Consider the following 57047-nt stretch of genomic DNA (forward strand, 5'->3'; position numbering starts at 1 on the left):
CGGCCCGGGGCTTACTGGCGTCGGGCGGGTGGGTCGCGTACCCACCGGCTACGTGGTCTCCGGCCCCGGGCAGGCGGGCTCCGTATCCACCGGCCCCGGGCACGGGGGTCCCGTATCCACCGGCCCGGGGCTTACTGGCGTCGGGCGGGTGGGTCGCGTACCCACCGGCTACGTGCTCTCCGGCCCCGGGCAGGCGGGCTCCGTACCCACCGGCCCCGGGCACAAGGGTCCCGTATCCACCGGCCCGGTACTCACCGGCCTCGCACCCACCGTCTCCGTACTCACCCGCCCCGCATCCACCCGCCCCCAACCCCCTGAACTGGCCCTGAAGCGGCGGGGTTTCCCCGTCCCCGCCGCAGCCATACGACGACGGGGCCGGCCCGGTCCCGCCGCCGGGTGGTGGAGGCGGGGCTCCCCCGGTCCTGCCTCCACCACCAGGCCAGCACCTCACCTGAGGTTTGTCCTCACCCCCGTACGCATACGCGTACTCACACCCGCACTCACCCCCGTCCCCGCCCCCGCCCATGACGTCCCCCGGGCGATACGCGTGCGAAGGAGCCCGCGATGAGCGAGATGATCACCGCGGACCTGGTCGACCTCGACCTGTCCGCCGACACGAAGGAAGCGGCGGCACGAGCCCTCGCCGAGCGCATGGTGGCCCTGGGCCGGGTGACCGACCTCGACGGCTTCCTCGCCGACGTGGCCGCCCGTGAGGCCCAGATGCCGACCGGCCTCGACGGCGGCATCGGCATCCCGCACTGCCGCAGCGAACACGTCACCGAGCCGACGCTCGCCTTCGGGCGCAGCGCGGCCGGGGTCGACTTCGGCGCGCCGGACGGCCCCGCCGACCTGATCTTCCTGATCGCCGCCCCCGCGGGCGCGGACGACGCCCACCTCACGATGCTGTCGTCCCTGGCCAGGCATCTGATGAACGCCGAGTTCACGAGCGCGCTGCGGTCGGTGGACGACGCGGCGGCCGCGGCCGCGCTCATCCGCGGGGACGAGCCCGAGGCGACAGCCGCCGCCTCCCATAACTCCGACAACTCCGATGACTCCGCGGCGGAGTCGAACGCGGCGGCCTCCGCCGACCCCGCCACGGACGGCGCGGCCCCGGCGCCGGGTGCGACCGTCGCGGACGGCCCCGCCCCGGCGCCGGGCGCCACCGCCACCTCCGACGAGCGCCCGTTCCGTATCGTCGCCGTCACCTCCTGCCCCACCGGCATCGCGCACACGTACATGGCGGCCGAGTCGCTGGAGAACGCGGGACGCGAGGCCGGTGTCGAACTCGTCGTCGAGCCGCAGGGCTCCGCCGGTTTCACCCGGCTCGACCCGGCGGTCGTCGCGGCGGCGGACGGCGTGATCTTCGCGCACGACGTGCCCGTACGGGAGAAGGACCGCTTCGCCGGGAAGCCGACCGTCGACGTCGGTGTGAAGGCGGGCATCAACCGCCCCGCCGAGCTGATCTCCGAGGTCCGCGGCAAGGCGGAGCGCGGCGAGGTCTCCGCGGGCTCCGCGCCCGGCACGCCGGTGGAGCGCACCGGCGAGTCCGGCGAGGGCTACGGCAGCAAGCTCCGCAAGTGGCTGATGAGCGGCGTGAGTTACATGGTGCCGTTCGTCGCCGCGGGCGGTCTGCTGATCGCCCTGGGCTTCGCGATCGGCGGCTACCAGGTCAACAAGGCGCCGTCCGTCATGGACCACTTCATGTGGCTGCAGGCGGACAGCTGGGGTGCGCTGTTCTTCCAGATCGGCGGCGTGGCCTTCGGCTTCCTGGTCCCCGTCCTCGCCGGCTACATCGCGTACGGCATGGCGGACCGGCCAGGTCTTGTCCCCGGCTTCGTCGGCGGCGCGATCTCCCTCACCATCAACGCGGGCTTCCTCGGCGGTCTGGCCGCCGGTCTCATCGCCGGTGCCGTGGTGCTCGGGATCCAGAAGGTCAGGATCCCGAAGGCGCTGCGCGGCATCATGCCGGTGGTGGTGATCCCGCTGATCTCCGCGGCGATCGTCGGGTTCCTGATGTTCGTGGTCATCGGCAAACCCATCGCCTCCGCGCAGAGGGGCATGACCGACTGGCTCAACGGCCTCACCGGCACCAACGCCATCCTGCTCGGCACCCTGCTCGGCCTGATGATGTGCTTCGACCTCGGCGGCCCGGTCAACAAGGTCGCGTACACCTTCGCCACGGCGGGCATCGCGGTCGCGAGCCCCAGCGACTCGGCGATGAAGATCATGGCCGCGGTGATGGCGGCCGGTATGGTCCCGCCGCTCGCCATGGCCCTGGCCACGACCGTCCGCGCCAAGCTCTTCACCCAGACCGAGCGCGAGAACGGCAAGGCAGCCTGGGTCCTTGGCGCCTCCTTCATCTCGGAGGGCGCGATCCCGTTCGCCGCGGCGGACCCGCTGCGGGTCATCCCGTCGTCCATGGTGGGCGGCGCGGTCACCGGCGCCCTGTCGATGGCGTTCGGCGCCACCCTGCGCGCCCCGCACGGCGGCATCTTCGTGGTCCCGCTGATCGGCAACCCGTTCCTCTATCTCGTCGCCATCGCCGCGGGCGTCTGCGTCACCACCGCCCTGGTGGTCGTCCTGAAGGGCATGCGCAAGCAGGCCCCCGAGGGCACGGGTACGGGGGTCGCCGACGCTCCGATATCGGCGAAGGCCGAGCACGAGGAGCCGGTGGCAGCAGCCTGAACGCCAACCACCGGCCGCCTGCCCCTTTAGGGAGCCTGTGAGCAGTTCACTGCATCTGTGATCCATTTATTGCATCTGTGAGCTGTTCGCCGCATCTGCGATATACGTCACGGTCCGGGACTAAAGTCCCGGACCGTGGTGTCTACTGGGGAGTATGCCCGAGCAAGTGTCGATCCTTCAGCTCACAGGTGCGGCCGCCCTCGCCCTGGCGACGGTCATCTGGGTTGTCGGGCTGGTACGCCTCCTGCGCGGAGGTCGGGGCCGTGACCGCTCCGAAGTCGCGGTCCAGCGCCACGGCGACGCGCTCCGGCGCCACGGCGACGCGCTCCAGCCTCACGGTGACGCGGTCCATTCTCATAGCGACGCGCTCCGGGCGATGCCCCGCCAACGACGGGCCGGTCCCGACACGGCGCCCGTCGAACTGACCCCGCAGGAGCACGCCGCTTTTGCCGGTCTGGTACGTCAGTTCAGCGAAAGCCGTCCGTAGACGGCCTCCGGTGACCCACTGACTCCGTGGGTGTCAGTTGAGCCGAGCCGCGAGCCGCTCCATCGCGTCACGCGCCGCGCCCTCCGTGGCGTACACCTCGCACATGTGCCGCCGGTCGGGCGTCGCCGTGTGCTCGACCTCCCACAGGGAGATCTCCTGCCCGTCACGCAGCAGGAACGCGTGCTCGTAGAGCGAGAAGGACATCCCCGGCCGGCCTGTCCGGCAGGGGCGGCCGAAGGCCTGGGTGATCTGGTGCGCGCACGCCTCGCGTGTCAGCAGCGCTGCGATGTCGGCCTCCGGCTGATCCGGATTCTCGGCCCGCCGTAACAGCCTTCGTGCGTGATCCGCCGAGTCGTCGGGCACGTACTCGTGGCGCGGCTCGGGGAACGGCGACAGGTGTACGAGCACGGCCAGTTCGAAGTCCGGTGTGTCCGCGGGCAGCGGCAGCCGGTCCGTGGCGGCGCGCAGCTCCTCGTCGTCGACGTACACCTCGTGCTCCGGATCGCTGCCGGGTGCCGTGTTGTGCACCAGCTCCCACAGTGTGACCGCCGAGCCGTCGGCGAGCAGCCAGGTGTGTCGGTACGTCTCGCGATGCAGCCCCGCGCTGTGGTGCGCGGAGTGCAGCGAACTGTCGTGCGCCAGCGCACAGTCGAGCCGCCGTATCGTCTCGTCCGGCAGTTCGAAGGAATTCAGGGCACGACCAAGGAGTCGCGCGAGATGCTCCTCCGGAGACTCGGGCGACTCGGGTGGTTCGTACGCTGCTGTCTCGTACGGAACGCTCAAGGTTTCTCCCGGCGTTGCTGCATGTCACCTTGTGGGTGCATACCGTAGCCCCTCGATCGGACATCATGTCCGCGAACCGAGAAAACGTACGGCCGGAAAACGGGCAGGCCGCGCGGCAAGTTCCCGCACGACCCACCCGCGAGGCAAAAAGCCCTCGTCAGACGGCACTTCCGGTGGTCCAGGCGCTCCACGACATGTTCCAGCCGTTGAGCCCGTTGTCCGGCGCGACGGTCTTGTCGGGGGAGTTCTTGACGATCACGACGTCCCCGACGAGGGAGTTGTCGTAGAACCACTTGGCGCTGGTGTCCCCCTGTGCGCCCTGCACATCGGCGAGCCCCACACAGCCGTGGCTGGTGCCCTCCCGGCCGAACGGTGGATTGCCCTTGTTGTACCAGTAGTTGCCGTGAATGAACGTCCCCGAAGTCGTCAGACGCATCGCGTGCGGCACATCCGGGATGTCGTACTCGCCGCCGTAACCGACCGTCGATCCGTTCATCCGCGTCTGCACGAACTTCTCCGAGATCACCATCTGCCCGTTGTACGTCGTGTGGTCCGGGCTGCCCGCCGAGATCGGGACCTTCTTGAGGGTCTTTCCGTCCCGTACGACCGTCATGGTCTGCGTGTTGACGTCGACCGTGGACACCTGGGACCGCCCGATGGTGAAGGTGACGGTCTTCTCCTGCACCCCGTAGACGCCGTTCGCGCCCTCGACTCCGTCCAGGTCGATCTTCATCGTGACCTTGGAACCGGCCTTCCAGTACTCCTCGGGCCGGAAGTCGAGCCGCTGCGTCCCGAACCAGTGCCCCACCACCTGCTGCCCGCTGCTGGAGGACACCGTGATGTGCGACTGCACGGCCTTCTTGTCGCTGATCACCTTGTCGAAGTTGAACGAGACCGGCATCCCGACGCCGACCTTGGTGCCGTTGTCGGGCGTGTACGTGCCAATGAAGCTGTTGCTCGAGGTGACCGTAGTGAAGATGGAGTTGGCCGCGGCGGTGCGCCCACTCGCGTCCTTCGCTGTGGCCGATATCTGGTACTTCGTCCCGCGCTCCAACTGCTCCTTCGGCGTCCAGGACCGGCCGTCCGCGGATATCGCCCCGGCTACGGCCGCCCCCGTCCCGGACACCGTCATCTTCACGTCGGTGAGCTTGCCGTTGCTGACCTTCACGCCGGTCGCGTTGATCGACGCGCCCGTCGAACCGTCCTTGGCCGAGATGACCAGGGTCGCCGTGGACGACTTGGCCGAACTCGCGCCGCTCCCCGCGTCCTTGCCGTCCTTGCTGTCCGCTTTCGCGCTGCCACCGCAGGCGGTGAGGGTGAGGGCGCCGACCACCAGGGCGGCACAGGCCCCCAGTGCGCGCCGCGCTGTTTTGTCCGGCGTTGCCACGGGCTGCTCCAGATTCTCGTGATGTGGGTGATCCGCTCCACTACGTCGAGAAAGAGCGAGCGGCGGCGGGAAGGGTTCCCTCCGTCCGCCGTGAACACCATCACGTGACAGAACCGCGACAATCCCCCAAGCCCTGGCGACAAAACCCAACGCGGAAATCCCGGCCCGCCCCTGCCCTACCGCCCTACCACCCTCCACCCTCCACGTTTCGCGCCTCGCGCCTCGCGCCGCCCCAGCCATCCAAGCTCCGGGTGGTTACCCCCGCCGCCCCCGTCTCCCGTACAACTCCTCGTACGTCGGCCACACCCCTCCCGCCCCGTCCACCGACTCCGCCGCCCGCACCGCCCGTACGATCGCCCGCGTCACCAGGTCCGCGCCCGCCGCAAGAATGTCGTTGAGGGCGAGGGGATGCGGGTCGGCGAAGGGCTGGGCGCCTGTGGCCAGTGCGAACACCGTGTCCCCGTCGTTCAGCAGATGCACCGGACGCACAGCGCGCGCGATGCCGTCGTGCGCCGTGCCCGCGAGCTTCTGCGCCTGGGCGCGCGTGATGTCGGCGTCGGTGGCGACGACCGCGAGCGTGGTGTGCAGCGGGGGAGAGCCGTTCTTCGCGCTGGTTTCGGCCAGCCGCCGCTGCGCCGCCTCGTGCACCTCGGCGGGTGGATACGGCGTACGCCCCTGCATCAGCTCCCCGTAGAGCGCCCCCGTTTCCGGCTGCACCACCGACCCCGCCGCGTTGACCACCACCAGCGCGGCCACGGTGATCCCCGAGGCGAGCACGACGCTCGCGGTGCCGATCCCACTCTTGAGCATCCCGGCGACCGCCCCGGTACCGGCGCCCACGCAACCCTCACGCACCGGAGCGCCGGGCTCGCTCGCGGCGGCCGCCTCGACCGCCGCGCGGCCCGTCGACGCGTCCGGCCTGGCCCGGAAGTCGCCGCCGCGCCCCAGGTCGAAGACCGACGCGGCGGGAACGACCGGCACGACGTGTGCCGGATCGGAACTCACCCGCACCCCGCGCCCGCGCTCCTCCAGCCAGGCCATCACACCGGACGCCGAATCCAGCCCGTACGCGCTGCCGCCGGTCAGTACGACCGCCTCGACCTTCTGCACCAGGTTGCGCGGGTCGAGCGCGTCGGTCTCCTTGGTGCCCGGCCCGCCGCCGCGCACGTCCACGGCCGCGATGGCGCCGCCCGGAGGGGCGAGTACGACCGTGGTGCCGGTGAGCCAACCGCCGCCGGTACGCGTCGCATGCCCCACTCGCAGACCCGCGACATCCGTCAGAGCGTCAACTGTCATGGCGACAGTGTTTCCCGCTTCGCGCCCCCTGCCGCCTCCCGCGTGACCAACCGCGCCGTCAACGTCACCCCGACCGCCACCGCCAGCGCCGATACGATGCCCGCCGCGAGCACCGCCCGGTCGCCCAGGAACGTGCACAGGATGACCAGCAGGGCGGTGGTCGGCAGGACGGCCTGCTGGGCGATGCCCACCTTGAAGTAGCGCGAATGCAGCACCCAGACGGTGAGGAGATACAGCGCCGTCGGCAGCGTCACGGCGGAGGACGCGGCGAGCGTCGAGATGTGCGCCTTTCCGACCGCCTGCTCGACCGCCACTTCGAGTCCCGCGCCGATCGCGGCCGCCGACGCGTAGATCAGGTAGTGGCCGTAACCCCACAGGAACGACTGTCTGTTGGACCGCAGATGCCCGTGGATGGGTACCACGAAGTAGATCCACCACGCGGAGAAGACGATCAGCAGCCCGCCCGCGGCGATCGGCAGCAGTTCTCCGAGGGCGTCGTTCTCGTCCACACCCGACTTCACGGCGACCGTGGCCGCGGCGATCGTCTCGCCCAGGACGATGATCGTGAACAGGCCGTACCGCTCGGAGATGTGGTGCGGATGCCAGGACGTCGCGAAGTCCTTCTCCGCGAACACCGGGACACACAACTCGGCGAGGGCCATCACCAGGAACACCCAGGGCCGCCCGTGCTCCGGCAGGACCAGCAGCCCCAGCCAGCCGACCTGGCACAGCAGCACGCCGCCCGCATACCGCAGTGCCGTCGTCCTCTCGGCACCCTCCGTCGACCGCACCACCCGCAGCCACTGCGCGATCATCGCGAACCGCATGATCGCGTACCCGAGCCAGACGACCAGGAAGTCGTGGTCGCCGGACGCCCGCGACACTCCGGCGGCGAGTACGAGGACGCCGGCGATCTGCACCAGCGTGACGACCCGGTAGAGCGCGTCGTCGTTGTCGTACGCCGAGGCGAACCAGGTGAAGTTCATCCAGGCCCACCAGATCGCGAAGAAGATCATCGCGTAGGTGAGGATGCCCTCACCCGCGTGCCCCTCGGCCACGGCATGCACCAGCTGGACGCCCGCCTGGGCGATGCCCACGACGAAACACAGGTCGAAGAAGAGCTCCAGCGGCGACGCGACCCGGTGCGCCTCGTCGCGGCCGCGGGCGGTCATTCTGCACAACGGTCCGCGACCGGTAGGCCGTGGCGTCGCAGCGGATTCGGAAGCGGAACGGGACGTCATACGGCCAAGCACAGCAGAAAAGTTCCGGAAATTCTTGTGAATGTGATCACAAGCAGGCTGGGGTCCGGTATCCGCGGGGGAGGGGCCGGGGCCGTGGGACCCACTTGCCTCGGCGTCTGTCGGCGGTTCCACGCCAGTCGACCCTGTGGGGCGCCCGGTTCGGCCGGGGTGGGTCGCCGCCCCCGCCGCGTACCCTGGAGGCATGAGCACCGCTTCCGCCCCCGAACCGCGCGATCCCAAGCCCGCCGCGCTGGTCTTCGACGACCCGCTGAGCCAGCAGTCCTCGGACGACACGGACCGCGGGTGGGGCGAGCGGCCCGGTGGCGACGGCGACAGCGCGGCCGACCTCAAGCGCTTCCTCGACGAGAAGCCGCCCCACCACATCTGAGCCGCGCGCGACCACGTCCGGACCCCGGCCCAGACAGCCCCCGCTAGTCCTCGCTGTGCCCCGAACCGCGCTGTGCCACCAAGGCGTCGCGGATCTCCTTCAGCACCTCCAGCTCGGTCACCTCCATCATTTCCTGCGTGCCCTCCTTCGCCTTCTGGCGGGCCGCCTGCAGGGCCAGGTACTTGGACATGGGCAGGACCATCAGGAAGTAGACGACGGCTGCGGTGATCGCGAAGCTGAGCGTGGCGCCCAGCACTGAACCCCACATGATCCGGATGCCCGTCGCGGTGTCGCCCGTGCCCGTGCAGGGGGACTTGAGGCAGGAGCTGTAGCTGTCCAGATTCTTCGTGCCGAACGCACCCACCAGCGGGTTGATGACTCCCTTCACCACCGAGTTGACGATGTTGGTGAAGGCCGCGCCGATGACGACCGCGACTGCCAGATCGACGACGTTTCCCCGCGTCAGAAAGGCCTTGAAGCCGTCCAGGACACTGGGTTTCTTCTTCTCGCTCACCGAGGGGCCCCTCTGCACAAGTTGTGGAACAAACAGCTCCGCAACCTACGTTAGGGCGTGCCGTGCCTGTCCAATTCGGTAGCTCTAACGAGGGACTTGACACCGATTCTTCACTCACGGCGTCCCCACCGGCCGCATTACTCAGCACAGCGTCACCGCCAGCCGTGAGGTCGCGCTCGCGCCCGCCAGTCGCGCCGCCGTGGTGCGCGGGACGGACAGGACGACCAGCGCCCCGGTCTCGTCGGCGTCGACCCGCGGGACCTCGGTGACCCGGACCCCGGCCGCGACCACCTCCGCTTCGACGCCGGTGTCCGCCGCGACCACATCGACCCGGTCGCCCCGCCGCAGCAGCCGCACCGTGGCCGCGTCGGCGATCCGCACCGGCGCCGTCACCATCTCGACCGCGCGCCGTTCGCGTACATGAGCCGATGCGGAAGAGGAAGGGGAAGCGGCGGCGCTCGCCGGATGCCCCCGTGCCCGCTCCGCGTCGCCAGGGCTCGCCGCGATGAGCGCGGCCGCTGTGACCGCCAGCCCCGCGGCCACGGCCCGCCGCCTGTGCCGGGCCAGGCGCCGCAGCTGATACCGCCCGCCGCGTACGCGCACGGGCGCGAAGTGAGGCACCTCGCAGGTCGGAGGTGCGTCCGCACCCGGCGGACGTACAGGATCCGTGTCGGTCGGCCGTACTACCGGCGCGAGGGAAGTAGCGAGGTAGGAGAGGGGAGCGAGCTGTGCCATGGTGACCACCACCTGTGACGAGAGATCGGGTTGCGCTCCCACGATGACGCCTCGTGGCCGAGCCCGCCGGAGCCCGTGGACCACCGACGGGTTGTGGACAACTCCCTCACCCGAACGGGAAGTTCCACCCCCGTCCCAAACCGCCCCGAACCCCAAGGCCCCGGCCGACACCCACCCCTCGCGTCCGCTCCCGCCCCCCCGCTACGGAAGCGCGAACCCTGGATCCATCCCGCCCAACGCCGTCGTGCACGGACAGTCCCGCGTCCCGTTCGCCGGCAGTCCCGCGACCGCGTCGAAGAGCACACCCCGCAGCCGGTCCACATTCGCCGCGAACACCTTCAGGACGTCGTCGTGAGAGACGCCCTCGCCGGTCTCGGCCCCCGCGTCGAGGTCGGTGACGAGGGTCAACGATGTGTAGCAGAGCTCGAGTTCGCGAGCGAGCGCCGCCTCGGGGTGGCCGGTCATACCCACCACGGACCAGCCCTGCGCCTGGTGCCACAGGGACTCGGCACGGGTCGAGAACCGGGGTCCCTCAATGACGACGAGGGTGCCACCGTCCACCGGCTCCCACTTCCGCCCGCGCGCCGCTTCGAGGGCGGCCTTGCGCCCGACCGGGCAGTACGGGTCGGCAAGCGACACGTGGACCACGTTCGGCACCGTGCCGTCAGGCAGCGGAAGCCCGTCGAAGTACGACTGGGCGCGGGACTTCGTGCGGTCCACCAGTTGGTCCGGTACGAGCAGGGTCCCCGGTCCGTACTCGGGTCGCAGTCCGCCCACCGCGCAGGGGCCGAGGATCTGACGGGCGCCGACGGCGCGCAACGCCCACAGGTTGGCCCGGTAGTTGATGCGGTGCGGCGGCAGATGGTGGCCGCGGCCGTGCCGGGGAAGGAAGGCGACCCGGCGCCCGGCGATCTCCCCCAGGAACAGGGAGTCGCTGGGCGGCCCGTAGGGGGTGTCCACCTGTATCTCGGTCACGTCGTCGAGGAAGGAGTAGAACCCCGAGCCGCCGATGACCCCGATCTCGGCCCTGTCCGCCGCCGGCTCTCCGGCAGGGCTCTGCGCGTTCTCCATGTTCGCCATGAACGGCACCCTAGCCCGGGTCGGAAAACGCCGAAGACCCTGTCGTCGTACGACGACAGGGTCCCGTAAGAACGACGACAGGGTCCCGTAAGAACAAGGTTCTACGCGGCGGAGCTGCTACTGCTGGACGAGCCCGTTCCTGACGACTTCGAGTTCGAAGAACCTGACGAACCCGACGAACCCGACGAACTCGAAGAACCCGACGACTTCGAGTCCGAAGAGGACGACGAAGAGGTCGAAGGTGTCGACGACGGCTTGGAAGCCGACGCCGGCGCCGGCGAGGTGCTCGTCGACGAACTGCGGCTGTCATTGCGGTAGAAGCCGGAGCCCTTGAAGACAATGCCGACGGCCGAGAACACCTTCTTCAGGCGGCCACCGCAGTTGGGGCATTCGGTCAGGGCATCGTCGGTGAACTTCTGCACCGCCTCGAGGCCCTCGCCACACTCGGTGCACTGGTACTGGTAGGTCGGCACTGGTCTTCCTCCTGGCACTCTCACTCAATGAGTGCTAACGACGGTCCATAGTGACGTATTCCGAGAGATCAGTCCACCGCCACTGGCACTCGGTGACCCACGCCACGTGCGACGGTGCGGCTGGTGGGCCGCGTCGCCAGTCGTGATCGCAGGGCCACAAGGGTTATCAGAGCCAGTGTGGTGCCGGCCATCGGTACCAGGAAACCGGCGCCGTCCCAGAAGCGGTCCTCCAACTGTCCGGAGGCCGTGACGGCCGCCGCCTGGCCGAGCGCGACGGCGCCGGTCAGCCAGGTGAAGGCCTCGGTGCGGGTGTCGGCGGGCACCAGACCCTCGACCAGTGTGTAGCCGGTGATCAGGGCCGGAGCGATGCACATGCCGGCCAGGAGGCCGATCCCGGCGAGCACGATCACGGAGTGGGCGGCCCAGAGTCCGGAGGCGGTGAGGGCGAGGGCCGCGTACCCGAGGACGAGCCGCCGCTGTGGGGCCACCTTCCAGGCGACGGCGCCGCAGACGATGCCGGAGACCATGTTGCCCGCGGCGAAGACGCCGTACAGGACGCCGTTCAGGCCGGGTTCGCCGATGGACTCACTGAACGCGGCGAGCGAGACCTGCATGCCGCCGAAGACGGAACCGATGCCCAGGAAGGCCACGATCAGAATCCGCACACCGGGGACGCGCAGCGCCGAAACGTGCTCCACGCGCGCGTGCCCGTCACGGGCGACAGTGGGCTGTGTGCTCTTCTGCGCGGCGAACAGGAGACCACCGATCAGGGTCAGCGCGGCCTCGGTGAGCAGGCCGGCGGCCGGGTCCACGGTGGTGCACAGCGCGGTCGCCACCAGCGGCCCGAACACGAAGGTCAGCTCGTCGGTGACGGACTCGAAGGCCGCCGCGGTGGTCATCAGGGGCGAGCCCTGGAGCTTCACGCCCCAGCGGGCGCGCACCATGGGGCCGATCTGCGGCACCGAGGCGCCGGTCGGCACGGCTGCGGCGAAAAGGGCCCACAAGGGGGCGCCCGTCAGCGCGAGCGCGGTCAGGGAGAGGCCCGACAGGGTGTGCACCAGGACGCCCGGGATCAGTACCGCCCGCTGCCCGAACCGGTCGGCGAGACGCCCCGTGAAGGGCGCGAAGAGGGCCATGGAGACACCGGTTACGGCGGCGACCGCGCCGGCGGCTCCGTACGAACCGGTGGTGTGCTGCACGAGCAGCACGATGGAGATGGTCAGCATCGCGAACGGCTGGCGTGCGGCGAAGCCGGGGAGCAGGAACGTCCAGGCGCCGCGCGTGCGCAGCAGCTGTCCGTACCCGGGGCGGGAGGTGACCGTGGATGCCACGGCCCGTGCCTTTCTGCCACCTGGTAGCGCGCCCGTGCGGGGGGCGCCGAGAGCTGTCCTCTTGCGCGGAACTGCGGTAGATACCGGCTGCCCGCTGCAAGGGCACCGCGGCCGCCATACGGTCGCGCCAGCTCTGCGTCAGGCAGAGTTGGTTCGATGTTAGTTCGATTTTGATTTGATCGAAGTCTGCCTTCATCGTACAGGGATGAAGGCATCCGGTTCCTGTGAAACCCAGCACCGCGGCACTGTTCGCCTGCGAATGCATATGGGCCCTTAGGGTGCAGTTCGCCTTGATGTCCTACGCCACCGACCGGTCAGCGCTCGGTTGGGGCGCCCGCCGGTCCCAGCCAGCCGGCCAGCTTGCCGCCCTGGCCCACCGCGCGCAGCCGCCCCTCGGCGGCGTCCCGGACGGGATCGGTGGCCACCACGAGAAGCTCGTCACCGCGCCGCAGCACGGTCGTGGGCAGCGGCACGAAGGACTTCCCGTCGCGTACGACGAGTGTGACGGCGGCGCCCGCGGGCAGCCGCAGCTCGCCCACCTCGACGCCGTGCATGCGCGATCCGCCCGGGATCGCGACGGACAGCAGATGGCCGCGCAGCCGCTCCAGGGGCGCTGATTCGATGCCCAGGTCGGCGGGCCCCTCGGACTCGCCGAGCCGCAGCTTGCGGGCCAGCCAGGGCAGCGTGGGCCCCTGGATGAGGGTGTAGACGACGACCAGTACGAAGACGATGTTGAAGATGCGACGGCTTTGCTCGATGCCGCTCACCATCGGGATGGTCGCCAGGATGATCGGCACGGCGCCGCGCAGCCCGGCCCAGGACAGCAGGGTCTGTTCCTGCCACGGCAGGCGGAACGGCAGCAGGCTCAGCACGATGCTGAGCGGCCGCGCCACCATGGTCAGCACCAGGCCTATGACGAGCGCGGGCCAGATGTCGTCGCCCATCTCGTGCGGTGTGACCAGCAGGCCGAGCAGCACGAACATGCCGATCTGGGCGATCCAGCCGAGCCCTTCGGCGAAACCGCGCGTGGCGGGCCAGTGCGGCAGTTTCGCGTTGCCCAGCACCATCGCCGCGAGGTACACGGCGAGGAAGCCGCTGCCGTGGGCGAGCGCCCCGGCGGCGTACGCCACGACCGCGATGGCCATCACGGCGATCGGGTAGAGGCCGGAGGCGGGCAGTGCCACATGCCGCAGCCCGTAGGACCCCAGGAAGCCCACCGTGATGCCGATGGCCGCGCCGATGGCCAGTTCCAGCGTTATCTCGCCCAGCAGCACGTACCAGTGCTCCACCGGGCCCGCCGTGCAGAACGCGACGACGAGGATGACCACGGGGGCGTCGTTGAAGCCGGATTCGGCCTCCAGGACGCCCGTCACGCGCGTGGGGAGGGGGACTTTCCGCAGGACCGAGAAGACGGCCGCCGCGTCCGTCGAGGACACCACCGCCCCGACGATGAGCGCCTGACGCCAGTCCAGGCCGATCAGGTAGTGGGCCGCCGTGGCCGTGACCGCCACACTCACCGCGACTCCGACCAGCGCCAGCGAGGTGGCGGCGGGGAGGGCCGGCTTGATTTCCTTCCACTTCGTGCTGAGGCCGCCCTCGGCCAGGATCACGACTAGGGCCGCGTATCCGATGACCTGGGTCAGCTCGGCGTTGTTGAAGTGGACGTTGCCGATTCCGTCCTGGCCCATCGCGATGCCGATGCCCAGGTATACGAGCAGCGTCGGGAGCCCGCTGCGCGAAGAGATCCGAACCGCTGCCACCGCGACGAGCAGAACGAGCGAGCACACGAGCAGGAGTTGGTTGAGGTGGTGGACAGTCAGCGGCCGTTCCCTTCTCGTCAATCCGGACACGCGGATCGGAAAGCTCGGATCGGCACACGCGGATCGGAACCCTCGGATCAGAACACCGGAAGCCGAGCACTTCGGTGCAAGTACTTCGTTACCTTACCTAACTCTTGACGCTTTCTTGACGCTCGCCGATGCAAGATCGAACGCCCGTCCGTTCGGGTACCCGACACCGCGTCAAGGTGCGGTGGGCCCTGCGCCTATGGTTGCTCCAGCGCTCAGTCAAATGCACAGCCCCGCCTGCCGCTCGCGTTAGGACAGCAAGGACAGCGATGCCCCCCACCACCACCGCCTCTTCCGGCCAAAAGCCCGGCAAGTCCGGCAGGAAGAAGGGGCGCAGAGCCCGACTGTTCTTGATCGTCCTGGTTTTGGCCGTCATCGGCGGCATTGCCTTCGGCGGGTTCTGGACCGTCAGCACAGTGCGCGCTTCCTTCCCGCAAACCACGGGCGAGATCACCCTCGATGGCCTGTCAGGACCCGTGGACGTCAAGCGGGACAGCTACGGAATCCCGCAGATCTACGCCTCCTCCGACGAGGACCTCTTCATGGCGCAGGGTTTCGTCCAGGCGCAGGACCGGTTCTACGAGATGGACGTGCGCCGTCACATGACCTCGGGCCGGCTGTCCGAGATGTTCGGCTCCTCGCAGGTCAAGGACGACGAGTTCCTGCGCACCATGGGCTGGGACCGGGTCGCGCAGGAGGAGTACGACACGAAGCTGTCGGACTCCACGAAGAAGTACCTCCAGGCATACGCCAAGGGAGTCAATGCCTACCTGAAGGGCAAGGACGGCAAGGACATCTCGCTGGAGTACGCGGCCCTCGGCTTCCGCAACGACTACAAGCCCCAGGAGTGGACCCCGGTCGACTCGGTGGCCTGGCTCAAGGCGATGGCCTGGGACCTGCGCGGCAACATGGACGACGAGATCGACCGTTCCCTGATGACCAGCCGCCTGGGCCCGCAGCAGATCAAGGACCTGTACCCGGAGTACCCGTACAGCCGCAACGAGACGATCGTCCAGGACGGCGAGTACGACAGCGCCACCGAGTCGTACGTCCAGGGCGACGGCACCACCACAACGGGCTCCACGGCGGGCACCGGGCTCGCGGGCAACACCGCGGCGCCCGCGGACCTGGAGAGCCAGCTGTCGGGGCTCTACAACGTTCTCGAAGACCTGCCCACGGCCGTCGGAGTGAACGGCAACGGCATCGGCTCCAACTCCTGGGTCGTCTCCGGCGCCCACACCATCACCGGCAAGCCACTGCTGGCCAACGACCCGCACCTGTCGCCCTCGCTGCCGTCGGTCTGGTACCAGATGGGCCTGCACTGCACCACCCTCTCGGCCACCTGCCAGTACGACGTCTCCGGCTACACCTTCGCGGGCATGCCCGGCGTGATCATCGGCCACAACCAGGACATCGCCTGGGGAATGACCAACTCCGGCGCCGACGTCACGGACCTCTACCTGGAGAAGCTCACCGGTGACGGCTACCAGGTCGACGGCAAGGTGAAGCCCTTCACGACCCGCAAGGAGACCATCAAGGTCGCGGGCGGCGAGTCCAAGACGATCATCGTCCGGGAGACCGACAACGGGCCCCTGCTGTCCGACCGCAACGACGAACTCGTCAAGGTCGGCCAGAAGGCCACCGTCAACGCCGCGGCACCCGACCGCGGCGACGGCTACGGCATCTCGCTGCGCTGGACCGCGCTGGAACCGGGCAACTCCATGGACGCCGTCTTCGAGTTGGACAAGGCCTCCGACTGGACCGAGTTCCGTGACGCGTCGGCGTCCTTCGACGTGCCCTCGCAGAACCTGATCTACGCCGACACCCAGGGCAACATCGGCTATCAGCTGCCCGGCAAGATCCCCACGCGCGGCAAGGGCGACGGCTCGCTCCCGGCACCGGGCTGGGACTCCAAGTACGACTGGACCGGCTACATCAAGCAGGCCGAGCTGCCCTACGACTACAACCCGGAACGCGGCTACATCGTGACCGCCAACCAGGCTGTCATCGACAAGGACAAGTACCCCTACACGATCACCACGGACTGGGGCTACGGCACGCGCAGTCAGCGGATCACCGACCTGATCGAGTCGAAGATCAAGGACGGCGGCAAGATCTCGACCGAGGACATGCGCCAGATGCAGCTGGACAACAGCAGCGAGATCGCCAAGCTGCTGGTGCCCAAACTGCTCAAGATCGACGTCGACGACCCGGACGTCCGCGAGGCGCAGAAGCTCCTGGAGGGCTGGGACTACACCCAGGACGCCGATTCCGCGGCGGCCGCCTACTTCAACTCGGTCTGGCGCAACATCCTCAAGCTCGCCTTCGGCAACAAGCTGCCCAAGGAGCTGCGGGTAGAGGGCCAGTGCCTGAACGTCGCCCCGGTCGACACCACAGGTCCAGCGGACGAGGACCAGACGGTGCTCGAGTGCGGCGAGCGCGCCGCGGACCAGGCGCAGCCGGACGGCGGCGATCGCTGGTTCGAGGTGGTCCGCAACATCATCGACGACGAGGACAACGACTGGTGGAAGTCGCCGGCGACGCGCACCGACGAGGCCACCGACACCCGTGACGAGCTGTTCCGCCGGGCCATGACGGACGCTCGCTGGGAGTTGACCGCCAAGCTCGGCAAGGACATCGACACCTGGAACTGGGGCCGGCTGCACCGCCTGTTCCTGAAGAACCAGACCCTGGGCGTCGACGGCCCCGACGTCGTGCAGTACATGCTCAACCGCGGCCCGTGGAAGCTCAGCGGCGGCGAGGCGACGGTCAACGCGACCGGTTGGAACGCGGCGGGGGGCTACGGCGTGGTCTGGGTGCCGTCCATGCGGATGGTGGTCAACCTCGGAGACCTCGACAAGTCCAAGTGGATCAACCTCACCGGTGCCTCGGGGCACGCCTACAGTGCCCACTACACCGACCAGACGGACATCTGGGCCGAGGGTCAACTGCTGGACTGGTCCTTCTCGGAGAAGGCGGTCGACAACTCGACGAGTGACACGCTGGTACTGAAACCGTCGTGACGCGCTGACGTCGAAAGGGGCCCTCCACGCGCGCGTGGAGGGCCCCTTTCCAAATGGCCGGGGAGGTCAGCGGAAGCGCCGTACACCCGTCGGGGTCACCACTGCCTGGACGGGCCGGTCGTGGGGTTCCCCGGGCACCCGCTCGACGACCTCCGAGTCGTACAGCAGCACCAGCAGTGCGGGACCGGCCCCCGCGCGCTCCAGACGGGCCAGTACGCGGTCGTACGAGCCCCCGCCGCGTCCCAGGCGCATACCGCGCGCGTCGACGGCGAGACCGGGCAGCAGGACGGCGTCCGCCTCCTGGACGGCCTCGGGCCCCAGCCGCTCGCCCGCGGGCTCCAAGAGGGCCATCTTTCCGCCGTGTTGGACACGAACGAGAGAGCCCGCTCCCGCGTACGCCCCCCAGTCCAGGTCGTTGTCCGCCAGCAGGACGGGAAGCAGCACACGCACCCCGCGCGCGTGGAGCGCGTCCAGGAGCGCGAGCGTTCCGGGTTCGCCCCCCACCGAGACGTACGCCGCCACCGTGCGCGCGTGCGCCAACTCGGGCAGTTCCAGGGCGCGGGCTGCGAGAGCCGCGGTGGATTCCCGCACATCGTCGGCCGTCAACCCGGTTCTCACCGCGAGGAATTCCTGCCGCAACATTCGCTTGTCATGATCTTCATTGGATCCGACGTGACTCACAGGTGGCTCCCGCAGCTTCGCAATGGGCTCATATGAGAACAAATTAACCGGAGCCACAGATTCTCAACATAGCCACCGGATATGGTTCGGGCATGACTGAGTCACACCCCAGGATCACCAAGGCTGTCATCCCCGCAGCAGGCCTCGGTACCCGGTTCCTGCCGGCCACCAAGGCCACCCCCAAGGAGATGCTGCCGGTCGTCGACAAGCCGGCGATCCAGTACGTGGTCGAAGAGGCCGCGGCAGCGGGTCTTGACGACGTTCTGATGATCACAGGTCGCAACAAGCGCCCTCTTGAGGACCACTTCGACCGCAACTACGAGCTCGAATCGGCCCTCCAGAAGAAGGGCGACGCCGACCGGCTCGCCAGGGTCCAGGAGTCCAGCGACCTCGCCACCATGCACTACGTGCGTCAGGGAGACCCCAAGGGACTTGGCCACGCCGTCCTGTGCGCGGCCCCGCACGTCGGCCATGAGCCCTTCGCGGTGCTCCTCGGCGACGACCTGATCGACCCGCGCGACCCCCTGCTCGCGCGCATGGTCGAGGTCCAGGAGCAGCACGGCGGCAGCGTCATCGCGCTCATGGAGGTCGCCCCCGAGCAGATCCACCTCTACGGATGCGCCGCCGTCGAGACCACCGGCGAGGACGACCTCGTGAAGGTGACGGGCCTGGTCGAGAAGCCGGACCCGGCCGACGCGCCCAGCAACTACGCGATCATCGGACGTTACGTCCTGGACCCGCACGTCTTCGAGATACTGCGCCAGACCGAGCCGGGCCGCGGCGGCGAGATCCAGCTCACCGACGCCCTCCAGCAACTGGCCGACGACGAGAAGGTCGGCGGCCCCGTGCACGGCGTCGTCTTCCGTGGCCGCCGCTATGACACCGGCGACCGCGGCGACTACCTGCGTGCCATTGTCAGACTCGCATGCGAACGTGAAGACCTGGGCCCGGACTTCCGGACCTGGCTTCGCAGTTACGTAGCCGAGGAGATGTAGCGATTTGAGCACCGCCGCGACCCGTGTCACCGGCCAGGACCACATCTGGTCGGTGACCGAACACCTGGAGGACATCCTCGCGACCGTGCGCCCCCTCGAACCCATCGAGCTGCAACTCCTCGACGCCCAGGGCTGCGTCCTGGTCGAGGACGTCACGGTGCCGGTCTCCCTGCCACCGTTCGACAACAGCTCGATGGACGGGTACGCGGTGCGGGTCGCGGATGTCGCGGGCGCGAGCGAGGAGTTCCCGGCCGTTCTGACGGTCGTCGGCGATGTCGCGGCGGGCCAGGCCGAGCTGCTCCACGTGGGCCCCGGCCAGGCCGCCCGCATCATGACCGGCGCCCCGCTACCGCCCGGCGCCGAGGCCGTCGTCCCCGTGGAGTGGACCGACGGCGGCCTGGGCGAGGGCCCGGTCTCCGGGATGCGGGCCCACAGCGCGGCCCCCGAGGGCGCCTTCGGGCAGGTGCAGGTCCACCGCCCGGCCCATGCACGCGCGCACGTGCGCGCCAAGGGCAGCGACGTGAAGGCCGGCGACCGCGCCCTCGACGCCGGCACGGTCCTCGGCCCGCCGCAGATCGGCCTGCTCGCCGCGATCGGCCGCGGCACCGTACGCGTGCGCCCCCGCGCCCGCGTGGTCGTCATGTCCACCGGCAGTGAACTCATCCAGCCCGACGAGGAGTTGGGCACCGGCCAGATCTACGACTCCAACAGCTTCGCCCTCTGCGCCGCCGCCCGCGACGCCGGAGCCATCGCCTACCGGGTCGGCGCGGTCGCCGACGACGCCGAGACACTCCGCGCCACCATCGAGGACCAGCTCATCCGAGCGGACCTGCTGGTCACCACGGGCGGGGTGAGCGTCGGCGCGTACGACGTCGTCAAGGAAGCCCTCTCCTCCGTCGGCGACGAGGACGAGGAGGGCAGCGGCATCGAGTTCCGCAAGCTCGCCATGCAGCCTGGCAAACCCCAGGGCTTCGGCACCATCGGCCCCGACCACACCCCGCTGCTCGCGCTCCCGGGCAACCCTGTGTCCTCGTACGTCTCCTTCGAACTCTTCGTGCGCCCCGCGATCCGCACCCTGATGGGCCTGAAGGACATCCACCGCCCGACGGTGCGGGCAGTCGTCGCGACCGACAAGGCACTGACCTCGCCCGCGGGACGCAGACAGTTCCTGCGGGGGACGTATGCGGACGGCCGGGTGACGCCCGTCGGAGGCGCCGGATCGCACCTGGTCGCGGCCCTCGCACAGGCCGATGCCCTGATCGTCGTCCCCGAGAACGACACCTCGGTCGAACCCGGCGCCGAGGTCGACGTGGTCCTGCTCGGCTGAGCGCCCCGGGTTGGCGGTACCGTGTCGCGCACCACAGGCCCGACCGGGAGCGCCGCAGCACATGACAGTTCCATTCCGGGGGGAGACCCCCGGACCCCCTGTACAGGACCGGCTCACGCACATCGACGAGGTGGGCGCCGCCCGCATGGTCGACGTGTCCGGCAAGGACGTGACCGCGCGCACCGCCCGTGCCAGCGGCCGCGTCCTGGTCTCACCCCGTGTCATCGAGCTGCTGCGTGGTGAGGGCGTCCCCAAGGGCGACGCCCTCGCGACCGCACGCATCGCCGGCATCATGGGCGCCAAGCGCACGCCGGACCTGATCCCGCTGTGCCACCCGTTGTCGGTGTCCGGTGTCAAACTTGATCTGTCGGTCACGGACGACGCCGTCGAGATCCTCGCCACCGTGAAGACCACGGACCGCACGGGCGTCGAGATGGAAGCCCTCACCGCGGTCAGTGTGGCGGCCCTCACCGTGATCGACATGGTCAAAGCGGTCGACAAGAGGGCGGTCATCACGGACGTACGCGTGGAGGAGAAGACGGGCGGCAAGTCGGGTGACTGGAGCCGGGAATGACGGCCCCACCGTCGTACCGAGCCCTGGTGGTCACCGCGTCCAACCGGGCCGCCGCAGGGGTCTATGAGGACAGGGGCGGACCCCTGATCGCCGCGGGGCTGGCCTCGTACGGCTTCGAGGTGGACGGCCCTCGGGTCGTCGCGGACGGGGACCCCGTCGAGGCCGCGCTGCGCGCCGGTGTGGACGCCGGGTACGACGTCATCGTCACCACCGGCGGCACCGGTATCTCGCCCACCGACCGGACCCCGGAGGCCACGCGCCGCGTTCTCGACCACGAGATCCCGGGGATTCCCGAGGCCATCAGAGCGTTCGGCAGGGAGAAGGTGCCGACGGCGGCGCTGTCCCGGGGGCTCGCCGGAGTCGCGGGAGGGACGCTGATCGTCAACCTGCCGGGTTCCTCCGGTGGGGTGAAGGACGGACTGGCCGTCCTGGAACCTCTGTTGACCCACGCCGTGGACCAGATCCGCGGCGGCGACCATCCCAGACCCAGCGACAGCGGGGGTGTGCGCTGAACACCCCATCCTGGCCCGTCGAGCTGGTGGAAGGCGATGTCGTCCTCCGGCCGATAAAGGTGCGCGACCAGCGGACCTGGCGTGAGGTCAACCGGCGCAACCGGGACTGGTTGCGGCCCTGGGAGGCGACCATTCCGCCACCCACGCCCAGCGGTCCGATCGCGCACCGGCCGACCTACCGGCAGATGGTCCGGCACCTGCGCGCCGAGGCCAACGCGGGCCGGATGCTGCCCTTCGTGATCGAGTACCAGGGACGGCTCGTCGGGCAGTTGACCGTCGCCGGGATCACCTGGGGCTCGATGTGCTCCGGGCACATCGGCTACTGGGTCGACCAGTCGGTGGCGGGGCGCGGAGTGATGCCGACAGCGGTGGCACTTGTGACCGACCACTGCTTCCGCACCGTCGGACTGCACCGCATCGAAGTCTGTATTCGCCCCGAGAACGGGCCCAGCCGCAGAGTCGTGGAGAAACTCGGATTCCGCGAGGAAGGCCTTCGTCCACGTTATCTTCACATCGACGGAGCATGGCGCGACCATCTCGTCTTCGCGCTCACCGCCGAAGAGGTCCCGGAGGGCTTGCTCGGGCGCTGGCAGCGGGCGCGCGCGGAGCGGGCACGTTCCGAACAGGCGCGATTGGACCAGACCAGGCCGGGTCAGGCAGGGCACGAGCAGGTGCGACCCGGGCAGACGGGTGTGCAGAATCCGAGCAAGCCCGGCAACGCCAGTAAATGAAATAGGTGTTCGAAATTGATCGCCAGGCGATCGTCTCGGGGCATTAAATTCGCGGTCCCGGCGGCCAGCTGATCGCATCGGTCACAAAAAAAGCTCGAAATATCAGCCAGATCGTGCGACACACCGACTCAATTGGCAGATGGCCTCACGCAAACCCCTCTACCGTGTGAGGCGTGAGCAGCAGCGGCCTCATCTACGCAGTCATCGTCGGGGCCTGGGCCGCCTACTTGGTGCCGATGTGGCTCCGTAGGCAGGACGAGCTGAACGAAGCCCGTCCGACGGAACGCTTCAGCACCGCCATCCGGCTGCTGTCCGGACGGGCGGGGATGGAGCGCCGATACGCCAAGGACCTGCGGGCGCGCTCCACCGAAGAGGGGGAGCCCAGCGCCGATACGTCCGGCGTCACCGACTCGGTGGACGTCCGGGCCTTCGCCATGCCTCCGACCCCACCGCCGGCTCAGCACCGGCCGCAGGCGCACGCGCAGGCACAGTCCCGGCCGCAGGTACGGGAGCGGGTTCAGACGCAGCCTCCCGTCCAGCCGGAGTCGGAGTCGACGCATCAGAGCGCGGGCAGGCCCGGAACCCAGCACGGGACACCGGCGCACACGGCGCAGGAACCGGCGCGCGGCGCGCACTCGGCGCCGGCCGCCTCCAGGCCCGTACCGCAGCAGTCGACCAGACCCGCGCCGAAGCAGTCGGCACGGCCCACCTCCGAGCCCAAGCCCATGTCCCGGCAGACCCCTGCCGCGCGGCGTGCTGCTTCGGCGGAGGCCGCGGCGCGCGCCCGGCGCTCGAAGGTGCTCGCGCGCCGACGGCGTACGACGGTGATGCTCTTCCTCGCCTTCACGCTCGGCGCGATCGTGGCGGCCGTCGGGGGGCTCGCCTTCCTGTGGGCACCCGGCGTACCGGCGGTGATGTTGAGCGGGTACATCGTGTATCTGCGTGCCCAGGAGAAGCGCCGCTTCACCTACACGATGGACCGGCGCCGGGCCGAGGCCGCGGCGCAGCGGCTGCGGGAACGGCAGCCGCGGCGTCGGCCGAGCGTCGACCACGGGGCCGACGAGCCGGACGACGGACCCGAGCCGGAGACCGACCCCGGTCTCTCCGCGCTCGCCGCCGACCGCCGCGCGCTGGTCGAGCAGACCGACCACGCGGAGTGGGTGGATCAGCAGCGCGAGCGCCAGCGCGGCCCCGGCCGGGGCGACAGCTGGGATCCGGTGCCGGTTCCGCTTCCGACGTATGTGACCGCTCCGGTCGCGCCCCGGGCCACATCCAGTGTCGACCTCGGGGGACCGGACGCGTGGAGCTCGGCGCGGTCCAGCGCCGTCGAGCCGAGCGCGTCCGACGCGGAGCGGGTCGCCGAGGAGGACTGCGAGGACGACGGGGGTGTCGACGGCGCGGATGGTACCGACGGCGGACGCAGCGACGCCCGTCGCGCCGCGTCCGCACGGCGCGCCCGCGAGCGCGGTCGCACCCCGCTGTTCGACCAGTACGAGGACGGGGAACGGCCGCGCGCAGCCAACGAGTGAGGCTGCCGTGACGGCCCCTCGGCGCCACCGGCTGACCAGCCAGGAACGGATTTCCGGGCACCCTTATGGGGATGCTAGAGTTTCTCTCGTTGCAAGGGCCTGTGGCGCAGTCTGGTAGCGCACCTCGTTCGCATCGAGGGGGTCTGGGGTTCAAATCCCCACAGGTCCACCGCAGCATTCCCGACTGTTCCTGAGTTCGCTCAGGGGTAGTTGACGAGATCCCGTCCGATCGTTCCGATCGGGCGGGATCTTTGTGTTTCCGGGGTTTGTTCGAGGTGATGTCCCAACGCGTGTGAGGCCGCGAGCGGTTGCTCTGGGGGTGGTGACTTGAGGCCAGGGGTGGTTCGGGTGCGGGGGGCCATGTCGGAGCCGTTGCCGACGGATGCCTGCGAGGGGGTCTGTTCCCAGGCGAGGTGCCCCGGCTGGGACATCGCGTCCTGCGGCCCTCTCTCGAGCCATGCCCGCACCGGGGCGCCGGACCGCCCGCCGACCTGTCCCTGCGAGGCCGCACCCCTTGACGCCGGGGGGCCTGTTGTGGCTGGTCAGGGCGGTGAAGAGGGCCGTCACCCGGTCGTTCATAGTGAGCGCCATGGACTATGACGTAGTGGTGGCCGGAGGCGGCCCGGTCGGACTGATGCTGGCCTGTGAGCTCCGGCTCGGGGGCGCGCGGGTGGCCGTCCTGGAACGCCTCACCGAAGCAGACCCGACGATCAAGGGCGCGGCGATCACCACGCCCAGCGCCGAGGCGCTCTACCGCCGGGGCATGCTGCCCGCGCTGGCAGAGGTGCAGCGGCAGACGATGGACCGCTTCCGGGCGTTCCTGCGCGAACGGAACGACGAGGACGGGGACGGGGCCCCCGACCAGGGGCTCAGGTTCGTCGGGCACTTCGCCGGGATCATGCTGCGCGCCGACCTGGTCGACCGCACGGGGCCGGGCCTCGGTGACGCCGGACCCGCCGCCGGGATCAGCTTCGTGGCGCAGCAGGACGTCGAGCGGCTGCTCGCCGTACGGGCGGACGAGGTCGGCGTCCACGTGCGCCGGGGAGCGGAGCTGACGGGCTTCGACGCGGACGACAGGGGCGTCACCGTGCGGACGAGCGGCGAGACGATACGCGCCGGCTGGCTCGTGGGCTGCGACGGCGGCCGCAGCATGGTCCGCAAGCTTGCCGGGTTCGACTTCCCCGGTACGGATCCGGAGACCACCTGTCACCAGGCGGTCGTGGAGATGACCGGGACCGAGGACCTGAACGTCGGCTGGACCACGACGGACACCGGGGTGTACGCCTACGGGCCGATGCCGGGCCGCGTCGTCACCGTGGAGTTCGGCGGGCCGCCGGCCGACCGGGAGGCGCCGGTCACCGCCGAGGACCTCCAGGCGCGGCTGCGCCACGTCTCCGGCGTGGACGTCACGATCACCGAGGTGCGGACCGCGACCCGCTTCACCGACCACGCCCGCCAGGTCACCGAGTACCGCAAGGGCCGGGTGCTGCTGGCGGGCGACGCGGCGCACGTGCACTCCGCGTTCGGCAGCCAGGGGCTGAGCCTGGGCATCGGGGACGCGATGAACCTCGGCTGGAAGCTCGCCGCCGTGACCGGCGGCCGGGCGCCGGAGGGGCTGCTGGACACGTACACCGCCGAGCGGCACCCGGTCGGGGCGTGGGTCCTGGACTGGACCCGGTCCCAGATCGCGGCCATGCGCCCGGACCCGCAGTCGCGGGCCCTGCGGAAGATCGTCAGCGATCTGACGGAGACGGTCGCGGGCACCACGTACTTCGTCGCGCGGCTCTCCGGTGCCGGGGTGCGCTACGAGCTGCCGGGCGACCACCCGCTGATCGGCCGCAGCGCCCCGGACCTCGAACTCGCCGACGGCAGCCGGCTGGCGGACCACCTCCACGGCGGCCGGGCGCTCCTGCTGGACCTCGCCGACGACCCGGAGGTGAGGGCCCGCACCGCGGGGTACGCCGGGCGCGTCGACATCGTGACGGCCGGCTGCCCGTCCCGCCCGGAACTGGGGGCGGTCCTGGTCCGGCCGGACGGCTTCACGGCCTGGGCGGCCGACGCGGGGGCGCAGCCCTCGGCCTCGACGGACGGGCTGGCGGAGGCGCTGGGGGAGTCGTTCGGGGTGCCGGAAGGCGCGGTGGCGGCGGGCTGATCCGCCGCCCGGAGGGCGGGGGGCCGGGGCTCGGGCCCCCCGCAGCCCCGGCCGTCCGGGCAACCCTTCGCGAACCCATACGTGTTCGGGGCGTCGTACATCAGCTCGCCCCGCATGGCGGTTGGTGGAGATACGGCCGGAGCCGCTCAGCTCTGCGCTCTCCGTCGCATCCTGGACCTGACGTAGGCGCCCGCCGAGACCACGGCGATGAGCAGGGCCGTGTCCTCGGCCAGGGTTGCCAGCGCGTTCGTGACCGAGTGGCCGAAGGCGACGGCGGTCGCGAAGTGGGCGATCGCGATGGCGCAGAGCATGAGGGTGAATCGCAGCAGCGAGAACCCGTACTTCTTCTCGTCCGACTCCGCTGTTGTCTCCGGCTCCATCGTTGCCTCCTGCCTATCGTGGCGCTACATACCAATCGTAAGTATCGAGGTCACGCCACTTTTCCTGGTGCAATCGCCCCTGGCCGACGCACCCGGACAGGCGCCCTCGAAGCAGGACCGGTCGTGCGCCGCGCCGGCGCCCCGACTCGCCATGGAGGCACCACACGACGTCGGGATCGTCCTCTCCGGACGGATCGTGCTGGAGATGGAGGACGGGACAACCGCGGAGTTGTCGGCGGGGCAGGCGTTCGCCCAGCAGGGCACCCCGCACCACTGGCGGAATCCGTATCCCGTGGACGCCGTCATCGCGGTCGTCACGATGGGTCGGGACCAATGAGGGAACTCCGGTCATGGGAATCCGGTCATCGAACCCGTGGGGAGCAACGGTTCGGGTGACGATTGCTCGGCAACGGTTCTTGAAAGCCCGTCCAGTTCACTGAACTGGGCGGGACTTCTGTGTGGCCGACGCCTACTTCGCGCGCAACGCCTTCGCGAAGCAGCGGCTCATGGGGGACTCGCGGTAGTGGCCGAACTTGGTGCATGGTTCGTAGCCGCTCGACTCGTAGAGGGCTATCGCCTCGGGCTGTTCGGTGCCCGTTTCCAGGACCATGCGGGTACGTCCGGCCGTGCGGGCGTCGGTCTCCAGGGCGGCCAGGATGCGGCGGGCGAGGCCGAGGCCGCGGGCCTGGGGGATCACGTACATGCGCTTGAGCTCGGCGTCGCCGTCCGCGTACCCCTTGTCGTTCTTGCCCTGGGTGCGCCAGCCCCCCGTGGCCACCGGCCGGTCCTGGTCGTCGTACGCGAGGAGATACCGGCCGAGCGGTGGCTCGAACATCCTCGGGTCGAGCGGTGTGACATCGCCCTCGTCGCCGTAGCGCTCGGCGTATTCGGCCTGCACCTGGTCGTTGAGCTTGACGGCGTCGGGGTGGTCGAAGGGGACCCGGCGGATATTCATGCGAACCATCGTACTTCTATGCGTAGGGTGGGCCGTACGGATTAAGTATCGTGCTCGCGTGCTGACCATTACCTCTGTGAACGTGAACGGACTCCGGGCCGCCGCGAAGAAGGGTTTCGTGGAGTGGCTCGCGGAGACCTCCGCGGATGTGCTGTGCCTTCAGGAGGTGCGGGCCGAGCCGCAGCAGCTGCCGGACGAGGTCCGCGCGCCCGACGGCTGGCACGTCGTGCACGCGCCCGCCGCCGCCAAGGGTCGCGCGGGTGTCTCCCTGTACACGCGGCGCGAGCCCGACCGGGTGCGGGTCGGGTTCGGGTCCGAGGAGTTCGACTCCAGTGGGCGGTACGTCGAGGCCGACCTGCCCGGTGTCACCGTCGCCAGCCTCTACCTGCCCTCGGGGGAGGTCGGGACCGACCGGCAGGACGAGAAGATCCGGTTCATGGGGGAGTTCCTCGCCTACCTGAAGGGGCTCAGGGAGCGGGCCGCCGCCGACGGGCGTGAGGTCCTCGTGTGCGGCGACTGGAACATCGCCCATCGTGAGGCCGACCTCAAGAACTGGCGGGCCAACAAGAAGAACTCCGGGTTCCTGCCCGAGGAGCGGGAGTGGCTGGGGCGGGTCTTCGACGCGGCCGACGGCGGGTACGTCGATGTCGTGCGCGCGCTGCATCCGGACGTCGAGGGGCCGTACTCGTGGTGGTCCTACCGGGGGCGGGCGTTCGATAGCGACGCAGGTTGGCGGATCGACTACCAGATCTCGACGCCGGGGCTCGCGGACAAGGCCGTCAAGGGGTTCGTGGAGCGGGCGGCGACGCACCCGGAGCGGTGGTCGGACCATGCGCCGGTGACGGTGGTCTACCAGCTGTGACCGCGTAGGTCTTCGATCTGCGGCCTGCGGCCTGCGGCCTGCGGCCTGCGGCCTGCGGCCTTGGATCTGCGATCTTCGAACTCCGGCCCTCGAAGTCCGGCCATCGAACTACGCCTTGCGGTCGCGTAGCCGTCTGTCCATCGCCATCGACAGCTCCGCCTCGACCACTGTCTTCGCCAGTGGGCGTAGGCGTTGGAGGTCGGCCGGGGTGTGGTTGGCGGTGAGGACCAGGTGGATGAAGAGGTCGGCCAGGGCGTCTGCGTGGTCGCGTACCTGGCGGGCCGTGGACAGGACGTCGGCGAGGGGGATGCCCTCGCGGACCAGAGCGGCGGAGGCGTCGAGCAGGCGGCGGCTGATGTGGACGATCTCGCCGCCGTCGGTGCCGAGATAGCCGAGGTCGAGGGAGGCGGCGAGGTTCTCCGGGGTGGCCTGGCCGGCGAAGACGTCGGCCAGTTCCTCGGGGGAGAGGCGGACCGGGGTTTCCTCGCTGGGCTCGCCGAGGCCCAGCAGCGCACCCACGTCGCGGCCGTGGTCGAAGGCTTCCGCCAGTTCCGCGATGCCGTTCAGGGTGTGGCCGCGTTCCAGGAGTGCCGTGATCGTGCGGAGGCGGGCCAGGTGGGTGTTGTCGTACCAGGCGATACGGCCCTCGCGGCGGGGCGGCGGAATCAGTTTGCGTTCGCGGTAGAAGCGCAGGGTGCGCACGGTGATGCCGGCCTCCTTGGCCAGCTCCGCCATCCGGTACTCGCGCTTCTCCGTCACGAGCGCACCCTACGTCGTACCGTCGGTAACTTTCCCTGCCGCGACCCCTACCCATGAGTACGAGCCTGCCCTACTCTCCCCATTGTGCCAGTGTTCACTGGCAGAGTCGTACGGCCAGGGAGGCTTCGGGATGACCGAGCACGAGCATGTGCGGGTGGCGGTGATCGGGTCGGGGTTCGGCGGGCTGGGGGCGGCCGTGCGGCTCCGCCATGAAGGGGTCACCGATTTCGTCGTCCTGGAGCGGGCCGACAGCGTGGGCGGCATCTGGCGGGACAACAGCTATCCCGGGTGCGCCTGCGACGTACCGTCCCATCTGTACTCGTTCTCGTTCGCGCCCCATCCCGACTGGCCGCGCACCTTCTCCGAGCAGGAGCACATCCGGGCCTATCTGGAGCATGTGGCGGACGTCTTCCGGCTGCGGTCGCATCTTCGCCTCAACTCCGAGGTGAAGACGCTGATCTGGGACGCGGAGAAGCTGTGGTGGAGGATCGAGACCAGTGGTGGATTCCTCACCGCCGACGTCGTCGTGTCCGCCACCGGGGCGCTGTCCGACCCCAAGGTCCCGGACATCGCGGGGATCGACACCTTCCCCGGCAAGGTCTTCCACTCCGCCCGCTGGGACCACGACTACGACCTGCGCGGCAAGCGCGTCGCCATGATCGGCACGGGCGCCTCGGCCATTCAGATCGTGCCGGCCATCCAGCCGGAGGTCGCGCACCTCACGCTCTTCCAGCGCACCCCGCCGTGGGTGATGCCGCGCGTCGACCGGGCCATCAGCGGCGTCGAGCGGTGGCTGCACCGGCAGTTGCCGTTCACGGCGCAGGCCAGGCGCGGACTGCTGTGGGGGATCCGGGAGTTGCAGGTCCAGGCGTTCACCAAGCGGCCCGACGAGCTGGGGATGGTGGAGCGGTTGGCCAAGCGCAACATCGCCCGCGCCATCAAGGACCCCGGTCTGCGTGCCCGGCTGACCCCGGACTACCGCATCGGCTGCAAGCGGATCCTGCTCTCCAACACCTACTATCCGGCGCTCGCCCAGTCCAACGTGGACGTGGTGGGCGGCCTCAGCGAGATCAGGGGCTCCACCCTCGTCGCGGCCGACGGCAGCGAGGCCGAGGTCGACGCGATCGTCTTCGGTACCGGATTCCACGTCACCGACATGCCGATCGCCGACCGGGTCGTCGGCGCGGACGGCCGGACGCTCGCCGAGTCCTGGAAGGACGGCATGAAGTCGCTGCGCGGCAGCGCCGCCGCAGGCTTCCCCAACTGGCTGACGATCGTCGGGCCCAACACCGGGCTCGGGAACTCCAGCATGATCCTGATGATCGAGTCCCAGCTGAACTACATGGCCGACTTCGTACGGCAGTTGGACGTTCTCGGCGGGAGGGCGGCCCTCGAAGCGCGCCCCCACGCCGTGGACGCCTGGAACCGCGAGGTCCAGGGGCGTATGAAGCGCACGGTCTGGAACAGCGGCGGCTGCGACAGCTGGTACCTCGACGCCAACGGGGTCAACACGACCATCTGGCCGGGGACCACGACCGAGTTCCGCAGGGCGACGCGGCGTATCGATCTGGCGGAGTACGAGGTGCTGCGGGCGACCGGGCCGCGCACGGAAAGCACGAGCAAGAAGACCGTGGAGGCCGGAGCGTGAGCCGGCTCATGCATGTGGCGCACGGGCCCTACGCCCCGCCCGTTCCCGCGCGCGAGCTCACCGCCGTCTCCGCCGACGGGTCGCGGCTGCACGTCGAAGTGCACGGGGCGGAGGGCGCCCCCGCCGTCGTCCTCGTACACGGCTGGACCTGCTCAACCGCCTTCTGGGCGGCGCAGATCCGCGATCTCGCCGCCGACCACCGGGTCATCGCGTACGACCAGCGCGGGCACGGGCGCAGCTCCGCGAGCGACGCGTGCGGTACGGACGCGCTCGCCGACGACCTGGAGGCGGTGCTCGCGGCCACGCTCACGCCGGGCGAGAAGGCCGTACTGGTGGGGCACTCCATGGGCGGGATGACGCTGATGGCGGCCTCGGCGCGGCCGCGTCTGCGGGAGCACGCGGCGGCTGTGCTGCTGTGCAGCACCGGCAGTTCGAGGCTGGTCGCCGAGTCTCGGGTGGTGCCGTTGCGCGCCGGGCGGCTGCGGACCCGTATCACCCGGTCGCTCCTCGGTTCGCGGGCCCCGCTCGGGCCGGTCACGCCGTTCGCAGGGCGGATGCTCAAGTACGCGACCATGGGCGCCGGTTCGTCGCCGGGCATGGTCGAGGCCTGCGCGCGGATCGTGCACGCGTGTCCGCGGCGGGTGCGGTACGCCTGGTCGGTCGTGCTCGACCGGCTCGATCTCGACGGCGGCGTAAGGGAGTTGGTGGCGCCGACCGCCGTGCTGGCGGGTACGGCGGACCGGATGACGCCGGCCGTGCACGCGCGCGCCCTGGTCGCCGCGCTGCCCAACTGCGTCGGGATCACCGAACTCGCCGGACTCGGGCACATGACGCCGGTGGAGGCGCCCGAGCTGGTGACCGGGCGGATACGCGAACTCGTCACCACGTACGCAGCGCCGACGCAGACCGCAAAAGGAACGCCGACTGCAGAGGGAACGCCGACCGCGGAGGGAACGCCGACAGCAGAAGGCACGCCGACCGCACAAGCAGCACCGACCGTCCAAGCAGCACCGACCGCACAGATCAAGGAGGGCGCATGAGCAGGGTGAGCCTTGAAGGGCAGGTCGCGGTCGTCACGGGGGCCGCGCGGGGAATTGGCGAACTCCTCGCCCGCAAGCTCTCCGCGCGCGGGGCGAAGGTCGCGCTCGTCGGTCTGGAGGCGGACGAGCTGAAGCAGGTCTCGGAGCGGCTGCACAGCGAGAGCGGTCACTGGTACGCCGATGTCACCGACCACGAGGCGATGGCGCGGGTCGCCGGGGAGGTGAAGGAGCGGTTCGGGAAGGTGGACATCGTCGTCGCGAACGCCGGGGTGGCCAACGGCGGGCCCTTCCTGGAGTCCGACCCGGTCGCCTGGCGGCGCGTGATCGAGGTCAACCTCATCGGTTCGGCGGTGACGGCTCGCGCCTTCCTGCCGGTACTGATGGAGAGCCGCGGTTATCTGCTCCAGATCGCCTCGCTCGCCGCGATCACTCCGGCGCCGATGATGACCGCGTACTGCGCGTCCAAGTCGGGTGTGGAGGCGTACGCGCACAGTCTGCGGTCCGAGGTCGGGTACAAGGGAGTGCGGGTCGGGGTCGGTTACCTGTCGTGGACGGACACCGACATGGTGCGCGGGGCCGACCGGGACGACGTGATGCGCGAACTGCGGCAGCGGCTTCCGTGGCCGGCCAACAAGACGTATCCGCTGGGTCCTGCCGTCGACCGGATCGTCGCCGGGATCGAGCGGCGGTCGAGTCATGTGTACGCGCAGTGGTGGCTGCGGGGGACGCAGGGCATCCGCGGTTACCTCCCCGGGATCATCGCGGCGGTCGGGGAGCGTGAGATGCGGCGGTTCGAGCCACGGCTCAAGGGCGTGGGCAGGGGACTTGTGGGTGCGGGCGGGGTGGCGGACGAGGAGGAACGACAGGGCGCCTGACCTGGGGTTCCTGGCCGCACTCACCGTGAGTTATTGATCGAAATGCGCGCTTTGTTCCCCCGTGTAAGTCTGGTCGAGGCTTGACCCCCTCACCCACAAACGGGAGTGAAAACTCATGGGTATGAAGGACCAGTTCCAGGACAAGGGCGAAGAGATGAAGCAGCGGGCCAAGAAGAAGATGAGCGAGAACCAGGACGAGGCGAGCGAGCGTTCCTCGCAGCAGCCTGAGCCCGGTCGGCGGGACCGCGAGCGCGACGAGCAGGACCGTGGCGAGCGGGGCACGGACCGCATGCAGCAGGAGGCTCAGGACCGCTTCGACCAGGACTACGACGTCTGACGTCCGGTCGTTGAGCCGCACGAGCAGTACTTGAGTGGGGCGCTCTCCTCAACGAGGGCGCCCCGCCCTTGCGTTCAGCTTCGCGGCGGCAGCTTCGGCCTCGTCCGGTCCGGCACGTTCGAGTAGTCCGGCGGGGAGGCCGCCGGCTGCGTATTCAGCAGGTCCAGGGCGAGTTGGACGGCGTCGTCGAGTTGAGCGTGGCGGCCCTCCGCCCAGTCCAGCGGTGTGCGGAGGATCTCCAGGTCCGGGCAGACGCCCTTGTTCTCGATGGACCAGCCGTACGCGTCGAACCAGGCGGCGTTCATCGGGACCGTGATCACCGTCCCGTCGCCGAGGCGGTGCCGGCCGGTCATGCCGACGACTCCGCCCCAGGTGCGCTGGCCGACGACCGGCCCCAGCTTCAGCAGCTTGAACGCGGCGGTGATCATGTCGCCGTCGGACGAGGTCGCTTCGTCCGCCAATGCCACCACCGGACCGCGCGGGGCGCTGGAGGCGTACGACACCGGCTGGGCGTTGCGTGTCAGGTCCCAGCCCAGGATCCTGCGGGTCAGCTTCTCGACGACCAGCTCGCTGATGTGGCCGCCCGCGTTGCCGCGTACGTCGACGATGAGCGCGGGCCGGGACACCTCAAGGCGCAGGTCGCGGTTGAACTGGGCCCAGCCCGAGCCGCCCATGTCGGGGATGTGCAGGTAGCCGCAGCGCCCGCCGCTCAACTCCCGTACGACGTCCCGGCGTTTGGCCACCCAGTCCTGGTAGCGCAGCGGCCGCTCGTCGATGAGCGGGACCACCGCGACCCGACGCGACCGTCCCTCGCCCCGCACCGACGTGGACTCAGCCGACGTGGACCGCACCGACTTGGACCCGGCCGACGTGGACTCCGCCGGTGTGAACGTCAGCTCCACCGTCGTACCGCCCGCCCCCGCCAGCAACGGATACGGGCCCGTGAGCGGGTCCACCGGCCGTCCGTCGACGTGGGTCAGCATCGCGCCCTCGCGGATCCCCGTGCCGGCCAGCGGTGAACGGGCCTTGGAGTCCGAGGAGTCGCCGGGCAGGATCCGCTTGAGCATCCAACTCCCGTCCCGTCGGACGAGGTTGGCGCCGAGGAGACCCTGCAGGCGCTGGTAGTGGGCCGGGCCCTCATTGCGGCGGGCGGCGGAGACGTACGCGTGCGAGGTGCCCAGTTCGCCGAGCACCTCGCGGAGCAGATCCGCGAACTCGTCGGGGGAAGCGACCCGTTCGACCAGCGGGCGGTACTGCGCGAGCACCGCGTCCCAGTCGATGCCGCACATGTGTGGCTCCCAGAAGTACGCGCGGATGATGCGGCCCGCCTCCTCGTACGCCTGGCGCCACTCTGCGGGTGGATCGGCCTCGTGCAGGATGCGGCGCAGGTCGATCCAGACCGTGGAGTCGCCGTCGCCGGACTCGGTGGAGGGGACGGCGCGCAGGTCGCCCTCGTCGACCACGACGAGCCGGCTGCCGTCGCCGCTCACCGCGAACCAGTCGAGATGGTCGACGAGTTCGGACTTCTTCGCCTTGGCGATGTTGAAGTACTCGAGGGTGGGTTGGCCGGAGGTGTCGTCGGGGTTGGCGAAGGTCTCGCCGAGCGCGCCCGAGATCGGCCAGCGCAGCCAGACCAGGCCGCCGCCCGCGACCGGGTAGAGCGCCGAGTACTTGGATGCGGTGACCGGGAACGGCGTCACCCGGCTCTCCAGGCCCTCGATCTCGACGGTCACCGTGGAGCCGTCGCCCGCGTCGTCCTCGACCGGGTCCAGGCCTCCCGCGACCGGCCGCCCGTCGGGGTTGAGCGCGAAGGGGGAGGGGGTCGCGGACGACAGAGGTACCAGGTAGGGACGGCAGCCGAGCGGGAAGGAGAGGTCCCCGGTGTGGACGTCGTACACCGGGTCGAAGCCCCGCCACGACAGAAAGGCCAGATAGCGGCCGTCCCGCGTGAACACCGGATTCTCGTCCTCGAAGCGGCCGTTGGTGACGTCGACGATCAGACGGTCCCCTTGTCCCTTCGGGGAGATTCGCGCCATCTTGATCTGGCGCAGGGAGCGGCCGATCCCGGGGTGCGCCCAGGTCAGCCAGGCCCCGTCCGGCGAGAAGGCGAGATCGCGCACCGGTCCGTTGATGGACCGGATGACCTCGGTGACCTCGCCGTTCGATTCCTCGGACGCGTCCAGGAGCAGCAGCCGCCCGTCGTTCGACGCGATCGCGAGGCGCTCGCCCTGTGGGTCGGACACCAGTTCCTGTACGCGGCCCAGTTCGCCGGTGGCGAGGCGGCGAGGTTCGCGTTCGCCGCTCGCGCGCGGGAGGTAGGCGATCTCGACGGCGTCCTCGCCCTCCGCGTCGGTGACGTAGGCGACCTGGCCGCCGGAGCCGAGCATCTCGGGGAGCCGGACCCGTACGCCCGGGGTGTCCGCGATGGTGCGCGCGGGGCCGTCGCGGTGGGTGAGCCAGTAGAGGCTGCCGCGTACGACGACGGCGCTCGCCCGGCCCGTCTCGTCCACGGAGATGCTGTCGACGTGCTGGGCGGCCGGCACCTGGTACGTACGGCGTCCCGCGCGCGGACCGCCGAGCCGGACATCGAGCCGACGCGGAATCGAGTCGACGGACAGGTCGTCGACGATCCACAGATCGCCCGCGCACTGGTAGACGACCCGGGTGCCGTCACTGGAGGCGTGCCGGGCGTAGTACGCGTCGTGGTCGGTGTGGCGGCGCAGGCCGGAGCCGTCGTACGCGCACGAGTACAGGTTCCCGACGCCCTCGTGGTCGGAGAGGAAGGCGATGCGGCCGCCGACGAACATGGGGCTGTCGAGGTGGCCTTCGAGGTCGGCGAGGAGGCGCCTGCCGTGCAGCCAGAGCCGTCCCGTGGCGCCGCCCCGGTAGCGCTTCCAGGCGGCCGGCTCGTGCGGTGGGGTGCCGGTGAGCAGCAGGGTCCGGCGCTCGCCGCCGATGTCGGCGACCGCGATGTCGGAGACCGGGCCCCAGGGGAGCTTGCCGCCGGGGTCGCCGGTGGTGGGGACGCTGTAGGCCCAGGTGAAGTAGGAGAAGGGCTGGCCGTGCGAGGCGACGGCGAGGATGTCGCTGTTTCCGTCCTTGTCGGGGGGTGACCAGCCGCAGACCTGGGTGTCGGCGCTGCCCCAGTAGGTGAGCTGTCGGCCGGGACCGCCGTCCACCGGCGCCAGATGGATCTCCGGGACGAAGCTGCGCCAGCTCGTGTAGGCGATGTGGCGGCCGTCGGGGGAAAAGCGGGGGTGGCCGATCTTGGTACGGTCGACGGTGAGGCGCCAGGCGCGGCCCGGTCCTTCGAGGGGGGCCACCCACAGGTCGTCCTCGGCCGCGAAGCACAGCCGGTCGCCACTGAGGTGCGGGAAGCGCAGGTATCCGGGGGCGCTCTCCCCGGGGGTCGCGTTCTCGTACGTGTCCTTGGGATCGTTCTCGTACGTGTCGCTCACCTCCCTATGCTTTTCCGCTCGGAGGGCCTTGGCAACTTGTGCGCGGGGGTCGGTTGCGGGGTTGAGCCACGAACCCGTGACACACGACACGTACGAAACGGTTTCGTTTCGCTCGCTCTCGGGGTATGTTCAGAGACGTAAGAACCGTGTCGTCCGGAGCTCTCCCGCTCCGTGCGCCGAGCAGGAGAAGGTGAGTGGGATGACTGAAGCCGCAACGGCGCGACGCAGTCGGATCACGCCCGAGCGTGAGGCCGAGCTCTACGCGGCTGTGCTCGACCTGCTTCGGGAGGTGGGTTACGACGCCCTGACGATGGACGCCGTCGCCGCCCGCACCAAGTCGAGCAAGGCCACCCTCTACCGCCAGTGGGGCGGCAAGGCGGAGCTCGTCGCCAGGGCGATGCGGCACCAGAAGCGGGGCTTCTCCGCCTACGCCGACACCGGGTCCCTGCGGGGCGACTTCCACGCGATGGTGGTGCGTGAGGACGACTGTCACATGGAACAGAACTCGGCGTTGATGCGGGGACTGGCCATGGCGACACACACGCACCCCGATCTCCTGCGCGCCTTCCGGGAGCTGCTCATCGAGCCGGAGATGGCGGAGATTCGGCGCATGCTGCAACGTGCCATCGAGCGGGGCGAGGTCCGTCCGGACAACCCCGCGATCGACTTCGTGATGCACATGCTGGTCGGTGGCTTCGCGGCCCGGACACTGATCGACGAACTTCCGCCGACCCAGGCTTTCCTCACCTCGTATGTCGACGCCGTGATCCTCCCTGCTCTCGGCGCCTGACCTCCTCAACCCTGTTACAAATCCCTGTAGTTGCACCTGACGCGACCGCTCACGTCGTCGGGCTGATCCCCTCTGCCCTCATCCGTTCCCCCAGCGGGTGATCGCACCGGCCCTTTGCCATCCCACGACCTGACCGGGAGTACGCCCTCGTGGCTACGTTTCTCTACAAACTCGGCCGACTCGCCTTCAGGCGACGGCACTTCGTCGCCCTGATCTGGGTGGCGCTGCTCACCCTCGCGGGTGTCGGCGCGGCAAGCGCACCCGCCGCGGGCACCAGTTCCTTCTCGATACCCGGCACGGAAGCGCAGAAGGCCTTCGACCTGCTGGAACAGCGCAACCCCGGCATGAGCGCCGACGGGGCGACCGCACGTGTCGTCTTCAAGGCGCCCAGCGGCGAGAAGATGAAGGACGCGGAGAACAAGGCGACCGTCGAGAAGGCCGTCGAGGCACTCGGCGACGGCTCCGAAGTCACCTCCGTCACCGACCCGTACGAGAGCAAGTCGATCTCCAAGGACGGGACGATCGCGTACACGCAGGTCTCGTACAAGGTCTCCGGCATGGAGTTGCAGGACTCCTCGAAGGAGGCCCTGGAGGACGCGGCTCAGGAGGCGCGGGCCGGTGGGCTGACCGTCGAGATCGGCGGTGACGCGCTCCAGGCGGTGCCCGAGACCGGATCCACCGAGATCATCGGTATCGCGGTCGCCGCGGTCGTCCTCGTCATCACCTTCGGCTCGCTGATCTCGGCCGGACTGCCGCTGCTGACCGCGCTGATCGGCGTGGGCATCGGCATCTCGACCATCACGGTCCTGGCGAAGGCGCTCGACCTCGGCAGCACCACCTCCACCCTCGCGATGATGATCGGGCTCGCGGTCGGTATCGACTACGCGCTCTTCATCGTCTCCCGCTACCGAGCCGAGCTGGCCGAGGGCCGCGAACGCGAGGAAGCGGCCGGGCGGGCCGTCGGCACGGCGGGCTCCGCGGTCGTCTTCGCCGGCCTCACCGTGGTCATCGCGCTGGTCGGCCTGTCGGTCGTGAACATTCCGATGCTGACGAAGATGGGTGTCGCGGCGGCGGGCACGGTCGTGATCGCCGTACTGATCGCTCTGACGATGATCCCGGCGCTGCTCGGCTTCGCCGGCAAGAGGGTCCAGCCCGCGGGCAAGAAGAGCAAGCTGCTCGGGGGAGCGCGCGCCGCCAAGAAGGCGGGCAGGCCCAACATGGGCACCCGCTGGGCGAGCTTCGTCGTACGTCGTCCGGTCGCCGTCCTCCTCTTCGGTGTCGTCGCGCTCGGCGCCGCCGCGATTCCGGCGACCTCGCTCGAACTGGGCCTGGGCGACGACGGTTCGCAGCCGACGTCCACGACCCAGCGCCGGGCGTACGACACGCTGTCCGACGGTTTCGGACCAGGCTTCAACGGCCCGTTGATGATCGTCGCGGACGTGAAGGCGAGCGACGACCCGGAGGCCGCCGTCACCACGGTGACCGACCGGATCAAGGGCCTTGACGATGTGGTGTCGGTGACGGCGTCGCCGCTGAACGAGGCCGGGGACACCGCCACGATCAACGTCATCCCGGACTCCAAGCCCTCCTCGATCACCACCGAGGACCTGGTGCACGCCATCCGTGGCGAGGCCGGCGACATCAAGGCGGACACCGGCGCGCAGGTGCTGGTCACCGGCACGACGGCGATGAACATCGACTTCTCACAGAAGCTCAACGACGCGCTGATCCCGTATCTGGCGCTCGTCGTCGGCCTCGCCTTCCTCCTCCTGATCGTGGTCTTCCGCTCGATCCTGGTCCCGCTGAAGGCGGCCCTCGGCTTCCTGCTCTCGGTGCTGGCCGCGCTCGGCGCCGTCGTCGCCGTCTTCCAGTGGGGCTGGTTCGCCGGCCTGCTGGGCGTCGAGGAGACCGGCCCGATCATGTCGATGATGCCGATCTTCATGGTGGGCGTCGTCTTCGGTCTCGCGATGGACTACGAGGTCTTCCTCGTGACCCGCATGCGCGAGGCGTACGTCCACGGTGAGCGGCCCAACCAGGCGATCGTGACCGGGTTCAACCACGGTGCCCGCGTCGTTACCGCGGCCGCCATCATCATGATGGCCGTCTTCGGCGGCTTCATCGGCTCCACCGAGTCGATGATCAAGATGATCGGCTTCGGCCTCGCGATCGCGGTGTTCTTCGACGCCTTCATCGTCCGCATGGCGATCGTTCCGGCGGTCCTGGCCCTCCTCGGCAAGAAGGCCTGGTGGCTCCCGAAGTGGCTCGACCGCGTCCTCCCGAACGTCGACGTCGAGGGCGAGGGGCTGCGCAAGCTGGATGAGGAACGGCGCGGCAAGGACGAGGACCGGGAGCTGGCACCGGTCTGAGGTTCGCGTAGCGACTGACGGGGCGTCCCACTTGAGGTGGGGCGCCCTGTCGTTTGTGCGGGTCTCACTGCCGCTGGAGGGCCGGGGCTTCGAGAAGGCACAGGACGCCCACCTCCGCCCAGACCGTCTTGCGGGGCGGCAGTCCCGATGTCACGCCCCAGCGATCTGCCAGTGCGTCCACGAGGAGTAGGCCACGTCCTGAATCCGCGTGCGACTCTGCCGGGTTGAGCCGGGGGAGGCGGTCACCGCGTGTGTCCGTGACCTCGATACGGAGCGTGCCGCCGACGACGTAGAGCGTGAGGCGGAAGTCGCGGCCCGGGACTCGCCCGTGGGTCGCGGCGTTGGCCGCCAGCTCGGCGACGATCTGGCTCGGCGCCTCCAACGGCAGCTCCCAGCTGCGCAGTTGCTCGACGGCCAGCAGTCGGGCCAGTCGGGCACCGCGAGGCGTGGGGGACAGGAGGACGCTGAAGTTGCGGATGGGGTGACCGAGTTGGGGGTGAGGGGCGGCGGTTTCTTGATTCACATCACTCAGCGTGGCCGACTCTGCGTACGGTGAGGAGTCGCGGCGCGTGTACGTACCGTTACTGTCCGGCGTTTGTCTCGGGCTGTCTCGGCTGTCTCCGTGCCGTACGGGTACGAGTGCGCGTTGGAGGTGGGCGATGAGCGAGGGCGTGGACGAGGGCGTGGACGAGGCCGGCTGGGGCATCGAGCCCGGGGACGAGATGGCGCCGATGATCGAGGTCGTCGGCGGTGTCATCAAGTTCCACCGGGAGGCCGCGGGGATGAGCGCGGCCGACTTCGGGGAGGCCATGGGGTACGGCGAGGACATGGTCCGCAAGATCGAGCGCGGGGCGCGGATCCCCCGGCTGGAGTTCCTGTACCAGGCGGACGAGGTGCTGCACGCGGGCGGGGCGATCGCCGCGCTGCGGGTGCACACGGAGAAGGCCCGCTATCCGAAGAAGGTGCGGGAGCTTGCTCAGCTGGAGGCGCGGGCGGTTGAGCAGCTGCTCTACAGCACCCACCACATCCATGGCCTGTTGCAGACGCCTGAGTATGCAGCTGCCATGTTCGAGAACCGGCAACCCGCCCTCTCCCAGGGTGTGATGGAGCGTGAGGTCGCCGCGCGCATGGCCCGCAAGTCCGTCTTCGAGCAGGATCCGGCTCCAGCGCTCTGTTTCATCCAGGAACAGGTGACGTTGGAACGCCCCCTCGGGGGCAAGATGGTGTTGCGCCGACAGCTCGAACACCTGCTGGGGCTCGGGCAGTTGCGGAACGTCTCGCTCCAGGTCATGCCGACAGACCGGGAGGAGCACGCTGGCATGCATGGCCTGATCGAGGTGCTGAAGTTTCCCGATGGCGCAGCGGTTGGGCGTTCCGACGGCGCGTTCAACGGGCGCCCGGTCTCAAGCCCCAGGGATCTTCGGATCCTTGAACTGCGTTATGGGATGATCCGGGCGCAGGCTCTCACGCCGAGGGAGTCGCAAGCCTTCATCGAGCAACTGCTGGGGAGACTATGACTGCCAGGGAACTTCACTGGTTCAAGAGCAGCTACAGCAGCGGCCCCGAACCGGGCGACTGCGTCGAGGTGGCGCTGGACTGGTTCAAGAGCAGCTACAGCGACAGCAGCGAACCCGGCGACTGCGTCGAGATAGCCATGGCCCCCGCCACCATCCACGTCCGCGACTCCAAGAACACCCAGGGCGCCCACCTCAGCGTGGACCCCACCGCGTGGACGGACTTCGTGGCCCACGTATCGGCGCTGTAGCCCCGCAGTAAGCGTCAGCGAGCCACCGGCGCCGCCGCCATATACGTACGACGCAAGAACCGCAGCAGCGTTTTCGACTCGAACTGCACGACCGCCACGCCCTCCGCGGAGTGGAACTCCACGACGGCCTGCACGCGACCGAGGGGCCAGACGCGTACGTCGCCGTCGCTGACGGGGACCCGCAGGCCCTGTTCGAGCAACTCGCGGGCGAGGACCCACTCGTGGGGGCCGGGCAGGGTGACGTGGACCTGGCGGGGGTCGGCTTCGGGGTCGTAGCGAAGGGCGATGGGGACGACCCGGTGTTCGTCGGCGGCGGTGTCTGCGGTGTCGGTGACGATATGAGCGCGTGCGTACTGCTCGACAGCGGACATGAGCCGACTCCTTACGCTGTGTAACCTGTGCGGAATCTATGAATCCGTCACCTCTCCAATGTCGCACACTCGGCGGATTCCGCTTCCGCTGTCGGTGCACGCCTGACCTCCCCAGGACCTGCCCCCATGCTCCTGCCCGATGCCCGCCCGCTTATTCATGGCCATCTCGCTCTTGCGAAGCATTCGCAACAAGGCGCTATTCTCGTACGGTGCATGTGCCAGATGGATTCATCAACGCCCCCGTCTCCGCGGTCACCGGAGTAGTCGCCGCCGGTGCCATCGCCGTGAGCCTCAAAGGGGCGCGCCGTGAGCTGGACGAGAAGACCGCGCCGCTCGCCGGCCTGGTCGCCGCCTTCATCTTCGCCGTGCAGATGCTGAACTTCCCGGTCGCCGCCGGGACCAGCGGACACCTGCTGGGGGGTGCGCTGGCAGCGATACTCGTCGGCCCCTATACGGGGGTCCTCTGCGTCTCCGTGGTCCTGCTGATGCAGGGCATCCTCTTCGCGGACGGCGGCCTCACCGCGCTCGGCGTGAACATCACGGACATGGCGATCGTCACCACGGTCGTCGCGTACGCCGTGTTCCGCGGCCTGGTGAAGGTGCTCCCGCGCGGACGCCGCTCCATCACCGCCGCCGCCTTCGTCTCCGCGCTGCTTTCCGTACCGGCCGCCGCCGTCGCCTTCACCCTGATCTACGCACTCGGCGGCACCACCGACGTCTCGATCGACAAGGTCGCCACCGCGATGGTCGGCGTCCACATCCTCATCGGCATCGGCGAGGCCGCGATCACCGCGCTCACGGTCGGCGCCGTCATCGCCGTACGACCGGATCTCGTGTACGGAGCGCGTGGCCTGACCCAGCAGCTCAAGCTGCGCGTCAACGGCGAGCTGGTCGACGCACCCGAGGCCGCCCCGGTCCCGGTCCCCGTCGCCGCCCGCACCCCCCACCGCAAGGTGTGGATCACCGGACTCGTCGCCTCCCTGGTCCTCGCCGGGTTCGTCAGCTTCTACGCCTCCGCGAGCCCCGACGGCCTGGAAAAGGTCGCCGAGGACAAGGGCATCTCCGCGGCCGCCGAGGAGCACGCCGCTGCCGACTCCCCGCTCGCCGACTACGGAGTCAAGGACGTCTCGAACGCCCGGCTCTCCGGCGGCCTCGCGGGCGTCATCGGCGTCGGCGTCACCGTCGTCGCGGGCACCGGCGTCTTCTGGGCGGTCCGCAGGCGCCGTACGACCGACGTGTCCCCTTCGCAGGTCGCCTGACATGGGCGCCGGTCACGCTCACAAGCTCTACCGGCGCGGCCACTCGCCCGTGCACGCCCTGCCGCCGCACACCAAACTCGCGGCCACCTTCGCCTTCGTGATCGTGGTCGTCTCCACCCCGCGCGAGGCGATGTGGGCGTTCGCGCTGTACGCCGTCCTCCTCGCGGTCGTCGCGTACCAGGCCCGCGTCCCCGCCTCCTTCCTGCTGAACCGGCTGCTCATCGAGGTCCCGTTCGTCGCCTTCGCGGTGCTCATGCCGTTCGTCGCGGAGGGCGAGCGGGTCGACGTCCTCGGCATGTCGTTGAGCGTGAACGGGCTGTGGGGCGCCTGGAACGTCCTCGCCAAGGGCACCCTCGGCGTCGCCGCCTCCGTACTCCTCGCCTCCACCACCGAACTGCGCGAGCTCCTCCTCGGCCTGCAACGCCTGAAGCTCCCGCCGCTGCTCGTACAGATCGCGTCCTTCATGATCCGGTACGGCGATGTCATCGCGGACGAGATGCGGCGGATGCGGATCGCGCGGGAGTCGCGCGGGTTCGAGGCGAGCGGCATCAAACACTGGGGGGTGCTCGCGAAGTCCGCGGGTGCCCTGTTCATCCGCTCCTACGAGCGCGGCGAGCGCGTGCACCTCGCCATGGTGAGCCGGGGGTACGCCGGTTCGATGCCGATCATCGACGAGGTGACCGCGTCCCGGGCGCAGTGGTCGTGCGCCCTCGCCCTTCCGCTCGCCGCGCTCGTGGTGTGTCTGCTGGGATGGACCTTGTGATGACCCCCTCTCTCCAAGTCGCCGGACTGGCCTTCGCCTACCCCGACGGCCACCAGGCCCTCTTCGGCATCGACTTCACCGTCGCGCGCGGTGAGCGTGTCGCGCTGCTCGGCCCGAACGGCGCCGGAAAAACCACCCTCGTACTGCATCTCAACGGCATCCTGAACGGCGGCGCCGGGACCGTGACGGTGGCCGGACTCCCCGTCGGCAAGCAGCACATGGCGGAGATCCGGCGCAAGGTCGGCATCGTCTTCCAGGACCCGGACGACCAGTTGTTCATGCCGAGCGTGCGCGAGGACGTCGCCTTCGGTCCTGCCGCGGCCGGGATGAAGGGCGCCGAGCTGGAGGAGCGGGTCCGCACCGCCCTTGCGCAGGTCGGTATGGCGGACTTCGCCGACCGCCCGCCCCACCACCTCTCCTTCGGGCAGCGGCGCCGGGTCGCCGTGGCGACCGTACTGGCGATGGAGCCGGAGATCCTCGTCCTCGACGAGCCGTCCTCCAACCTCGACCCCGCCTCGCGGCGCGAACTCGCCGACATCCTGCGGTCGTTGGACGTGACCGTCCTCATGGTCACGCACGACCTGCCGTACGCCCTCGAACTGTGCCCCCGCGCCCTCATCCTCAGCGACGGCGTGATCGCGGCCGACGGCAGGACCGGCGAACTGCTCGCCGACGACGAGCTGATGCGCACCCACCGTCTGGAGCTGCCCTTCGGCTTCGACCCGCGCTCCGTGACGATGGGCGCGTGACCGAGAGCGAGGACGACGGGCGCGTGACCGAGAGCAAGGACGACGGGCGCGTGACCGAGGACAAGGTCGCGAAACCCCGCTGAGCTGCGGCCGCCCCTCCTTGCTACCCCCCGGTAACAAGATGCTCGTGCCGCTCGATAACGTGTGCGCGATGCAATCGCCCGCTCCTGCGCCGCCCGCCCCGGGGGAGGTCCCGCCATGATCGACGGCACCACTGTCGACACCCGCCCGACAAAGATCATGTACGTCGCCGAGGCCACCGCGCACGGCGGCCGGGACGGCTACGTCACCAGCCAGGACGGCCAGCTCGAACTGAAGGTCGCGATGCCGCCGGCGCTCGGCGGGGACGGCAACGGCACGAACCCGGAGCAACTGTTCGCGGCCGGTTACAGCTCCTGCTTCCACAACGCGCTGGTCATGGTGGGCCGCCGCTCCGGCTTCGACCTCTCCGGCTCCACGGTCGCCGCGAAGGTCGGCATCGGCCCCAACAAACTGCGCGGGTACGGCCTCGCGGTCGCCCTGAGCGTCTCGCTCCCCGTCGTCGACCAGGACCTCGCGGCCAAGCTGGTGGACGAGGCCCACGAGGTCTGCCCGTACTCCAACGCCACCCGCGGCAACATCGAGGTCACGATCCTGCTCGGCTAGGAATCGCGGGCTCTGCATGTGTGTTGCACGCAGTGTTGGCAGTCGGGTGGCGACAGGGAGTGCGGACGTGGACGTGAACGGCACAGTGGCCGAGGGCTTCGAGCCGGTCAGGGAGGTGTTCGCGGCGAACTTCGACGCGCTCGGGGACCGGGGCGCCGCCGTCGCTGTGTACCGCGACGGGCACAAGGTCGTCGACCTGTGGGGCGGCACACGTGACGTCGACACCGACGTGCCCTGGGAGCGGGGCACCGCGCAGATCGTGCGCTCCGCGACCAAGGGCGTGGCCGCCGCCGTACTCCTCATGCTGGCCGAGCGCGGTCGGCTGGACCTCGACGCTCCGGTCGGCGCGTACTGGCCGGAGTTCAAGGCACGGGGCAAGGAGCGGACACTCGTACGCCATGTCCTCGCGCACCGGGCCGGCGTGCCCGTCCTCGACCACCCGCTGACACCGGCCGAGGCGGCGGATCCCGATCTCGGGGCCGCGGCGGTGGCCGCGCAGACACCCCTGTGGGAGCCGGGCACCGACCACGGATACCACGCACACACGTACAGCTGGCTGACCGGCGAAGTGGTACGGCGGGTGACCGGGCGCTCGATCGGTGACTGGATCGCCGACGAGATCGCCGGACCGCTGGGACTGGACCTGTGGGTCGGGCTGCCGGACGCGGTGGCGGCGCGGGTCGGCCGGGTCGGGCAGGTCGAGGGACCGCCGGCGGCGGGCGGTCTGCACACCCGGCCCAAGCGGTCGGTCTCCGAGGCGTACGCGGATTCCGCGTCGCTGACGCGCCGCGCGTTTGCCGCGATCACCCCGCCGGCGGACGAGAACGATGCCGCGTACCGGGCGGCCGTCCTGCCCGCCTCCAACGGGATCGCCACGGCGGAGGGCCTCGCCCGCTTCTATGCCTCGCTGATCGGGGAGGTGGACGGCGTGCGGCTGTTCTCCCCGGCCACCGTCTCGGCGGCCCGCGCGGAACAGTCCGCCGGACCTGACCGTGTCCTGGTCGTCAACACCCGTTTCGGGCACGGGTACATGCTGCACGGCACCGCGTCCCCACTGCTGTCCGCGGGCTCCTTCGGGCACCCCGGCCGGGGCGGCGCACTCGGCTTCGCGGACCCCGAGTCGGGGATCGCCTTCGGGTATGTGACGAACGGCTTCCGCAAGAGCGTGACGGCGGATGCGCGGGCGCAGGCGTTGGTGGGGGCGGTGCGGGGGGTTGTGGGGCGCTGAACCCCGGGGCTGGTGAGCCTGGCCGGTGCGCTCACCAGCGTTGGCCCGGGCCGCAGCCGACCTGAGTCAGCCGGTCCCTTCGACGTACGACGCCAGGTTGGCCAGCGAGGAGGCGATCCCGGTCTCGTGTGCTTCTTGGTCGATGCCGGGCGGCACATCCGTGGCGGTGACGGTCACCTCGGTCCCGTCACCGGCGGCAGCCAGCTGCCAGGTCATCGTCATGGTGCCCGCGTACGACGGGTCGTCGGCCTCGAACACCGCCCGCTGCACCACGCGCTCCGGTGGCACCAGGTCGGCGAACCCGACATCGACGACATCCGTCGCGTCCGAAGTCTTGCCGGGGCTGTCGGTGGCGTCGAGGTAGGTGAGGACCATCCGGAACCCGCCACCGGGCCGGGGATCCCACCGCTCGACCCGTCCGCGCATGCCGTCCGGCGGCAACCAGGCCTCCAGGGACTCCCGGTCGAGGAGAGCGCCGTAGACGGTCGCCGGTGACGCGGCGATCACCCGGCTGGCGCGGTCGGTCCTGTCCATGGCCCGAGTCTAGAACCGCTGTCCATGCTCTCCCCGCTGTCTATGCTCTTCCCACGAAGAACGGGGCGGGAGAGAGACCTTGATTCAGAAGGTGCGCAGTTGGCTCGGCGGTGGTCGCCAGACACCGAGGGAGGTTCCGCCGGACAACGGATCGACCCGGTACGTGGAACAGCTGGCCAAGCGGATGATCAAGCTCGTCACGTCCCGCGAAGGGGTGCCCGGCAATCTGCCCGAGATACGCGCCATCGGGCAGCGCCTGCACGACCGCAGCGGCACGGACCGCATGCGGGACCTGCTCTTCGAGGTGGGCGAGACCCATGGCCGCCCGGATCTGGAACCCACGATCGCGCGGGCATGGGACGGCGTCGGCGACTGGCGGAGCTGACCCGGATCTTCCTGCATGTCCCCCTGCATGCGACTCACCCCGTGTGCAGCATCAGCCCGATCCCCACCACCAGGAGCCCCGCCGCCGCGATCCGGGGCGCCCCGAACCGTTCCTTGAAGAAGATCGCGCCGATGGCCGCGCCGACGATGATCGAGGACTCGCGCAGAGCGGCGATGGGCGCCAGTTCGGCGCGGGTCTGGGCCCAGAGGACCAGCCCGTACGCCGCGACGGAGAGGGCCGCGCCGAGCAGGCCGAGGGCGGCGAACGGGCGTAGGACGGTGATGAGTTCGCCGCGCCAGCGGTACGCCGCGTACACCGGGATCACGAAGCCCTCGATGGCCATCAGATAGGCGATGTACCCGAGCGAGGAACCGGAGGCGCGTACGCCCAGGCCGTCCACGACGGTGTACGCGGCTATCGACACCCCTGTCGCCAACGCCGCGCCGATCGCCGCCCAGTTGGGGCGATGCCCCCGCAGCCCCCACAGCGCGACGCCGGTCAGCCCCGCGCAGGACAGCGCGATCCCCGCCGCCGCCCACCCGTTGGGCACCTCGTGCGCGAAGACCGCCGCCAGTCCGGTGACGATGAGGGGAGCGGTACCCCGGGCTATCGGATAGGCCTGTCCGAAGTCGCCGAGCCGGAAGGAGCGCATCAGCAGGACGTAGTACGCGATGTGGATCACGGCCGACGCGATCAGATACGGCCACGCCCCGGACGCGGGCACCGGCGTGAACGGCGTCATGGCCAGCCCGATCAGCATGCCGCCGCCCGCGATGAGCGTGAAGCCGACCAGCTTGTCGGTGATGCGATGCGCGATCGCGTTCCAGCAGGCGTGGGTGACCGCGGCGAACAGGACGGCCGCGGTGACCAGCGGGGTCACGGGGTCTGCTCGCGCACGTCCACCAGTGTGCCGCCCGCGTGGGTGATCAGGGTCTTGGGGTCCATCGGGAAGACCGCGTACGGGGTGCCCGCGGCGGCCCACACCGTTTCGTGGTCGAGCAGCGAACGGTCCGCCAAGACACGGGTCTTGGAACGGTGTCCGAAGGGCGGTACGCCGCCGATGGCGTACCCCGTCGTCTCCCGCACCAGGTCCACCTTCGCCCGGGTCACCTTCTCGGCGCCCAACTCCCGCCGTACGAGCTCGACATCGACTCGGGAGGCGCCGTCCATGAGGACGAGTACGGGCACCCCGTCCGCCGCGAAGATCAGCGACTTGCAGATCTGGCTCAGCTCGCAGCCGATCGCGGCGGCGGCCTCGGCGGCGGTGCGGGTCGCGTCCGGGAAGCGCCGGACCTGGGGGATGAGGTCGCCGAGGCCCAGGTCGCGCAGGGCCTCGGCGAAGCGGGGGCTCGCGGCGTTCTCGTCTGGTGCGGTCATGAAAGGCACCGTAGTGGTGGGTGTACGGGGCATGCGAGCGAGTTCCGGTGGGTGGGCCGGGGGTGGTGCCGACGCCGGGGTGGGTGCGCAGCCCAGCGCTTACGGGGTGCCGCTTCTTTGGGACAGGCGCCGCCCCAGCGGCACGATTGCCCGCAGCTGGAGCGAGCTAGGGCGGCACGATTGCCCGCAGCTGGAGCGAGCTAGGGCGGCACGATTGCCCGCAGCCAAGACAGGCGGCTAGCTTCCCGCCTTCAGCAACGCCGCCACGATCGGCCCCGCCGTGTCGCCGCCGTGGCCGCCCTGCTGGACGACGCCCGCGGCTGCCAAGTCGCCCTTGTATGCCGTGAACCAGCCGTTCGGCTTGTCCTGGCCGTCGACCTCGGCCGAGCCGGTCTTCGCGCCGTAGTCGGGGCCGAGGCCGGACATCGCCTCGGCGGCGGTGCCGGACGAGGCGGTGTACTGCATGAGTTCGCGGAGCTGGGAGAGGGTGTCGGCGGACAGGGTGCGGGAGGCCGTGGCGAGCTTGCGGTTGTCCACGGTCGGGGCCACCAGGTACGGCTGGTGGAAGGTGCCCGTCTTGACCGTGGCGGCGACCGACGCCATGTTCAGCGGGTTCATGCGGACGCCGCCCTGGCCGATCAGCGAGGCCGCCATCTGCGCCTCCGACTGCACGGGCACCGCGCCGTCGAAGGACGGGACGCCGATGGCCCAGTTGTCCATGCCGAGGCCGAACGCCTGCTGGGCCTGCTTGGTGAGGCTGTCGTCCTCCAGCTCGGGGGCCTGGCTGATGAAGGCGGTGTTGCAGGAGCGCGCGAAGCTCGCCTTGAACGTGCCGTTCTTGATCTCGAAGTCGTCGTCGTTGTGGAACTTCCAGTTGCCGTACGTGAAGGTCTTGGGGCACGGGTGCGGTTCGTCCGCCGAGGCGAGGCCCTCGTCGATGAGCAGCGACGCCGTGATGACCTTCATCGTGGAACCGGGGGCGAGGGAGCCCTGGAAGGCGGTGTTGAAGCCGTGGCTCTGGTTGGCGACCGCGAGGATCTCGCCCGTCGAGGCGTTCAGCAGGACCACCGACGACTTGGCCTTCTTGGCCACTTCCTCCTCGGCGGCGGCCTGGAGGGTGGGGCTGAGCGTCGTCTTCACGGTCCCCGGCGTGCCCTCGCTGAGCGTCAGCAGCGTCTTGTCGGGGGTCTTCTCCTCGCCCTCCGCCGCGGCCTTGCGGATCACCTGGAGTTCGACGCCCGCCTTGCCTCCGGCCGTCTTGCCGTACTTCTCGCGCAGTCCGTCGAGCACCGTGCCCAGGGACGGGTACTTGGCCGTCGTCAGCTCGCCGCCGTGCTTGTCGAGGGCCTTGACCGGGGGCGTGCCGGCCTCGCCGGTGACCAGCTTGTCGCCGTCCTGGAGGTCCGGGTGGACGACGGACGGCTGCCAGCTCACCAGCGGAACACCGTCCTTGGCCCGTCGGACGACCGTCAGCTTCGACTCGTACGACAGCGGCTTACTCGTGTCCTCGTACGTGACCGTGCCCTTGACGGTGAACGGGACGACGGCTCCCGACCGGGTGCCGCTCGTCAGCGTCACGTCGGTGATGTGCGCGTCCTTGGTGTAGCCGGTCAGCAGGGTCTTCGCGGCCGCCGCGTCGTCGGTGGCGGCGGACGCCGTCGTGACGTCGCCGCTCTGCCAGGCGGTGAGGAACTTCGTGGCCGCGGCGGTCACTTCGGTGGCGGACAGCGGGCCGGTCTTGACGGCCTTCTCGTCGGTGGTCGTCGACGACGGCCTGCCCTCGGCCGCCGCGTCACCGCCGTACAGGCTGTAGGCGCCGAAAGCCCCGCCCGCGACGACCACGGCGATCACCCCGCCGAGGACGGCGGGCTTCGTCTTCTTCTTGGTCCTGCCCTCGGCGACGCGTCTTCTGTTGCCCACAGCTAAATGTCCTCCGCTGGTTCCCCTGGTGCCCCCGTGCCCACATGCTCCTCAACGAGAGGCACCACCCTAGGGTCCCGCCCTGTGAGGAGTGACTTCAGCCACCGCTTCGTAGCACAGCTGCGACGATCGGACCGGCCGCGTCGCCTCCGTGGCCGCCTCCCTGGACCAGCGCGGCGGCCGAGACGTCGTTCCGGTAGCCGGTGAACCAGCTGTCGGAGACGGCCTTGCCGTCGATCTCGGCGGAGCCGGTCTTGGCGCCGATGCTGCCGCCGAGTCCCGCCATGGCCTTGGCGGCAGTGCCGCTGACGGCGGTGGCGTTCATCATAGAGCGGAGCTGCGACACCGTGTTCGACGGCAGCCCCTTGGCGGTGGCCAGTTGGCGGCCGTCGAGCTCGGGGGAGACGACGACCGGCTGCCGGAAGGTGCCGGTGATGGCGGTCGCCGTCACCGAGGCGAGGTTCAGCGGGTTCAGCTGGACCTGGCCCTGGCCGATCGCGTTCGCCGCGCGGTCCGGGCCGCCGGAGGCGGGGACGCTGCCGTCGAAGGACGCGATGCCGGTCTTCCAGTTGTCCTGGCCCAGACCGAACCGGGTCTGTGCCTCGGTCGTCAGCGACTCGTCCGTCAGCGGGTTCGCGTCGGTGCCGTCGATGAGATTGATGAAGGCGGTGTTGCAGGACCGCATGAAGCTGTTGGCGAGGCTGGCGTTCTCGTTGGGCGCCATGCCCGTGAGGTTCTTGAAGGTCTGGCTCTGCCAGACGGCGGTCGACGTGCAGGGCGCCGGGCCGTTCATCGAGGTCACGCCGTTGTCGATGAACATCGCCGCGGTGATGATCTTCATCGTGGAGCCGGGCGCCACCTTGCCGAGGAACGCCGCGTTGAAGCCGTCGTCGCGGTTGTTGGCGACCGCGAGCACCTCACCGGTGCTCGGCTTCACGGCGACCACGGACGAGTTGTCGTAGTCCTTGACCGCCTTCTCGGCCGCCGCCTGCGCGTTCGCGCTGAGCGTCGTGTGCAGCTTGCCCGGCTCGCCCTTGGCGAGGGTCAGGAGCGTGGTGTCGCCCGCGGTCTCGTCCGTGTGCCGGATCGCCAGCTCGACGCCCGCCGTGCCGCCCGCGGACTCGCCGTACTTGCCGCGCAGTTCGTCCAGGATCGGTCCGAGCGACGGGTACTTCTCCGCGGTCAGGACAACGTTGTTCCGGTCCACGGCCTCGATCGGCGGGTCCGCCGCCTCGCCCGTGACGAATGTGTCGCCCTTCTCCAGCTCGGGATGGATGACCGACGGCTGCCAGTCGACCAGTGCCTTCCCGGTGGTGAGCCCGCGTACGACGGTCAGTTCCGAGTCGTACGAGAGTGGCTTGCTCTTCCCGTCGAACGACACCGTCGCTTTCACCGAGAACGGCAAGGACGCACCGGACGGTGTGCCCGGCGTGATCTGCACCTCGGTGATATGTCCGGCGGCGCCGTAGCTTTCCAGCACCGGCTCCGCGTCCGCGTCGTTGTTCGTCAGCGCCGCCGCCGTGACCGCGTCGCCCTCTTCCCAGGCCGCGAAGAACTTGGCCGACGCGTCCTTGACCTCGTCGGCGCTCGGCGGCCCGGTCTTCACCGGCGCGGGCCCGGACGACCCACTGGTCCCCGCGTCCCCGCTGATCGCGGTCACCACGTTGTACGCGCCGTATCCGGCACCCCCCACCATCACCGCGAACACACTGCCGACGATGGCGGCCTTTGCCCCCTTGCGCATCGCGCGATCCCCTCCCCGTGGACCCTCCCCGAACTTCTGAACGCGTTCAGAAAAGGTCTTCTCTTCGCACTCTATGCGGGGGGAGTGACATGTGGGGGTGAAGTTTCACGATTGGCCCTAGACCCAGGTGTCCAGCCACATCCGCGACCGCCACTGGTCGATGGGGATGGCCTGCCCCGTGTAGATCGGCCAGAAGTAGATGAAGTTCCAGGCGATCAGGAGGACCAGGACACCTGCGGCGGTGGCGCCGATGACGCGGCGGCGTTCGGTGGAGCCAGGTGGGCCGATGATGGCGCCGATCATCATGGCGACGGCCAGGCAGAGGAAGGGCACGAAGACGACGGCGTAGAAGAAGAAGATCGTGCGCTCCTGGTACATGAACCAGGGGAGGTAGCCGGCCGCGATGGCGCAAGCGATCGCGCCCGCGCGCCAGTCACGGCGGAAGGCCCAGCGCCACAGGACGTAGAGGATCGCGAAGCAGGCCGCCCACCACAGGAGCGGGGTGCCCAGCGCCAGCACCTCGCGGGCGCACTTGTCGCCCGCGTCCGTGGGGCAGCCGTCCTGGCCGGGGGCCGGGGACTCGTAGAAGTAGGAGACCGGGCGGCCCAGGACGATCCAGCTCCACGGGTTCGACTGGTAGGGGTGCGGGGACGAGAGGCCGACGTGGAACTCGTACACCTGGTTCTCGTAGTGCCACAGGCTGCGCAGCCAGTCGGGCAGCCAGGTGAAGTTGCCGCCCTTGCCGTCGGTCACGGCCCAGTTGCGGAAGTAGCCGCCCTTGCCGTTGTCCGGGGAGAGGATCCAGCCGGTCCAGGAGACCAGGTAGGTGGCGATCACGACCGGGACTGTGGCCAGGAACGTGATGCCCGTGTCGTGCTTCAGGACCGCGATGTACGGGTGGCGGGCACCGGCGACGCGGCGCGCGGCGACGTCCCAGAGGAGGGCCATCACGAGGAACGCGGCCAGGAAGTAGAGGGCGTTCCACTTGGTGCCGAGGGCCAGGCCCAGCATGAGGCCGGCCGCCCAGCGCCAGGGGCGCCAGCCGAGACGGGTGGTCTCGGCGACATGAGCGTCGGGGCGTACGAAACCGTCCTCGTCCGGCGGGAGCGCGGCCGCCAGTCGGGCGCGGGATCTGTCGCGGTCGACGACCAGGCAGCCGAAGGCGGCGAGGATGAAGAACATGAGCACGCCGTCGAGCAGCGCGGTGCGGCTCATCACGAACTGCAGGCCGTCGACCGCCATCAGCGTGCCGGCCAGACAGCCGAGGAAGGTCGAGCGGAACAGGCGGCGCCCGATCCGGCACAGCAGCAGCACCGACAGCGTGCCGAGCACCGCCGTCATGAAGCGCCAGCCGAAAGGGTTGAACCCGAACATCCATTCGCCGAGCCCGATGACGTACTTGCCGACCGGCGGGTGCACGACATATGCGGCGTCGGTCGGGATCCGGACGTTGCCGTCACCCTGGAGGATCAGGGTGTTGGCGTCCTTGGCCCAGTTGACCTCGAAGCCGCGGTTGAACAGCGCCCAGGCGTCCTTGGCGTAGTACGTCTCGTCGAATATCACCGCCCTGGGACTGCCCAGGTTCCAGAACCGCATCAGCCCGGCGACCAGCGTCACCAGGAGCGGTCCCACCCACGCCGACCAGCGCGTGAGGCGCTCGGCGAGCTCGTGGCGCAGCCCGATCGTGGCCCAGATACGGGGGCTGGGCTCGGCGTACGGCGGCACCAGCCGGTCGCGTACGTCGATGGTCGGCCCTGCCGTGTATCCGAAGCGGCGCAGCCGCTGCTGCCACGACGGCCGCTGGTCTTCGGCGGCCCGGCCCTGTCGGGTGTCCGTGGAGGACGCGGTACTGGTCACCGCGCCATCGTAGGGAACCCTTCTGTGGGAGTCCCGCGCCCGGGCCCTTCCGGCCGGATGAGGTTCTCCCGCCGGTGCCCTGCGAGGATGGGGCCGTGACAGGAATCCTCGTGTTGGCAGGCACCCCCATCGGCGACATCTCGGACGCGCCGCCCCGGCTCGCCCAGGAGCTGGCCGGGGCCGATGTCGTCGCCGCCGAGGACACCCGGCGGCTGCGGCGGCTCACCCAGGCGCTGGGCGTACAGGTCGGCGGGCGCGTGGTCTCGTACTTCGAGGGCAACGAAGCGGCCCGGACGCCCGAGCTGGTCGAGGCGCTGGTCGGCGGGGCGCGGGTGGTGCTGGTGACCGACGCCGGGATGCCGTCCGTGTCGGACCCCGGCTACCGGCTGGTCGCGGCCGCCGTCGAGAAGGACATCAAGGTCACCGCCGTACCGGGCCCGTCCGCCGTGCTCACCGCGCTCGCGCTGTCGGGGCTGCCCGTCGACCGCTTCTGCTTCGAGGGCTTCCTGCCGCGGAAGGCGGGCGAACGGCTGTCCCGGCTGCGCGAAGTCGCCGACGAGCGCCGGACGTTGGTCTATTTCGAGGCACCGCACCGACTGGACGACACCCTCGCCGCGATGGCCGAGGTCTTCGGCACCGGGCGCCGGGCCGCCGTCTGTCGCGAGCTGACGAAGACGTACGAGGAAGTCAAGCGCGGCCCGCTGGGCGAGCTCGCCACCTGGGCCGCCGAGGGCGTACGCGGTGAGATCACCGTTGTCGTCGAGGGCGCCCCCGAGAAGACCGAGCAGCTGGACGCCGCCGAACTGGTGCGCAGGGTCCAGGTGCGCGAAGAGGCGGGGGAGCGGCGCAAGGAGGCGATCGCGGTGGTGGCGGAGGAGGCCGGGCTTCCGAAGAGGGAGGTCTTCGACGCGGTGGTCGCGGCGAAGAACGCGGCCCGGAGCGGTACCTCGTAGGTCCGGAGCGGCACCTCGTACCTCGTAGGTCCGGAGCGGTACCTCGTACCTCGTAGGTCCGGAGCGGTACCTCGTCGGTCCCGTGGGCACCACCGGAAACGCTCCGGAAGAGCCCGCTCCGCAGGCCGCCGGCAGCACGCTGCGAGCACTGCCCCATAGGCGGGCAAAGGGCTACTGTTGAAGGCAAAGCACAGGCCCCCCACCAGGAGCGTTGTGGCAAGGAAAGGCCAAGACGGCTCCAACACTCGACAGGTCTCATGCACTCGCGCCGGGAGAAGCGTCCACTGATTGAAGGGACGCACCGTCCCTCCGCCTCCGCCAGCCGGAGGCGCTTGTCCAGCGGACAGAGGAGCTGGCATGAATGAGATCGCAGGACAGACCGGTCCCCGCAGCGCAGCGGCCACCGCCGTCGTCAACGAGTCGTATTCCTTCGCCTGCATGCGCTGTGGGCACGGGTGGGAGCAGTCGTACGAGATTGAGCACCACCGCGACGCCGAAGGCGCCGAGTTCGTGATGTACGTCGCGGACGGCCGCGTCGTGCCGTCGCCGCTGAGCCGCCCCACCTGCCTGAACTGCGACAACCACGTGGTGCGCATCATGCGCGCCGGCCAGGTGTCCTCCGTCCAGGAGTCCCTCCAGCGCCTCCAGCAGCGGACCCAGTCGGGGCGCAAGCTCGAGGCGGCGCGTGACGAGACCCTCGGGGAGACCGGGGAAGCGTCCAAGGAAACGCACCACTGGCACCTCTCGGATCTGCTGCACCCCTTCGCGCACCGCAAGGCCGGCTGACCCGGCGCCCCTGGCAGGGAATCAGGGTGAGAACGGGCATGCCCCTTTCGTAGAATCGGGGTATGCCCTCCCGGACGACCGAAGCCCCGCCCCTCCCCGTGCCGCTGCGCGTGCCCGTAGCCGACTCGCACACCCACCTCGACATGCAGTCCGGCACGGTGGACGAGGGCCTCGCCAAGGCCGCGTCGGTCGGGGTGACGACCGTCGTCCAGGTCGGCTGCGACGTGAAGGGCTCGCGCTGGGCGGCCGAGACGGCTGCCGCGTACGCCGCCGTCCACGCCACGGTCGCGCTGCACCCGAACGAAGCGCCCCGCATCGTGCACGGCGACCCCGACGGCTGGTCCCGGCAGGGCGAGCGGGCGCCGGGCGGTGCCGCCGCTCTGGACGAGGCGCTCGCCGAGATAGACCGGCTGGCCGCCCTGCCGCAGGTCAAGGGCGTCGGCGAGACAGGGCTCGACCACTTCCGCACCGGCCCCGAGGGCAAGGACGCCCAGGAGCGGTCCTTCCGGGCCCACATCGAGATCGCCAAACGGCACGGCAAGGCCCTGGTCATCCACGACCGCGACGCCCACGCCGATGTGCTGCGCATCCTCAAGGAGGAGGGCGCCCCCGAGCGGACCGTCTTCCACTGCTACTCCGGTGACGCCGCGATGGCCGAGGTGTGCGCCCGCGCCGGCTACTTCATGTCCTTCGCCGGCAACATGACCTTCAAGAACGCCCAGCCGCTGCGCGACGCGCTCGCCATGGCGCCGCTGGAGCTCGTCCTGGTGGAGACCGACGCGCCCTTCCTGACCCCCGCGCCGTACCGCGGACGGCCTAACGCGCCGTATCTCATTCCGGTCACGGTGCGCGCCATGGCCGCGGTGCGGGGCATCGACGAGGACGTGCTCGCGACCTCGATCTCCGCGAACACCGCCCGTGCGTTTGATTACTGACGAATAACACTTCCGGGGGTTCTTCCGGGCCCTACCTCAGGGCAGTGTCGCGACACTGCGTAGCTGCCTTGCTTTGGAGAGTGACGACCGCTCCGCTAGGTTCTGATCGCCCGATCCGGACTCTCCTGGAGCGTGTCGTCGTGAGCAACTCGCAGTACGAGACGTACGGAACCGCAGGAACTACAGGAACCGCAGGAACCGCAGGAACCACAGGGACGCCGTACGAGCCGCCGTACGGACGTGATGGCGGCGGCTACGAGGACATGTACGCGCCCGCCTACGGGGCGTACACCCCCGTGGCCGACCTCCCCACCGAGCCCCGGCTGCCCCGGCAGGTCGCCCCGCGGCCCGGCGGACGTGCCGAGGCCCGGCGCGCGGCCCGGCACAAGAGCACCGGCGAGCGCCCCGACTCCCTGCGGCGGCTGCTCCCGCAGGCGCTGGTGGTCGCGTTCCTGGCCGGCGGCACCTCCGCCTTCGTCGCCAACGACAAGGCGATCGAGCTCACCGTCGACGGGAAGCCGCGCACGCTGCACAC

54 protein-coding genes and 1 tRNA gene (1 of these 55 running past the window's edge) are annotated in these 57047 nt (G+C 69.9%); 32 read left to right on the forward strand and 23 right to left on the reverse strand.

Annotation, left to right across the window (positions count from 1 at the left end; genetic code table 11):
• Positions 1-564 precede the first annotated feature (564 nt).
• Together ACFWP7_RS26635 and ACFWP7_RS26640 are read left to right on the forward strand one after the other, a co-directional pair.
• The gene (locus tag ACFWP7_RS26635) at positions 565-2685 is read left to right on the forward strand and encodes a fructose-specific PTS transporter subunit EIIC (RefSeq protein WP_384385766.1); all 2121 of its coding nucleotides are present in this window, start codon (positions 565-567) and stop codon (positions 2683-2685) included.
• Between the two features lie 154 nt (positions 2686-2839).
• A complete protein-coding gene (locus tag ACFWP7_RS26640) occupies positions 2840-3172 on the forward strand; it encodes a hypothetical protein (protein WP_384385769.1) in 333 nt (110 codons plus the stop codon).
• A 33-nt stretch (positions 3173-3205) separates the two neighbouring features.
• Here ACFWP7_RS26640 and ACFWP7_RS26645 read toward each other — a convergent pair whose 3' ends face one another.
• From ACFWP7_RS26645 to ACFWP7_RS26660, 4 genes are all read right to left on the reverse strand, one after another.
• Complete coding sequence (locus ACFWP7_RS26645) at positions 3206-3955, reverse strand: DUF6227 family protein (protein ID WP_384385771.1); 750 nt, start codon at positions 3953-3955, stop codon at positions 3206-3208.
• Between the two features lie 157 nt (positions 3956-4112).
• On the reverse strand, positions 4113-5342 hold the full coding sequence (locus tag ACFWP7_RS26650) for an Ig-like domain-containing protein (protein WP_384385773.1): 1230 nt from the start codon (positions 5340-5342) through the stop codon (positions 4113-4115).
• A 255-nt stretch (positions 5343-5597) separates the two neighbouring features.
• Positions 5598-6638, reverse strand: a complete 1041-nt coding sequence (locus ACFWP7_RS26655; protein WP_384385776.1) for a P1 family peptidase — start codon at positions 6636-6638, stop codon at positions 5598-5600.
• Positions 6635-7879, reverse strand: a complete 1245-nt coding sequence (locus ACFWP7_RS26660; RefSeq protein WP_384385779.1) for a low temperature requirement protein A — start codon at positions 7877-7879, stop codon at positions 6635-6637. The genes ACFWP7_RS26655 and ACFWP7_RS26660 overlap by 4 nt, the downstream gene beginning before the upstream one ends.
• A gap of 202 nt (positions 7880-8081) precedes the next feature.
• Between ACFWP7_RS26660 and ACFWP7_RS26665 the strand changes: the two genes are divergently transcribed.
• The gene (locus ACFWP7_RS26665; RefSeq protein ID WP_384385782.1) at positions 8082-8267 is read left to right on the forward strand and encodes a hypothetical protein; all 186 of its coding nucleotides are present in this window, start codon (positions 8082-8084) and stop codon (positions 8265-8267) included.
• Between the two features lie 43 nt (positions 8268-8310).
• Here ACFWP7_RS26665 and ACFWP7_RS26670 read toward each other — a convergent pair whose 3' ends face one another.
• The 6 genes from ACFWP7_RS26670 to ACFWP7_RS26695 all read right to left on the reverse strand — a co-directional run bounded on the left by ACFWP7_RS26670 (position 8311) and on the right by ACFWP7_RS26695 (position 14256).
• Positions 8311-8781, reverse strand: coding sequence for an MscL family protein (locus ACFWP7_RS26670; protein WP_384385785.1), 471 nt, complete (start codon positions 8779-8781; stop codon positions 8311-8313).
• A gap of 141 nt (positions 8782-8922) precedes the next feature.
• On the reverse strand, positions 8923-9516 hold the full coding sequence (locus ACFWP7_RS26675) for a hypothetical protein (protein ID WP_384385788.1): 594 nt from the start codon (positions 9514-9516) through the stop codon (positions 8923-8925).
• Between the two features lie 201 nt (positions 9517-9717).
• Positions 9718-10587 (reverse strand): S-methyl-5'-thioadenosine phosphorylase, encoded by an 870-nt coding sequence (locus ACFWP7_RS26680; protein WP_384385974.1) that lies wholly within the window; start codon positions 10585-10587, stop codon positions 9718-9720.
• 110 nt (positions 10588-10697) lie between these two features.
• Positions 10698-11069, reverse strand: coding sequence for an FmdB family zinc ribbon protein (locus tag ACFWP7_RS26685; protein WP_384385791.1), 372 nt, complete (start codon positions 11067-11069; stop codon positions 10698-10700).
• Positions 11070-11137: 68 nt separating this feature from the next.
• Positions 11138-12400, reverse strand: coding sequence for an MFS transporter (locus tag ACFWP7_RS26690; protein WP_384385794.1), 1263 nt, complete (start codon positions 12398-12400; stop codon positions 11138-11140).
• Between the two features lie 314 nt (positions 12401-12714).
• Positions 12715-14256 (reverse strand): potassium/proton antiporter, encoded by a 1542-nt coding sequence (locus tag ACFWP7_RS26695; protein WP_384385977.1) that lies wholly within the window; start codon positions 14254-14256, stop codon positions 12715-12717.
• A 260-nt stretch (positions 14257-14516) separates the two neighbouring features.
• On the opposite strand from ACFWP7_RS26695, the gene ACFWP7_RS26700 reads away from it, so the two are divergent.
• Positions 14517-17270: a penicillin acylase family protein gene (locus tag ACFWP7_RS26700; protein WP_384385797.1), complete on the forward strand. Its 2754-nt coding sequence runs from the start codon at positions 14517-14519 to the stop codon at positions 17268-17270.
• A 66-nt stretch (positions 17271-17336) separates the two neighbouring features.
• On the opposite strand, the gene ACFWP7_RS26705 is transcribed toward ACFWP7_RS26700, so the two are convergent.
• Positions 17337-17912 (reverse strand): 5-formyltetrahydrofolate cyclo-ligase, encoded by a 576-nt coding sequence (locus tag ACFWP7_RS26705; RefSeq protein WP_384385800.1) that lies wholly within the window; start codon positions 17910-17912, stop codon positions 17337-17339.
• Positions 17913-18043: 131 nt separating this feature from the next.
• Between ACFWP7_RS26705 and galU the strand changes: the two genes are divergently transcribed.
• The 8 genes from galU to ACFWP7_RS26745 all read left to right on the forward strand — a co-directional run bounded on the left by galU (position 18044) and on the right by ACFWP7_RS26745 (position 25771).
• On the forward strand, positions 18044-18946 hold the full coding sequence (galU, locus tag ACFWP7_RS26710; protein WP_384385803.1) for a UTP--glucose-1-phosphate uridylyltransferase GalU: 903 nt from the start codon (positions 18044-18046) through the stop codon (positions 18944-18946).
• A 4-nt stretch (positions 18947-18950) separates the two neighbouring features.
• The gene (gene glp, locus ACFWP7_RS26715) at positions 18951-20273 is read left to right on the forward strand and encodes a gephyrin-like molybdotransferase Glp (RefSeq protein WP_384385805.1); all 1323 of its coding nucleotides are present in this window, start codon (positions 18951-18953) and stop codon (positions 20271-20273) included.
• Between the two features lie 61 nt (positions 20274-20334).
• On the forward strand, positions 20335-20847 hold the full coding sequence (moaC, locus tag ACFWP7_RS26720; RefSeq protein ID WP_384385808.1) for a cyclic pyranopterin monophosphate synthase MoaC: 513 nt from the start codon (positions 20335-20337) through the stop codon (positions 20845-20847).
• Complete coding sequence (locus ACFWP7_RS26725) at positions 20844-21359, forward strand: molybdenum cofactor biosynthesis protein B (RefSeq protein ID WP_384385810.1); 516 nt, start codon at positions 20844-20846, stop codon at positions 21357-21359. Before moaC ends, ACFWP7_RS26725 begins: the two co-directional genes overlap by 4 nt.
• Positions 21356-22090 (forward strand): GNAT family N-acetyltransferase, encoded by a 735-nt coding sequence (locus ACFWP7_RS26730; protein WP_384385980.1) that lies wholly within the window; start codon positions 21356-21358, stop codon positions 22088-22090. Before ACFWP7_RS26725 ends, ACFWP7_RS26730 begins: the two co-directional genes overlap by 4 nt.
• Before the next feature lie 173 nt (positions 22091-22263).
• A complete protein-coding gene (glpR, locus tag ACFWP7_RS26735; protein WP_384385813.1) occupies positions 22264-23619 on the forward strand; it encodes a gephyrin-like molybdotransferase receptor GlpR in 1356 nt (451 codons plus the stop codon).
• Positions 23620-23714: 95 nt separating this feature from the next.
• Positions 23715-23788: transfer RNA gene (locus ACFWP7_RS26740), tRNA-Ala, on the forward strand.
• 420 nt (positions 23789-24208) lie between these two features.
• The gene (locus tag ACFWP7_RS26745; RefSeq protein WP_384385816.1) at positions 24209-25771 is read left to right on the forward strand and encodes an FAD-dependent oxidoreductase; all 1563 of its coding nucleotides are present in this window, start codon (positions 24209-24211) and stop codon (positions 25769-25771) included.
• Positions 25772-25917: 146 nt separating this feature from the next.
• Here ACFWP7_RS26745 and ACFWP7_RS26750 read toward each other — a convergent pair whose 3' ends face one another.
• Positions 25918-26151 (reverse strand): hypothetical protein, encoded by a 234-nt coding sequence (locus ACFWP7_RS26750; protein ID WP_384385819.1) that lies wholly within the window; start codon positions 26149-26151, stop codon positions 25918-25920.
• Between the two features lie 67 nt (positions 26152-26218).
• On the opposite strand from ACFWP7_RS26750, the gene ACFWP7_RS26755 reads away from it, so the two are divergent.
• Positions 26219-26488: a cupin domain-containing protein gene (locus tag ACFWP7_RS26755; protein ID WP_384385821.1), complete on the forward strand. Its 270-nt coding sequence runs from the start codon at positions 26219-26221 to the stop codon at positions 26486-26488.
• 132 nt (positions 26489-26620) lie between these two features.
• On the opposite strand, the gene ACFWP7_RS26760 is transcribed toward ACFWP7_RS26755, so the two are convergent.
• Entirely contained in the window at positions 26621-27106 is a 486-nt protein-coding gene (locus ACFWP7_RS26760) for a GNAT family N-acetyltransferase (RefSeq protein WP_384385824.1), read from the reverse strand.
• Between the two features lie 58 nt (positions 27107-27164).
• Here ACFWP7_RS26760 and ACFWP7_RS26765 point away from each other — a divergent pair, with 58 nt between their 5' ends.
• On the forward strand, positions 27165-27968 hold the full coding sequence (locus tag ACFWP7_RS26765) for an exodeoxyribonuclease III (protein WP_384385826.1): 804 nt from the start codon (positions 27165-27167) through the stop codon (positions 27966-27968).
• 108 nt (positions 27969-28076) lie between these two features.
• On the opposite strand, the gene ACFWP7_RS26770 is transcribed toward ACFWP7_RS26765, so the two are convergent.
• Positions 28077-28703 carry a MerR family transcriptional regulator gene (locus ACFWP7_RS26770; protein ID WP_384385982.1) on the reverse strand — a complete coding sequence of 209 codons (627 nt, stop codon included), beginning with the start codon at positions 28701-28703 and terminating at the stop codon, positions 28077-28079.
• Positions 28704-28857: 154 nt separating this feature from the next.
• Between ACFWP7_RS26770 and ACFWP7_RS26775 the strand changes: the two genes are divergently transcribed.
• The 4 genes from ACFWP7_RS26775 (at position 28858) to ACFWP7_RS26790 (ending at position 32627) form a co-directional block, all read left to right on the forward strand.
• Entirely contained in the window at positions 28858-30375 is a 1518-nt protein-coding gene (locus tag ACFWP7_RS26775) for a flavin-containing monooxygenase (RefSeq protein WP_384385829.1), read from the forward strand.
• Complete coding sequence (locus tag ACFWP7_RS26780; protein WP_384385832.1) at positions 30372-31415, forward strand: alpha/beta fold hydrolase; 1044 nt, start codon at positions 30372-30374, stop codon at positions 31413-31415. Before ACFWP7_RS26775 ends, ACFWP7_RS26780 begins: the two co-directional genes overlap by 4 nt.
• On the forward strand, positions 31412-32290 hold the full coding sequence (locus tag ACFWP7_RS26785) for an SDR family oxidoreductase (RefSeq protein WP_384385835.1): 879 nt from the start codon (positions 31412-31414) through the stop codon (positions 32288-32290). The genes ACFWP7_RS26780 and ACFWP7_RS26785 overlap by 4 nt, the downstream gene beginning before the upstream one ends.
• Before the next feature lie 121 nt (positions 32291-32411).
• Entirely contained in the window at positions 32412-32627 is a 216-nt protein-coding gene (locus ACFWP7_RS26790; RefSeq protein ID WP_384385838.1) for a hypothetical protein, read from the forward strand.
• Between the two features lie 74 nt (positions 32628-32701).
• Here ACFWP7_RS26790 and ACFWP7_RS26795 read toward each other — a convergent pair whose 3' ends face one another.
• Positions 32702-36010 carry a S41 family peptidase gene (locus tag ACFWP7_RS26795; RefSeq protein ID WP_384385985.1) on the reverse strand — a complete coding sequence of 1103 codons (3309 nt, stop codon included), beginning with the start codon at positions 36008-36010 and terminating at the stop codon, positions 32702-32704.
• Positions 36011-36284: 274 nt separating this feature from the next.
• Here ACFWP7_RS26795 and ACFWP7_RS26800 point away from each other — a divergent pair, with 274 nt between their 5' ends.
• On the forward strand, positions 36285-36875 hold the full coding sequence (locus ACFWP7_RS26800) for a TetR/AcrR family transcriptional regulator (protein ID WP_384385841.1): 591 nt from the start codon (positions 36285-36287) through the stop codon (positions 36873-36875).
• Positions 36876-37024: 149 nt separating this feature from the next.
• On the forward strand, positions 37025-39241 hold the full coding sequence (locus tag ACFWP7_RS26805; protein WP_384385844.1) for an MMPL family transporter: 2217 nt from the start codon (positions 37025-37027) through the stop codon (positions 39239-39241).
• A 64-nt stretch (positions 39242-39305) separates the two neighbouring features.
• Here ACFWP7_RS26805 and ACFWP7_RS26810 read toward each other — a convergent pair whose 3' ends face one another.
• Positions 39306-39764, reverse strand: a complete 459-nt coding sequence (locus ACFWP7_RS26810; RefSeq protein WP_384385846.1) for an ATP-binding protein — start codon at positions 39762-39764, stop codon at positions 39306-39308.
• 136 nt (positions 39765-39900) lie between these two features.
• On the opposite strand from ACFWP7_RS26810, the gene ACFWP7_RS26815 reads away from it, so the two are divergent.
• On the forward strand, positions 39901-40758 hold the full coding sequence (locus ACFWP7_RS26815; protein WP_384385849.1) for a helix-turn-helix domain-containing protein: 858 nt from the start codon (positions 39901-39903) through the stop codon (positions 40756-40758).
• On the forward strand, positions 40755-41006 hold the full coding sequence (locus ACFWP7_RS26820; protein ID WP_384385852.1) for a DUF397 domain-containing protein: 252 nt from the start codon (positions 40755-40757) through the stop codon (positions 41004-41006). The genes ACFWP7_RS26815 and ACFWP7_RS26820 overlap by 4 nt, the downstream gene beginning before the upstream one ends.
• 14 nt (positions 41007-41020) lie before the next feature.
• On the opposite strand, the gene ACFWP7_RS26825 is transcribed toward ACFWP7_RS26820, so the two are convergent.
• On the reverse strand, positions 41021-41377 hold the full coding sequence (locus ACFWP7_RS26825; protein WP_384385854.1) for an SsgA family sporulation/cell division regulator: 357 nt from the start codon (positions 41375-41377) through the stop codon (positions 41021-41023).
• 209 nt (positions 41378-41586) lie between these two features.
• On the opposite strand from ACFWP7_RS26825, the gene ACFWP7_RS26830 reads away from it, so the two are divergent.
• From ACFWP7_RS26830 to ACFWP7_RS26850, 5 genes are all read left to right on the forward strand, one after another.
• On the forward strand, positions 41587-42636 hold the full coding sequence (locus tag ACFWP7_RS26830) for an energy-coupling factor ABC transporter permease (protein ID WP_384385857.1): 1050 nt from the start codon (positions 41587-41589) through the stop codon (positions 42634-42636).
• Position 42637: 1 nt separating this feature from the next.
• Positions 42638-43399, forward strand: coding sequence for a cobalt ECF transporter T component CbiQ (gene cbiQ / locus ACFWP7_RS26835; protein ID WP_384385860.1), 762 nt, complete (start codon positions 42638-42640; stop codon positions 43397-43399).
• A complete protein-coding gene (locus ACFWP7_RS26840) occupies positions 43399-44148 on the forward strand; it encodes an energy-coupling factor ABC transporter ATP-binding protein (RefSeq protein WP_384385863.1) in 750 nt (249 codons plus the stop codon). Before cbiQ ends, ACFWP7_RS26840 begins: the two co-directional genes overlap by 1 nt.
• A 198-nt stretch (positions 44149-44346) precedes the next feature.
• Positions 44347-44793: an organic hydroperoxide resistance protein gene (locus tag ACFWP7_RS26845; RefSeq protein ID WP_384385866.1), complete on the forward strand. Its 447-nt coding sequence runs from the start codon at positions 44347-44349 to the stop codon at positions 44791-44793.
• A 67-nt stretch (positions 44794-44860) separates the two neighbouring features.
• Positions 44861-46021: a serine hydrolase domain-containing protein gene (locus ACFWP7_RS26850; RefSeq protein ID WP_384385868.1), complete on the forward strand. Its 1161-nt coding sequence runs from the start codon at positions 44861-44863 to the stop codon at positions 46019-46021.
• Positions 46022-46087: 66 nt separating this feature from the next.
• Here ACFWP7_RS26850 and ACFWP7_RS26855 read toward each other — a convergent pair whose 3' ends face one another.
• Positions 46088-46555 carry an SRPBCC family protein gene (locus tag ACFWP7_RS26855; RefSeq protein WP_365431821.1) on the reverse strand — a complete coding sequence of 156 codons (468 nt, stop codon included), beginning with the start codon at positions 46553-46555 and terminating at the stop codon, positions 46088-46090.
• Between the two features lie 79 nt (positions 46556-46634).
• On the opposite strand from ACFWP7_RS26855, the gene ACFWP7_RS26860 reads away from it, so the two are divergent.
• A complete protein-coding gene (locus ACFWP7_RS26860) occupies positions 46635-46940 on the forward strand; it encodes a hypothetical protein (RefSeq protein ID WP_384385871.1) in 306 nt (101 codons plus the stop codon).
• Positions 46941-46974: 34 nt separating this feature from the next.
• Here ACFWP7_RS26860 and ACFWP7_RS26865 read toward each other — a convergent pair whose 3' ends face one another.
• The 5 genes from ACFWP7_RS26865 to ACFWP7_RS26885 all read right to left on the reverse strand — a co-directional run bounded on the left by ACFWP7_RS26865 (position 46975) and on the right by ACFWP7_RS26885 (position 53838).
• The gene (locus ACFWP7_RS26865; protein WP_384385874.1) at positions 46975-47820 is read right to left on the reverse strand and encodes an EamA family transporter; all 846 of its coding nucleotides are present in this window, start codon (positions 47818-47820) and stop codon (positions 46975-46977) included.
• On the reverse strand, positions 47817-48350 hold the full coding sequence (locus ACFWP7_RS26870; RefSeq protein ID WP_384385877.1) for a YbaK/EbsC family protein: 534 nt from the start codon (positions 48348-48350) through the stop codon (positions 47817-47819). The genes ACFWP7_RS26865 and ACFWP7_RS26870 overlap by 4 nt, the downstream gene beginning before the upstream one ends.
• Positions 48351-48554: 204 nt before the next feature.
• Positions 48555-50237 (reverse strand): penicillin-binding transpeptidase domain-containing protein, encoded by a 1683-nt coding sequence (locus ACFWP7_RS26875; RefSeq protein WP_384385880.1) that lies wholly within the window; start codon positions 50235-50237, stop codon positions 48555-48557.
• 97 nt (positions 50238-50334) lie between these two features.
• Complete coding sequence (locus ACFWP7_RS26880) at positions 50335-51981, reverse strand: penicillin-binding transpeptidase domain-containing protein (protein WP_384385883.1); 1647 nt, start codon at positions 51979-51981, stop codon at positions 50335-50337.
• Between the two features lie 117 nt (positions 51982-52098).
• Complete coding sequence (locus ACFWP7_RS26885) at positions 52099-53838, reverse strand: dolichyl-phosphate-mannose--protein mannosyltransferase (protein WP_384385886.1); 1740 nt, start codon at positions 53836-53838, stop codon at positions 52099-52101.
• A 95-nt stretch (positions 53839-53933) separates the two neighbouring features.
• Here ACFWP7_RS26885 and rsmI point away from each other — a divergent pair, with 95 nt between their 5' ends.
• The 4 genes from rsmI to ACFWP7_RS26905 all read left to right on the forward strand — a co-directional run.
• Positions 53934-54791 carry a 16S rRNA (cytidine(1402)-2'-O)-methyltransferase gene (gene rsmI, locus ACFWP7_RS26890; RefSeq protein WP_384385888.1) on the forward strand — a complete coding sequence of 286 codons (858 nt, stop codon included), beginning with the start codon at positions 53934-53936 and terminating at the stop codon, positions 54789-54791.
• 357 nt (positions 54792-55148) lie between these two features.
• Positions 55149-55577: a hypothetical protein gene (locus ACFWP7_RS26895; protein WP_384385891.1), complete on the forward strand. Its 429-nt coding sequence runs from the start codon at positions 55149-55151 to the stop codon at positions 55575-55577.
• A 62-nt stretch (positions 55578-55639) separates the two neighbouring features.
• A complete protein-coding gene (locus ACFWP7_RS26900; RefSeq protein WP_384385894.1) occupies positions 55640-56512 on the forward strand; it encodes a TatD family hydrolase in 873 nt (290 codons plus the stop codon).
• A gap of 140 nt (positions 56513-56652) precedes the next feature.
• Positions 56653-57047, forward strand: the beginning of a protein-coding gene (locus tag ACFWP7_RS26905) for a ubiquitin-like domain-containing protein (RefSeq protein WP_384385897.1). Its footprint extends 961 nt past the window's final position; 395 of the gene's 1356 nt are visible here — the first part of the coding sequence; the start codon lies at positions 56653-56655; the stop codon falls past the right edge of the window.

The organism is Streptomyces sp. NPDC058470, assembly GCF_042721055.1.
Classification (GTDB): Bacteria; Actinomycetota; Actinomycetes; order Streptomycetales; family Streptomycetaceae; genus Streptomyces.

Bases quoted from the DNA above. Each gene is read 5' to 3' on its own strand.
- ACFWP7_RS26635 (WP_384385766.1), top strand. From the start codon at position 565: ATGAGCGAGATGATCACCGCGGACCTGGTCGACCTCGACCTGTCCGCC.
- ACFWP7_RS26640 (WP_384385769.1), top strand. From the start codon at position 2,840: ATGCCCGAGCAAGTGTCGATCCTTCAGCTCACAGGTGCGGCCGCCCTC.
- ACFWP7_RS26655 (WP_384385776.1), bottom strand. From the start codon at position 6,638: ATGACAGTTGACGCTCTGACGGATGTCGCGGGTCTGCGAGTGGGGCAT.
- ACFWP7_RS26660 (WP_384385779.1), bottom strand. From the start codon at position 7,879: ATGACGTCCCGTTCCGCTTCCGAATCCGCTGCGACGCCACGGCCTACC.
- ACFWP7_RS26665 (WP_384385782.1), top strand. From the start codon at position 8,082: ATGAGCACCGCTTCCGCCCCCGAACCGCGCGATCCCAAGCCCGCCGCG.
- ACFWP7_RS26675 (WP_384385788.1), bottom strand. From the start codon at position 9,516: ATGGCACAGCTCGCTCCCCTCTCCTACCTCGCTACTTCCCTCGCGCCG.
- ACFWP7_RS26680 (WP_384385974.1), bottom strand. From the start codon at position 10,587: ATGGAGAACGCGCAGAGCCCTGCCGGAGAGCCGGCGGCGGACAGGGCC.
- ACFWP7_RS26700 (WP_384385797.1), top strand. From the start codon at position 14,517: ATGCCCCCCACCACCACCGCCTCTTCCGGCCAAAAGCCCGGCAAGTCC.
- ACFWP7_RS26705 (WP_384385800.1), bottom strand. From the start codon at position 17,912: ATGTTGCGGCAGGAATTCCTCGCGGTGAGAACCGGGTTGACGGCCGAC.
- galU (WP_384385803.1), top strand. From the start codon at position 18,044: ATGACTGAGTCACACCCCAGGATCACCAAGGCTGTCATCCCCGCAGCA.
- moaC (WP_384385808.1), top strand. From the start codon at position 20,335: ATGACAGTTCCATTCCGGGGGGAGACCCCCGGACCCCCTGTACAGGAC.
- ACFWP7_RS26725 (WP_384385810.1), top strand. From the start codon at position 20,844: ATGACGGCCCCACCGTCGTACCGAGCCCTGGTGGTCACCGCGTCCAAC.
- ACFWP7_RS26745 (WP_384385816.1), top strand. From the start codon at position 24,209: ATGGACTATGACGTAGTGGTGGCCGGAGGCGGCCCGGTCGGACTGATG.
- ACFWP7_RS26750 (WP_384385819.1), bottom strand. From the start codon at position 26,151: ATGGAGCCGGAGACAACAGCGGAGTCGGACGAGAAGAAGTACGGGTTC.
- ACFWP7_RS26760 (WP_384385824.1), bottom strand. From the start codon at position 27,106: ATGAATATCCGCCGGGTCCCCTTCGACCACCCCGACGCCGTCAAGCTC.
- ACFWP7_RS26770 (WP_384385982.1), bottom strand. From the start codon at position 28,703: ATGGCGGAGCTGGCCAAGGAGGCCGGCATCACCGTGCGCACCCTGCGC.
- ACFWP7_RS26775 (WP_384385829.1), top strand. From the start codon at position 28,858: ATGACCGAGCACGAGCATGTGCGGGTGGCGGTGATCGGGTCGGGGTTC.
- ACFWP7_RS26785 (WP_384385835.1), top strand. From the start codon at position 31,412: ATGAGCAGGGTGAGCCTTGAAGGGCAGGTCGCGGTCGTCACGGGGGCC.
- ACFWP7_RS26790 (WP_384385838.1), top strand. From the start codon at position 32,412: ATGAAGGACCAGTTCCAGGACAAGGGCGAAGAGATGAAGCAGCGGGCC.
- ACFWP7_RS26800 (WP_384385841.1), top strand. From the start codon at position 36,285: ATGACTGAAGCCGCAACGGCGCGACGCAGTCGGATCACGCCCGAGCGT.
- ACFWP7_RS26815 (WP_384385849.1), top strand. From the start codon at position 39,901: ATGAGCGAGGGCGTGGACGAGGGCGTGGACGAGGCCGGCTGGGGCATC.
- ACFWP7_RS26820 (WP_384385852.1), top strand. From the start codon at position 40,755: ATGACTGCCAGGGAACTTCACTGGTTCAAGAGCAGCTACAGCAGCGGC.
- ACFWP7_RS26825 (WP_384385854.1), bottom strand. From the start codon at position 41,377: ATGTCCGCTGTCGAGCAGTACGCACGCGCTCATATCGTCACCGACACC.
- cbiQ (WP_384385860.1), top strand. From the start codon at position 42,638: ATGGGCGCCGGTCACGCTCACAAGCTCTACCGGCGCGGCCACTCGCCC.
- ACFWP7_RS26840 (WP_384385863.1), top strand. From the start codon at position 43,399: ATGACCCCCTCTCTCCAAGTCGCCGGACTGGCCTTCGCCTACCCCGAC.
- ACFWP7_RS26845 (WP_384385866.1), top strand. From the start codon at position 44,347: ATGATCGACGGCACCACTGTCGACACCCGCCCGACAAAGATCATGTAC.
- ACFWP7_RS26855 (WP_365431821.1), bottom strand. From the start codon at position 46,555: ATGGACAGGACCGACCGCGCCAGCCGGGTGATCGCCGCGTCACCGGCG.
- ACFWP7_RS26870 (WP_384385877.1), bottom strand. From the start codon at position 48,350: ATGCCCCGTACACCCACCACTACGGTGCCTTTCATGACCGCACCAGAC.
- ACFWP7_RS26880 (WP_384385883.1), bottom strand. From the start codon at position 51,981: ATGCGCAAGGGGGCAAAGGCCGCCATCGTCGGCAGTGTGTTCGCGGTG.
- ACFWP7_RS26895 (WP_384385891.1), top strand. From the start codon at position 55,149: ATGAATGAGATCGCAGGACAGACCGGTCCCCGCAGCGCAGCGGCCACC.
- ACFWP7_RS26900 (WP_384385894.1), top strand. From the start codon at position 55,640: ATGCCCTCCCGGACGACCGAAGCCCCGCCCCTCCCCGTGCCGCTGCGC.